Here is a 56,828-nt window from a genome sequence, read left to right as displayed (position 1 = left end):
TGCGCGAAGGCCTGACCGCCGTGCTGTCGGTCAAGGTGCCCGACCCCAAGTTCTCGTCACAGACCAAGGACAAGCTGGTTTCTTCCGAAGTGCAGCCGGTGGTGCATGCTGCTGCTGCCGACATGATTTCCCACTGGTTTGAAACCCACCCCAAGGAAGCCCGCCATATCGTGGCGAAGGTGATGGATGCCGCTGCCGCGCGTGAGGCGGCGCGGCGTGCGCGGGAACTGACGCGGCGCAAGGGTGTCCTGGACATCTCCTCCCTGCCGGGCAAGCTGGCGGACTGTCAGGAACGTGATCCGGCAAAATCCGAACTGTTCATCGTCGAGGGTGATTCGGCAGGCGGCACCGCCAAACAGGGACGTGACCGGCGGTTTCAGGCGATCCTGCCGCTGAAGGGAAAGATCCTGAATGTCGAGCGCGCGCGCTTTGACCGTATGCTGGGGTCAGCCGAAATCGGGACGCTGATTACGGCACTGGGCACCGGCATCGGGCGTGGCGATGTGGAACATGGCGGCTTTTCGATTGAAAAGCTGCGTTACCACCGCATTGTCATCATGACTGACGCTGACGTGGACGGGTCGCATATCCGTACGCTGCTGCTGACCTTCTTCTTCAGGCAGATGCCCGAACTGATTGAAAAAGGATATCTGTATATCGCCCAGCCGCCGCTGTACCGCGCCAAGCGCGGCAATGACGAACGGTACCTGAAGGATGACGCAGCGCTGGAATCCTACCTGCTGGACAAGGCGCTGGCCAATGCCTCGCTGCGTTATGCTGACGGGCGTGAGGTCGAGGGCGATGTCATGCGCGCCGATGTCATGTTCATCCGTGACGTGACCCGTGCGCTGTCGCGCCTGTCGGCGCGTGTGCCGGTGTGGGTTCTGGAGCAGGCGGCCATCGCGGGCGTGCTGCGTGCCGATCCGCAGGCCGTGCCGGAACGGGTTGTCGACCTGCAGGCGCGGCTGGATGCGGTATCGCCCCCGACCGAACGGGGGTGGAAGGTTGCCGTCAGCGACAGCGGTCTGGAAATGGCCCGTAGCGTGCGTGGTGTGGGCGAAGTCTATCGCCTGGAGGCACAGGCGCTGCGCAGTGCGGAAGTCCGCTGGCTGGCGGACCGCCACGACCGTCTGGTGGCGGATTTCGCGGGGCCGGTTCATCTGGTGATCGATGGCAATGCACACGCCTTCAACGGGCCGGCATCGCTGTATGAACGGATTCTGGCGCAGGGCCGCAAGGGCCTGTCCATCAACCGCTTCAAGGGCCTGGGGGAAATGAATGACGAACAGCTGTGGGAAACCACACTCGATCCCGCCATGCGCACCCTGCTGCAGGTCAAGGTCGGGGATGTGGAAAACGCGGCGCAGGTCTTTTCCACCCTTATGGGGGATGTGGTCGAACCCCGCCGCGACTTCATTGTTGGCAATGCGCTGAAGGTTGCCAACCTCGACGTCTGACCCGGGCTACGCTGGTACCAGTTCATTGGCCAGATGAGCGACCTCGGAAATGGAATCGGCGCCAACCGTGGCCCCGGCTTCCATTTCGGGGCGGCCATATCCCCAGCGGGCGAAAATCGCGGGCACATGTGCCCCGATGGCCGTGGCCATGTCGTTATGGTGGTCACCGGTCATGACCGCGCGGTGCGGGTTGCCCTGCGCCATTGCAATTGTGCCCAGCAGGTGGCGCGGGTCGGGTTTGCGTACGCTGAAGCTGTCGCCCCACCCACGGCCACGAACCATTTTTCCAGATCAAGGACACGCAGTATGTGGCGCGCGGCGGCAACGGGTTTGTTGGTGCAGACGGCCATGTGCCACCCTGTGGCGTGCAGATCTTCCAGCATGCCTATCGTGCCGGGAAAGGGGCGGGACAGGTCGGTGGAATGAGGGGTGTAATCGGCCATGTACCATGCCGTGGCCTGCTCGGCATCAATGCCGGTGGCGGCCGAACCGGCATGGACCAGCAAACGGCTGACAAGGGCTGCAACGCCATCGCCAACCATGGGGCGGACCTGTTCGGTGGCAATGGACGGCAGGCCGTAATGGGCCAGAAGCCGGTTGGCGCTGGCCGCCAGATCGGGGAGGCTGTCGATCAGCGTGCCGTCCATATCGAAAACGGCGAGGCGGGACGGGAGAGAGGTCATCATGAACGCCTTTGACGGTGTGAATGAAGTAGCAATCGGAAATTCTAAGTGATGGTATCGCACGCGCATAAGGGTTTGACAGGGTGCGCGGGTGCGGAGTACCCGCACACTGCCATGAATACCCAGACCGATACCGCAGTATCCGCCCCCGCACGCATCGTGTCGACCGCTGTCATCCTGGCTGCGGGGCGTGGTACCCGCATGAAATCGCAGCGGCCCAAGGTCATGCACCCGCTGGCGGGGCAGCCGATGCTGCGCTACCTGCTGGATAACGCGGCACAGGTCTTTGACCGGATTGTTGTGGTCGTGGGGCCGGACATGGATGATGTGGCAGCCCTTGCCGCCCCGCATCACGTTGTGGTGCAGATGGACCGCCTTGGCACCGGCCATGCCGCCCGGCAGGCCGAAGCCGCGTTCGGCACCGAGGATGTGGCGGTCCTGTATGGTGACAATCCGCTGATCACGCCCGGTACGATGCGGGCACTTCTGGACCAGCGCCGCAGTGGGGATACCGGTCTGGCCCTGCTGGCCATGGAACCGGCCGATCCCGCGCGGTACGGGCGCGTGGTGACGCGGGACGGGCGGGTTGAACGGATTGTTGAATGGGCGGACGCCACCGCGGATGAGCGGGCGATCCGGCTGTGCAACGCCGGTGTGCTGTGTGCCGATGCCGCTGATTTCCGTCGCTGGCTGAACGAAGTTGGCAATGACAACGCGCAGGGCGAATACTATCTGGGCGACGTGGTGGCCCGCGCCGTGGCGGATGGGCGGATCGTGCGGGCGGTCGTCGCACCGGAGGACGAACTGCGCGGCATCAATTCGCGTGCGGAACTGGCACAGGCGGAAGCATGCGTGCAGGCCCGACTGCGACAGGCGGTCATGGATGGTGGCACCACGCTTGTCGCCCCCGATACCGTGTTCCTGTGCGTCGATACCGTGCTGGAACCCGATACGGTGGTGCACCCCAATGTGGTGTTCGGCCCCGGCGTACATGTAAAAACCGGCGCGGAAATCCATGCCTTTTCACATATCGAGGGGGCGACGGTCGGCCCGGATGCACAGATCGGCCCCTATGCCCGCCTGCGCCCCGGCAGCGACGTGGGGGCAAAGGCGCGTGTAGGCAATTTCGTGGAAATCAAGGCCACGACGCTGGGGGCGGGGGCCAAGGCCAATCACCTGACCTATCTGGGGAATGCTACGGTGGGCAGCGGGGCCAATATCGGTGCGGGTACCATAACCTGCAATTATGATGGTGTGTTCAAGCACCGGACCGAAATCGGCGCGGGCAGCTTCATTGGCTCGGATTCGGTTCTGGTGGCTCCCGTTCGGGTGGGCACAGGCGTCATTACGGCGGCAGGCAGCGTGATTACCCATGACGTTCCCGATGATGCCATGGCCATTGGCCGGGCACGGCAGGCAAACAAGGCAGGACATGCCGCATCGTTTCGCGAACGGCTGAAGAACAGGAAGGAACGGGGCTGATGTGTGGCATAGTAGGGGTTGTCGGTAGCAATCAGGCCACGCCGGTCATTCTGGACGCCCTGCGCCGGCTGGAATATCGCGGCTATGATTCCGCGGGTATCGCCACGCTGGAAGAAGGCCATGTCGAACGCCGTCGCGCGGCGGGCAAGCTGGATCACCTGGCCACCCTCCTGGCGCGCATGCCGCTGCCGGGCGTGACCGGCATTGGCCATACGCGCTGGGCCACGCATGGCGCGCCCACCGAAAACAATGCCCATCCCCATGGGACGGAGCGCGTATCGGTCGTCCATAACGGCATTATCGAGAATTTCGAGGAACTGCGCCGTGAACTGGAGGCGGCAGGGCAGGTCTTCTCCACCGATACGGATAGCGAGACGATCGCCCAGCTGGTGGATTATCACCTGCAGCGCGGCCTGTCCCCGCAGGATGCGGCGCATGCCTGCCTCAGGCGGCTGGAAGGGGCCTACGCGCTCGCCATGATCTTTGCCGGGCATGACGGCATGGTCATTGGCGCGCGGCATGGCGCGCCGCTGGTGGTGGGTTTTGGCGATAACGAGATGTTCCTCGGTTCCGACAGCCTTGCGCTGGCGCCGCTGACCCGCCGGATCGCCTATCTGGATGACGGGGACTGGACCGTAATCACGCCTGCGGGTGCCGCCTTCTTTGACATGGCGGGCAACCCGGTCGAACGTCCGGTCAAGCTGACCGCGCTGATTGCAGCATCGGTCGGCAAGGATGGCTATCGCCATTACATGGAAAAGGAACTGCACGAACATCCCGTCGTGATCGGGCAGACCCTGCAGCGCCTGATCGACCCGGCGACGCGCCGCGTCATCATGCCCGACCTGCCATTTGACCTTGCCGCCATTCCCCGCGCGGTGCTGACGGCCTGCGGTTCGGCGTTCTATGCCGGCATGATCGGACGGTACTGGATCGAGCAGTATGCGCGCCTGCCGGTCGATATCGATGTGGCGAGTGAAATGCGCTATCGCAATCCGCCGCTGGCCAGGGGTGGGCTGGGGCTGCTGATTTCCCAGTCGGGGGAGACGGCGGACACGCTGGCGGCCCTGCGTGGCATGCGGGCGGCGGGGCAGCATATCGTCTCGGTCCTCAATGTGGAACAGAGTACCATGGCGCGCGAAAGCGACGCCGTGCTGGGTACCGTGGCAGGGCCGGAAATATCCGTTGCCAGCACCAAGGCCTTTACCGCGCAGCTATCCGTTCTGGCCTGCCTGACCATTGCCTTTGGCCGTGCGCGTGGTCTGATCGGCGCGCAGCAGGAGGAAAGCATGGTGACCAACCTGCTGGACCTGCCCAGCAAGGCGACCGAGGTGTTTGAACGCCATGATGAAATCCGTCGCATGGCCGCCATCGTGGCCGAAGCACGGGATGTGCTCTATCTTGGTCGTGGGTCCATGTTCCCCGTGGCGCTGGAAGGGGCGCTGAAGCTCAAGGAAATTTCCTACATTCATGCCGAGGCGTATGCGGCGGGGGAAATGAAGCATGGGCCGATTTCGCTGATCGACAGCACGGTGCCGGTGGTGGCGACCGTGCCGTCCGGCCCGCTGTTTGAAAAAACGCTGTCCAACCTGCAGGAAGCCAAGGCCCGTGGTGGTCGCCTGCTGGTGTTCACGGACATGGCGGGTGCGCCGCGCCTGCGTGAAATCGCGGAATGCGTGGTGGCAATTCCGACAGTGGATGAATTCGTGGCCCCGATCCTGCAGACGATCCCGGTGCAGATCCTGGCCTATGAGGTCGCGCTGCTGAAGGGCACGGATGTGGACCAGCCGCGTAACCTCGCCAAATCCGTGACTGTTGAATAGACACCCCGGGTATAACCGGCACACTTACCGTCAGTAGCTATAATCGGGACAGGGGCACGACGCACATGGTAGCACAAACGGCAATCCCCCACGGGACGGGACCGTCTGTTCTTGTGCGGGGCGCGGGTGTGTCGGGCCTGACGGCGGCTGTGACGCTGGCCGAACGTGGCGCGCGGGTTAGTGTGCATGAATGCGGCGGGCGCGTGGGCTGGGGCGCGTCATGGAAGGCTGGCGGCATGCTGGCCCCTTGGTGCGAGGCGGAGTCCGCCACCCCGGAGGTCACCGCCCAGTCACTTGCGTCCCTTGACTGGTGGGATGCGCACGTTCCCGGCGTGGACCGCAATGGCACCCTTGTGCTGGCGCCGCCGCGCGATGTGCGCGAAATCATGCGTTTCGCCCGCAGGACATCACATTTTTCCACGATAGGCGAGGGTGAGATCGCGCAGATGGAGCCCGATCTTGCCGACCGTTTTTCCCGTGCACTGTTTTTCGCGGGGGAGGGACATGTCAACCCGCGCGACGCCCTGAATGCCCTTGCCGCCCGGGTGGTGGAACTGGGGGGCAGCCTGCGGTTCAATGTGCCGGTTGACGCCGGTACGGCGGGGTATGACTGGGTGGTGGACTGTACCGGTATCGCGGCGCGTGACAGGATGACCGACATGCGCGGCGTGCGGGGGGAAATGCTGCTGCTGCGGTGTCCCGATGTCACGCTGCATCGCCCGGTGCGTATGCTGCATCCGCGCATTCCCATTTATGTCGTACCGAGGGCGGGGCACGTGTACATGGTGGGAGCAACCATGATCGAAAGTGAAAATGCCGGCCCCATGACCCTGCGGTCGATGGTGGAAATGCTGGGCGCGGTCTATGCCCTGCACCCGGCATTTGGGGAAGCCGAAATACTGGAGACCGGTACCGGTCTGCGTCCATCCTATCCCGACAACATGCCTGCCGTCAGGCGACAGGGGCGGCATATCCATATCAACGGCATGTATCGCCACGGCTTCCTGCTTTCCCCCGTTCGCGCGGCCGAGGCAGCCGATATCGTATTTGGTGAAAGCTGATCCGACAGAAAGGGAGGATGGACATGCAGATACTGGTGAATGACAAACACCACGACGTGACAGCCGCCAACCTTGCAGCATTGCTTGATGAACTGGGTTATGATGTCACGGCCCGCATCGCCACTGCGGTGGATGGCTGCTTTGTCGCGGCCGGCAGGCGCGCGACCCATTCCCTGCATGACGGGGCGCGGGTGGAAATTCTGGCCCCCATGCAGGGAGGATAACCGCAATGACCCTTTTCTATGGCACTGAACTGGCGTCGCGCCTGATGCTGGGCACGGCACAGTACCCTTCGCCTGAAATCCTGAGTGACGCCGTCCGGCGGGCCGGGGCCGGGGTGGTGACCGTGTCGCTGCGGCGCGAGGCGGCAGGCAGCCGCGCGGGGCAGGCGTTCTGGACGCTGATCCGTGAACTGGATGTGCCCGTCCTGCCGAATACGGCGGGCTGTCATACCGTGCGTGAAGCCGTGACCACGGCGCAGATGGCGCGGGAGGTGTTCGGCACGGACTGGATCAAGCTGGAGGTGATCGGGGAATCCGATACGCTGCAGCCCGATATGTTCGCGCTGGTCGAAGCCGCCCGTATCCTGACGGAAGATGGTTTCAGGGTCTTTCCCTACATGACCGAGGATCTTGTCGGCGCGGAACGCCTGTTGCGCGCGGGGTGCGAGGTGTTGATGCCATGGGGGGCGCCTATCGGGTCGGGCAAGGGACTGAACAATCTGTTTGGCCTGCGTGCCCTGCGTGCCCATTTTCCGGACGTGCCCATGGTGGTCGATGCGGGGATTGGCGTGCCCTCCCACGCGGCACAGGCGATGGAACTGGGTTATGACGCCGTGCTGATCAATACGGCGGTGGCCAAGGCGGGCAACCCTGCGGAAATGGCGCGTGCCTTCGCCATGGCGGTGGAAGCGGGCCGCATGGCCTATATTGCCGACCCGATGGAAGAACGTGACATGGCCGTTCCCTCCACCCCCGTGATCGGGCAGGCGGTACTATGAGTTCCGTTCTGCCGTCACGCATCTATCCCGTCGTGGACGCCGCACACTGGGTTGGAAGCCTGGGGCAGGCTGGGGCACGGCTGATCCAGTTGCGGCTCAAGGACATGGCGATGGATGCCCTGCGTCATGAAATCCGCGAAGGCATCCAACTTGCCCGTGCGCATCATGTCTGCCTTGTGCTGAATGATTACTGGCAGCTTGCGATCGAGGAAGGGGTGGACTTCATCCACCTGGGACAGGAAGACCTTGACACGGCGGACCTGACGGCCATTCGTGCGTCAGGCCTGAAGCTGGGGGTCAGCACCCATAGTGATGCTGAACTGGAGCGCGCGCTGTCCGTCGCCCCCGATTATGTGGCGCTGGGGCCGGTCTGGCCCACAAAACTGAAGAAAATGCCGTGGGAGCCGCAGGGCACGGAAAAGCTGTCGGTATGGAAACGGCGCATTGGCGATATTCCGCTTGTCGCGATCGGGGGGATTACCCTTGCGCGCGCGCCGCTGTGCATTGCGGCCGGGGCAGACTGTGTATCGGCGGTGTCCGATTTCATTCGCATGCCGGACCCGCAGGCACAGGTCCGGGCATGGCTTGCCGCCACGGCCCGTCTGGTCAGTGTGTGAAATACTGGAATATAATGTGATGCATCATGTGTTGTTGATGCAACGTTGGTGTGGCATTATTGATACGCGACATGCGGATATGCGAAGGAACGTCTTTTGCAGCCAGATGTTGGTTTTACAAGCTGGATTCTGTTGATCTGAAACGTATTGGACATAATCTGTTCATGGTCAGCCACTAGGATCGGTCTGTAAGCATGATATGGCCGGAAGTCGGGGATTTTGAATGGAGATAGCGGGTCTGGCAGCAATTCTGATGGCGATTGCCGTGCTGCTTGTCGTGGTCAGCGCGGTTCAGCCGCTTGCCCGCCGTCTGGAACTGTCCGAAACCGTTCTGCTTGCCATTGTGGGTATCGTGATCGGCGGTGCGGCCGACCTTGTACTGCGCAATTCCCATCTGGAAATCTTCAATGGCGCGGCGCAGACGCTGCTGGATTTCCCGCTTAACAGCGAAGCCTTCCTGCTGATTTTCCTGCCCATACTGGTGTTTCAGGGGGCGCTGGGCATTGACGTGCGCAGGCTGGCGCATGAAACCGCGACCGTACTTCTGCTGGCCGTGGTGGCGGTGGCGGTCTCAACTGCGGCCATCGGCTTCGCGCTGTATCCCTTTGCGGGCATGCCGCTGGCGGTGTGCCTCCTGCTTGGCTCCATTGTGGCGACGACCGATCCGTCGGCCGTGGCGGGGATATTCAAGGAAATTGGTGCTGCCAGCCGCCTGACCCGGCTGGTGGAAGGCGAGGCGTTGCTGAATGACGCTGCCGCCATTTCCATTTTCACCATCCTGCTTGGCTCCATTACGTCGCACCACAAGATCATGCTGGGCGGCGCGGTGCTGGAATTCCTTGTGTCCTTCATCGGGGCGCTGATCATCGGCATCGTCTTCGGCCGGTTGACCCTTATGGTGATTCCCGCGCTGGGGGCTGCCCCCGCGGCCGAGGTCACGCTGACGGTGGCGCTGCCGTACCTGTCCTATATCGTCTGTGATGAATTCCTGGGTTTTTCCGGCGTGGTGGCCACAGCTGCGTCCGGCCTGACGATTTCAATTTACGGGCCGTCCACTTTCCGGCCCCAGACATGGCGCTTCCTGAACGAGCTGTGGCAGCAGCTTGTGTTCTGGGCCGGGTCACTGGTGTTCGTGCTGGCTTCCATGCTGGTGCCGCGCCTGCTGGTGGGCATGACCAAATGGGACTGCGTGCTGATCCTGCTGGCAGCAGGTGCCGGGCTGCTGGCGCGCGGAGCGGTGGTGTTCGGCATGCTGCCCATCCTTGCCGCCACCAGGCTGTCCCCCCCCGTGCCGACCCCGTTCAAGGTGACGATGGTATGGGGTGGCCTGCGTGGTGCCATTACGCTGGCGCTGGCGCTGGCCGTGACGGAAAATGAACATGTTTCCAGCAGCATCGCCCATTTCATCGGGATCATCGCCACGGGGTTCGTGCTGATTACCCTGTTCGTGAACGGGATGTCGCTGCGGTACCTGGTGCTGTTTCTCAAGCTCGATCAACTGCCGCTGATCGATCAGGCGCTGCGTCATCAGATCCTTGCCATCGGGCTGGGTGAGGTCCGTGACCAGACGCGGGAGGTCGCGGGCGAACTGGGTTTTTCGAACAATGTCACCAATACGGTGGTCGAGGTCATAGACCGCCGCGTCCATTCGGAAGAACAGGCCAATACCTTCGACACGGCCCTGGGCGACCGACAGCGGGTGACGCTGGCGCTGATTGTCATTGCCAACCGTGAACGTTCCATCCTGCTTGACCTGTTCCGCATACAGGGGCTGTCGCGACGTGTGATGGAAACGCTGCTGCGGTCGGCCGAGGCCATGGTCGATGGTGCCCGACTGGAAGGGCGGTTTGGCTATGTCCGTGCCCTGCGCCGTCGCCTGCGTCCTTCGCTGCGTTTCCGTGTGGCGCAGGTGATCCATCACCGGTTCAATTTCGATACGCCCCTCATGTACTGCATGATGGAACGGTTCGAGATGCTGATGATCGGCTATTTCGTCTCCCTGTCGCTGACCCGTTTCATGCGCCAGCGCATGGAGCCGACGCTGGGAACGCGTATCAGTGAAATCGTGGGTGAAGTGCTGGGTCGGCAGTGCAAGCTGCTGGATGAGGCATTGCAGACCCTGCGGCTGCATTACCATGGTTATTCCGAAGCACTGGAAAACCGCATGCTGCGCCAGATCGCGCTGCGGCTGGAAGAAGAGAAATACGATACCCTGATGTCCGAATCGCTGCTGAGCGAGGAACTGCACCGTGAACTGCACCGCGATGTGGAACACCGGCGTGAACAGCTGGATTTCAGACTGAAATTCAATATCCGGGCAGGGATTGAAAGCCGCATCCATAACTTCCCCCTGTTTGAAGGGGTGGCCGATGGCGTGCTGCATGACATTGCGATGAAGATGTCCATCCACTTTTCCTCTCCCGGTGAGCGGCTCTACCGCAAGGGGCAGAAGGTGCGCACGGTCTATTTCATCAGCGCGGGTCTGGCTGAAACCCATTATCCCAAGCACGACGTACGCTTTGGCGCGGGTGCGGTGCTGGGTGGGGAAGAAGCACTGAAGGACGAGCGTGTCACGGCCACCAGCCGTTCCCTGCAGTTCGGGCATTTCATGACGATGAGCGCACGTAACTTCCGCAGGCTGGTGGAAGAATACCCGCGTATTGGCGATAATCTGGAATGTCTGGCACAGGCCCGCAGCAAGGGTGAACTGCCCGACGCCCAGCTTCTGCCGCAGGACGGACAGGATGCGCCGGAAAGCCCGCCATCATACGACGCCATTGACCTTGCCACCGCCCCCGTCACCCGCGCCATTCCGGTGCGTCAGGATAGTCAGGCGAGCGACGCCTGACCTGTGCGCCGGGTGCGCCTTGTGCGGGTAGTAGTCGGATCAGGGCAGTGACGCGCCTTCAGGTATGGACGGTCCTGATCCCGGGGGAGCAGAGGAACAATCGTCTTTCGTCTTTTTCAGAAAAACTGGCGTTTTGAGTGAAGCTTCCTGCAGGAGGCTTCACCAAAAAACCTTCTTTTCCAAGATATCGGAAGCTGAGGACGGCAGGCCCCATACGCCTGCTCTGACCGGTTCTGTGACAGCCATCTATGGTGGGGCGCAGCCCCCGTTGCCCCCTGTTGTCCGGAGCGGATGGACCGCCTGTGTTCCGAAGGGCCGGTCAGGCTCTCCGGACCTTGCGTAGCATGCTTTAGAAAGCGCGAAGCAGCCGGTCGAGATATTCCAGTTCCTCGGGTGGGCGGGTGCGGTCGGCATCGCGGCGGCGCAGTTCCTGCTCAATTTCACGCGCGCGTTCGCGGCTGACATTGTCAGGCACATGGGTGTCGTTATCCATGCCTGCATGGGTGCCACCGGTCTTGCGGCCCAGTGGGTCACGATCGCCCTTGCCCTCGGCCTGCTGGTCGGTGTCGTCCTCATCATCCTGGCTGCCGGGGTGGTTGCCGCCGCTGCCATGGCTGCCCTTGCCATTTTCCTGCGACATCATGGGCAGGAATACCGTCATGCCGCCATGCGTACTCTGGTTACGCATGGACTGACGCATCTGCTGGTCGCCCTGCTGCAGGTCCGCCAGAACCTTTTTCTCGGCCGCCGCCGCATCTGGATCCTTGCCCGCGCCCAGTGCTGCGCGCACGGCCTTCATGTCCGTCTGCGCCTTGTCCAGCGCGGGCATGTCCTTGCCGCTGGCCTGCCTGAATTCGCGTTGCAGTTCATGCAGCGCGCGGGACAGGGCATGCTGCATGGCCCGGTCGGCATGCTGCTGCGCCGTGTGGGCTTCCGGCGTCATGCTTTCCGGTGGCGGAGCGCTGGCCTGTGGCGGCTGGGGCGTACCGCCCGATGGCGTGATGCCAAGCTGGCGCAGCAGGTCGGCAGTGGACATGGAGGACAGATCGCCGCCTTCCTCATCCATATCGGTCTGGCGGCTGGTGGCATCACGGTCCTGCTGGCGCTGGGTCTGGTCCATGCGGGACTGGGCGTGGTCCAGCAACTGGGACTGGCGGCTGATCAGGTCACGCAGTGCGCGGCGCAGTTCCTTTGCCTGCTGGCGGGCCTGCATCTGCTGTGCCAGCTGCATCATGTCCTGTGGGGTGGCGTTGCGGATGCCGTTGGCCATGTCCTCCATCTGTTGCAGCTTCTGCATTGCATCGGCATTACGGCCATTGGCGGCGTCGTCCTGCAACTGCTGCATCATCCGGGCCATGTTCTGTTCACCGCGTGATGTCATTTCCGGCATGGCGGGAATGGCTGAATGGTCACGCATGGCCTGTTGGGCCAGCGCCTGCATCTTACGCGAAATCGCGTCCTTCAGTGCCTGCATGCGGTGCTGCAGTTCCGCCTGCTGTTCAGGTCCCTGTCCCCTGGGCCCCATGTCGCGCATGTGTTCAAGCTGTTCGCGTACGGCATCCTGCGCCGCCTGAACGCCAAAGTCAGCCTGTTCGTTATTGATGTCCCGGCGGTTGTGTTCAATGTCCAGCGCAAGGAACCACAGCCGTCCGGTGGCCTGCGTAATGGCGTAGTCATCGGTCACGTCATCCGCATCGCCCAGCACGGCGGCCACGCTGGTCAATGCCAGCAGCAGGCCGACATGGTGGGTCAGCATGGTGTCGGCCTGACCCAGCGCCAGCAGTTCACGTGCTGCCTGTGCCCGGTTTTCGCGGTGCAGGGCCACGCGTTTGCGGATATCCAGTATCGCCTTGGCCAGCGGATTGCTGAAGGGCCGTGCCCCCATGCGCAGCCGGACCGGGACAGAGGTCGCGGTCATGCCACTCGTGCTGGTGGCGACCAGACGCGCGGTCACGTCCTCGCCCGCCCACGGATTTTGCGACAGGTCGGGTGTTGCCACGTCATCCGCCACGCGTGGGTGGCCATTCAGCGGGATCGGGACCGTCAGGACATCCTGCGGGCCGTCCGGCATGACCAGTTCCGCATGCATCGCGGCAATCCCGTAAGGCTGGGCCACATGGTAGGGCAGGCGGGTGCGCCATTCACCTTCGCGGCTGCCGGGATCCTTGCCCCATGCAATCTCCGGCGCGGGATTGGGTGTTACGGTCAGGTTCCATTGCCCCAGCGTGCGTCCACGTCCGCGCAGGCGCAGCGTGCCACTGGCCAGAAGGGAGGCCTGCGCATTCCAGCTTGCATTGCCCAGGGCGTGAAAATCATGGGGACCGATTGCAGGCTGTGGTCCGCTGGCATGCATGCGCAGGGTGGGCCGGCCATTCAGCCCGTTCAGCGTGATGGTCAGTTGCGCGCCCGCGGGAACAGTGGCGCTGGTATGTGTTGCGTCCAGAAAGACCGGTGCGCCGGGTGCGTAGTCGGGCATGGTAATCCATGCATTGATCTGGGGCGCGGGGGTGTCGGCATCATCCGTGCCGGGCAGGAAGGCTGCCGTAACGCGGCTTGCGGCATGGTCGCCGCTCCATATCATGCCGCCAGCCAGCAGTATGGCAAGGACCGGGGTGGCCGCCCACCACGTGGCGCCACGCAGGTGCGGGCGCGGCCACCCACCCCGCAGGCGGCCCAGTGCCGCCGTGGTGCGGTGCAGGTGGACCTGCCACAGATAGGTGATTTCGGGCGTGATGGCGTTGGCGGGCCGGTCATGCAGCGTGCGCAGCGGCTGGCCGGTCAGGCCGGATGCCTGCTCCACCCGGCGGTCGGTCTCGGACGCGGTGGGGGGATGGATGCCACGCCACTGCCGCCACGTGGCGTAGAGCGTTCCGGCGCCTGCCCCGGTCAGGAGGGCGGCATGCAGGCTGTCGGGCATGTGCTGGGGCAGGCGCGTAAGCCCCAGCAGCGCAACCCCCATGGCGGCATCGACCGTAGGCAGCATGAGCGGCCATAGCTGTTCCACCCACAGGGCACGGCGCGCCTGCTGGCGGGCACGGGCCAGGCGTCGCGGCAGGCTGCCGCCGGGCTGGGTGCTGTCCTGCCCGGCTGTCATAGGCCTCCGCCAGCGGGGAGGAGGGTTTCCTCCACCCACTCGGGAATACGGTCGGCTGCCCACAGGTCCTCGGGCTGCTGGCGTTCGCGGATGACGGACCAGCGGTCGCCATCGACCATGACCTGTGCCGCCAGCGGACGGGCGTTGTAGGTCGAACTCATGACCATGCCATAGGCGCCGCAATCCAGCAGCGCCACGCGCGCCCCGGCATCCATGTGCGGCAGGGTGCGGTCATGGCCAAAGGTATCACCGCTTTCGCATACCGGTCCCACCACATGCACCTGTTCGGTGGGGGCCGTGGCGGTCGTGGCGGACAGGGGCACGATACCATGCCATGCATCATACAGGCTGGGACGCATGAGGTCATTCATCGCGGCATCCAGTACAAGGAATGGCGGCATGCCGTCATATCCCGTCTTGCGCAGGATCACGGTGGACAGCAGCACGCCAGCGGGACCAGCAAGCCAGCGCCCGGGTTCAATGGCAAGCCGCGTGCCCAGGTCACCCAGTTCGGCATGGATGGCAGCGGCGAGGGCTTCGGGCGCACCTTCGGTTTCATCGCGATAGGAAATGCCCAGCCCCCCGCCACAGTCCAGGGCCTCGATCGCCAGCCCCCGCGCACGGATCGCGCGGACAAGGTCAGCGAGTCTGGCATAGGCGGTGCGGTAGGGTTGCATGCGCACGATCTGGCTGCCGATATGCATTGCCAGCCCGACGGGCCGGATACCCGGTAAAGTGGCCGCGCGGGCATAAAGTTCAACCGCCCGGTCATATGGAATGCCGAATTTGTTGGTGGCGAGGCCAGTCGTGATCTTGGCATGGGTGCCGGCATCGACATCGGGATTGATGCGCAGCGCCACGCGTGCCTCCAGCCCTTCGGCTTCCGCTACGGCTGAGAGAAGTTCAAGCTCCTCGGCACTTTCCACATTGATCTGCGCGATGCCCGCCTGCAGGGCAAGGCGCATTTCCTCCAGTGTTTTGCCAACGCCTGAAAACACGATTCTGGCCGCCGGGATGCCCGCCATCATGGCGCGGCGCAGTTCACCGCCGCTGACCACGTCTGCCCCGGCCCCTTCGGCGGCCAGCACGCGCAGCACCGCCAGGTGGTCGTTGGCCTTGACGGCAAAATGAATGGAAACCGGGCGGCCTGTGGCCGCAAGAGCCGCGGCAAGCCTGCGGTACCGTGCGCGCAGGGTTCCCGCACTCATGACCCATGTGGGCGTGCCAAGGGCATCGGCAATGGCGTTGAGGGGAACGTCTTCCAGCACAAGTCCATCCATGGCATGCATGGATAGCGCCGGACGGACGGCCAGCAGGGCGGCAACGGATGGGTCCTGTCCACGACAGGTAGGGGTAGCATCAGCCATGATGTCCGCACGATACCGTCTTGCCCCGTTGCTTCCAAGGTGCTTGACGCATGAAAGAACGAGAAGGAGAAGCCGGTTATGAACAATGATCCCCTGATACAGGCTGCCGTTGATATCCGGCTGCGTGCCTATGCGCCGTATTCACGCTTTCTGGTGGGGGCGGCAGTGGAAACCACGGACGGCCAGATATATTCAGGCTGCAATGTTGAAAATGCGGCCTACCCCGAAGCCACCTGTGCCGAAGCGGGGGCCATTGCGGCCATGGTGGCGCAGGGCGGGCGGCATATCCGCCGTGTCGCAATATCTGGCGGCGTGGATACCGCCTGCCCCCCATGCGGGGGATGCAGGCAGAAGATCAGGGAATTCGCAAGCCCCGATACGCCCGTCACCATGGCGTCACCCACAGGGGAGGTCCTGCTGGTCCGCACGCTGGCGGAACTGCTGCCGGACAGTTTCGGGCCCGATAATCTGGCCTGAATACAGGTATCAGCGCTGCGGGTTGGGGTAGGTCATGTAATAGTTCCGCGAACCCGCAGGCTGGTGCGGCGGCCCGATACGCCCGCACGCGCCAAGCGTGGAGGCGGCGACCAGCCCGAGCAGTGTCAGCAGCATGATGCTGCGCCCGCGCGTGCGAAGGTGGATGTTCATCTGTCGTTTCCTTCCGTCCCCAGGGTATCAAGCCAGCGCGTGGCCTGCGCACGCACGTTGCCTGCCGCCGTGCCGCCAAGGCTGGTGCGCGAGGCGATGGAGGAATCGACATCCAGCACGGTGAAGATGTCGGCGGTGATGCCCGGCTCTTCCGCCTGCATTTCCTCCAGCGTCAGGTCAGACAGCCCCACGCCCTTTGCTTCTGCCTTGCCAACCAGGCGGCCGGTCACATGGTGGGCCGTGCGGAAGGGCACCTTCAGCACCCGCACCAGCCAGTCGGCCAGGTCGGTTGCGGTGGAAAAGCCCGATCCGGCATAGGCGCGCATCTGATCGGCATTGACGCTGAGGTCGCGGATCATGCCATCCATTGCCGCAAGGCTGAGGGCAGCGGCATCGGTCGCGGCGAAAACAGGTTCCTTGTCTTCCTGCATGTCCTTGGCATAGGCCAGTGGCAGGCCCTTCATCACGGTCAGCAGGCCAACCAGCGCACCGGTAATGCGCCCGCCCTTGGCGCGGACCAGTTCTGCCGCATCGGGGTTGCGCTTCTGCGGCATGATGGACGACCCGGTCGTGAACGCATCGGACAGGCGGATGAAGGAGAAGGGGGCTGAACACCAGACCACGATTTCTTCCGCCAGCCGCGACAGGTGCACGGCCATGATGGATAGTGCGGACAGGTATTCCAGCGCGAAATCACGATCCGACACCGCATCGAGCGAATTGGCCGTGGGGCGGTCAAAGCCCAGCGCCCGTGCCGTCATGTCCCGGTCGATGGGGAAGGACGTGCCCGCAAGGGCCGCCGATCCCAGCGGGGATTCATTCAGCCTGCGCCGTGCATCCGCCAGCCTGCCGCGGTCACGCGCCAGCATTTCCACATAGGCCATCAGGTGGTGGCCAAAGGTCACGGGCTGCGCGGTCTGCAGGTGGGTGAAACCGGGCATGGGAGTTGCGGCATGTTCCGCCGCCCGCCGCGCCAGCGCACGCATGAGGGACGCGGCCTGCTGGTCCAGCCCGTCGATCGCGTCACGCACCCACAGGCGGAAATCGGTCGCGACCTGATCGTTGCGCGAACGCGCGGTGTGCAGGCGCTTTCCCGCCTCGCCAATCCGGTCGGACAGGCGGGCTTCGATATTCATGTGAATATCTTCCAGCGCCGTGCTGAATTCAAAGGTGCCCGCCGCGATTTCGCGCCCGATCTGGTCCAGCCCCTCGGTAATGGCGCGGGCATCCGCATCGGAAATGATGCCGGTTTTCGCCAGCATGGCGGCATGGGCCTTTGACCCGGCGATATCCTGCCGCCACAGGGCCCTGTCAAAACCGATCGAGGCATTGATGTCCTGCATGATCGCCGCCGGCCCCCCGGCAAAGCGGCCGCCCCATTGTGCGTTCGCCTTCTGCGCGTCGTGATCGGTCGGCGTTTTTGCGTTCCCCGGCATCCTGTGTTCCAGCTACCCCAAGTGTGAAAAGGATCGTGTCTCGTGCATTGTGGCATAATGCCATCACATGCGGCGCACCCTACCCATCTGGCGCGGCAGATACAATCGTTCGCGTGGCGGGCTGCCCGTCCCGTGCGGTGGATGGGCGGCAGGGGTCTTTCACTCCCGCGGCGGGACCTGTAACATCGGGACGAACCCGCCCATGGCACAGGATGTCCCGCACAATGCAGCATACAGCCCTTGCGCAGGAGCCGTTACGGTTGCTGACGCAGGATGATCCGGCTCCCGTCATCCAGTATGGCACTTCCGCGCTTGATGGCGCCATGCCGCCGCCCGGCCTGCCGTTCGTGCTGGTCAGTGATCATGCGGGGCGTGGCATTCCGTCTGCGCTGGGGGACATGGGGGTCAGCGCGGCTGATCACGCGCGCCATATCGCCTGTGACCTGGGCATGGCCGAAACCGGGCGGCTGCTGGCGCGGGAACTGGACTGCGTGCTGATCGAACAGGCCTATTCACGCCTTGTGATCGACTGCAACCGCGCCCCGGGGCACCCGACGTCCATCGTGCGCGAAAGTGACGGGACGCGGGTTCCGGCCAACATCGATATCACGGCGGCGGAAGAAGGTAGCCGGGTGGAGGAAATCTTCCTGCCATACCACGACCGGATCAGCCGCGAGATCTCGACACGGCTGGAGGCCGGGCAGCCTGTGGTGCTGGTGTCCCTGCACAGCTTTACCGACCGCATGAATGGCATGGCGCGGCCATGGCATACGGGTGTGCTGCATAATCGCAATCCGGCCTTCGGCCTGCGGGTGCGTGACCTGCTGGCGGCGGAAGAAGGGCTGGTGGTCGGCAGCAATGAACCCTATGCCCTGACGGATGTCAGTGATTATACCGTGCCGGTCCATGCCGAAGGGCGCGGGGTACCCTATCTGGAAATCGAGATACGCCAGGACCTGATCGCCACTGCACAGGGGCAGGCGGAATGGGCGCAGCGCCTGGCACGTATCCTGCCGCAGGCATGGGAAGATTTCAGGCACTAGCCACCCCTATCAACATATCCGGCATTTGATGGATTGGAAAACAATGGAACGCAGGCCACGCATTGACGGGCATACCCTGCTGGCCGGGGTGATCGGCTGGCCGGTGGCGCATTCGCGCTCGCCGCTCATGCATAATTTCTGGCTGGAACAGCGCGGGATCAACGGGGCATACGTTCCATTGCCCGTGGCGCCGGGTGCGTTCGATGTCGCGGTGCGGGGGCTGCAGGCGGCAGGCTTCCGTGGCGTGAACGTGACCATTCCGCACAAGGAATCGGCCTATCGGATCGTGGACCGTCTGGACCGTTCGGCCCAGCGTTCGGGATCGGTCAATACGCTGGTTTTCGCGCCCGATGGCAGGATTGAGGGATATTCCACCGATGGCGACGGGTTCGTGGCCAATGTGGAGGCGCATGGAATCCCGGTCAGAGGGGGACGTGCCCTGCTGCTGGGGGCTGGCGGGGCCGCGCGTGCCATCGCCGCAAGCCTGCTGGACCGGGGTGTGGACGTTGTCGTGGCCAACCGCACCCGCGCACGGGCGGACGCCCTGGCCGCGCAGCTTGCAGGCATTACCGTCATTGACTGGGCGGGGGCGGACGAGTTGCTGCCATCCTGCCGGTTTGTGGTCAACACCACGTCCATCGGCATGGAGGGAGGGGCGGACGCCACGCTTCCGCTGGACCTGTCGCGGGCGGATGCCGGGCTGGTTGTCTGTGATATCGTTTATGTGCCGCGTCAGACCGCGCTGCTCAGGCAGGCGGCAGAACGTGGGCTGCGTACTGTCGATGGCCTGGGCATGCTGATCCATCAGGCCGGACTCGGGTTTGAAAAATGGTTTGGGGCGACACCGGATATCGGGCCGGAGGTTGAAGCCCTGCTGGATGCCGACCTGCATCGCGTGCACGCGGGCTGAACGGGGCTATCATGCGCGTACTGGGGCTGACGGGCGGGATCGGTATGGGCAAGTCCACGACGGCCGCCCTGCTGAAACGGGCGGGCATGCGGGTGTTCGATGCCGATGCTGCCGTTGCCGCCCTGCAGGCCCCGCATGGGGCGGCCCTGCCTGCCATCGGGCGGCTGGTGCCCGGTTCGGTGCATGACGGCGTGCTGGACCGCGCGGTGCTGCGGCAGGCGGCGCTGTCCGACCCTGTGGTCATGCGTGGTCTGGAGGGGATTATCCACCCGCTGGTGCGTCGGGCGCGTCAGCGGTTTCTGGCGCGCGCCCGGCGCGATGGCTGCCGGTGGGTCGTGCTGGATGTCCCGCTTCTGTTTGAAACCGGAACCGACCGGATATGTGACCGCGTGGTGGTGGTCAGCGCGCCAGCGTCCATACAGCGTCAGCGCGTGCTGCGGCGGGGGCGGATGACGCCAGCGCAGATCGATGCGGTCATTGCCCGCCAGATGCCCGATGCCGAGCGCCGACGGCGGGCCGACGTGATTATTGAAACCGGCCTGTCGCGCCACGAAACGGTGCGGCAGGTCAGGCGTTTGCTGTATGCACTATGCACTGCGTGAAGGACGTCCCGCCGCATGGGCGGCGGCCGGGGGGAAACCTGCATGAAACGTACCATTCTGTTTGATACGGAAACCACAGGCCTTGATCCGCTCAAAGGGGACCGGGTGATTGAAATCGCGGCCTTGGAACTGGTGGGTGACCTGCCCACGGGGCGCAGTTTCCATGTCCTGATCGACCCGGAACGCGACGTGCCGGAAGAAGCGTCGCGCGTGCATGGCTTCACGCGGGCAGATCTGGAAGGAAAGCCGAAATTCGCGGAAATTGCCCCAGATTTTCTGGAATTTGTCGGTAATGACCCCCTGATCGCGCATAATGCCCGCTTCGATTTTGGCTTCATGAACGCGGAACTGTCGCGCGCGCGACTGCCGGAACTTGATATGGGGCGGATGGTCGATACGCTGGATATGGCGCGGGAGCGTTTCCCGGGTATGCCCAACAGCCTTGATGCCCTGTGCCGCCGTTTTTCCATCGACCTGTCGGAACGTACCACCCATAACGCGCTGCTCGACTGCAAACTGCTGGCGGCGGTCTATCTGGAACTGACCGGAGGCAGGCAGCGCGGCTTCAGCCTGGCGGTGGATGATAATGGCGGGGGGATCGCCACCTATACCTATGCCCGGCCTGCCGGCCATGTGCCGGTGCGCGTCAGGCCTGATCCGGCAGAACTTGAAGCCCATCAGGCGTTTGTCGGACACCTGTCGGACCCGCTGTGGATCGCCTGAATGGGCGGTATGTAACAAAGGGAGTGGTCCCACCGGGACGTTTGGTCTAACCTGCCACGTATTATTCGTACCTGACGTATTGAAACAGGAAGAGAGCATTGGCCACGGACGAGATTGTCGATCCCACGATTGCCCCTTCCGACCAGTTCAGACGCTTCCTGTTTCATATCGGCATTCCGGTGGCCGGTGTGGTTTCGGTCATTGCCGTCATTGCTGGTGTGGGGTGGCATTCCTACCGGACTGTTCGCACTGGCGCATTGACCCTGACGCATGACCTGCTGGTCAGCCAGCAGGATTACGTCGCAAAGGAAGTCAGTTCCTTTCTTATGCCTGCCTCTGCCGGGGCGATCGTGGCGCGCGACATGCTTGAACATGGCGCGCCGGAGGTGGAGCAGAAGATCTTCACCGGCTACAGCAGCACCATGATGCGGAATGTTCTGCAGATCCAGTCCTTCTACATTGCCGACAGCGACGGCAATTTCAGCACGCTGGAACATGGGGAAAAGCAGGGCGAGACCGCGCTGACCACCCTGCATGGCGTCGGCACGCCCCAGGCCATTTTCACCCATGAACTGCGTGATGACAACGGCAAGCTGCTGAAACAGTGGCAGACGCCTGCAGGGACGTACGATCCCCGCGGGCATGGCTGGTTTGCCGATACGGTCAAGGCAGGGCAGGAATTCTGGACCCGTCCCTATATGGTGGAGGTGACCAAGCAGGTCACCATCACGGCTGCGGTTCCGTACAAGGGCAGTAATGACAAGACGTATGTCTATGCCATCAACATGTCCCTTAATCATCTCAACAGTTTTCTCAATTCACTGAAAATTGGTGAAAGCGGTACCGCGATCCTGCTTGATCAGGACGGGCATGTCGTCGCTGGCCACGGCATGCAGGAAACGCAGACCAAGGCGCATGGCGATCCGTCCAAGATGACGCTGGATCCGGAAAAATTTCCGGTCATGACCAAGGCGTTCGATGAATATCGCGTCCATGGATATGGGGCCCGCACGGTCAGGGTAAAGGGTCGGCAGTATGTCACCATTACCGCCAACCTGCCGGTTGGCAAGGATAGCTGGGTTCTGCTGCTGGTAGCACCCGAGGACGATTTTTCGCGCTTCGCCATGGCGGACGGGCGGCAAAACCTGCTGTTCTTTGTCCTGGTGGTGATCATGGCGCTGGGTTTCGGGCTGCTTCTGTTCCTGCAGGCGCGGCGCAGTGACCGTCTGCGCAACAGGATCCGCCAGAGCGAGGCCGTCGCCAACTACGAAAGCCACGCCCTGCAGTCGGTCGCGGCCTATCCCGACCTGTTCAATCCGGAGGACAACGCCCTTGTCCTGACCGAGACGCTGGCCGATCAGTCCCATGCACGCCGCGCCGCCATATGGCGTATCCTGCACGATGGGCATACGCTCATGTGCATCGATTCCTATGACAGGCAGCAGGACGTGCATTCCGGTGGCTTCGAAATGGCGACCACGGATCTGAAAAAGTTCTTTGATGCCGTTTCCCATGGTGATGCGCTGGTCGCGACCAATGCATCGACCGATGACCGAACGACAGCCTTCTACCGCGTTTACATGCGGGCCTTTGGCAGCAGTTCGCTGTTCTGCAGCCCGATCCAGGGCAGTAGCGGTCCCGTAGGTGTCATTACGCTGGAAGATGCCCCCCGTGCGGAAATGGTCTCCCACTTCGTGGACATGATCGCAGGTGTCGCGGCGGCCCGTTTCTCCGCACAGCATTATACGGCGGTCGCCGCCGCGCGTGAGGAACTGGAATCGGAACCCGCCGCAGGCGAGGAAGAGCCCCAGGACCCCAGTCAGGGCTTCCTGCTGTCGCCCGGTGCGCTGTCCATTAACGGGCAGGCCGGCAGTGTGGACCTGACCAAGCTGGACGGGTTCTATCCTGCCGTCACCATCATGGTCATCAGCCTGTCCGACATGATCATGACGGCCCAGAATGATCCGGCTGCCAATATCAAGCTGATCGATACGATGGCCGGCACGCTGCAGGATATCGCCCACCAGTGCGGGCTGTATTCCATCCGCATGCTGGGGCACCGGGTTGTCTGTGTCGCGGGCTGTTCGCGCACGCCGGACAAGGGGGCGGTGTTCCGTATGGCGAATGCCGCGCTCATGATGCGTGAAAACGTGCTGGCCATGCTGTCGCAGGCCGACCTTGACCCGGTCTTCCGCATCGGCATCGACGTGGGACCGGTATTCGGCGGCATGCTGGGCAAGAACCCGCAGGCGTTCAACCTGTGGGGCGATGCGATGGGCATGGCCGAGATGATGGCGCAGGGCGCGCCGGATGTCGGCACGATCCAGGTGTCTGAAAATGTCTATCAGCGCCTGCGTCAGTATTTCCTGTTCCGTGAACGCGGCCGGTTCTTCATTCCCGGCATGGGGCTGACACGGACCTATGTGCTGGCCGGACGGCGATGACCGATACGTCACCCCCAGCCCCTGACCGCACGGCACCGCAGACGAACCCGTTTTCCGGTCCGCAGCCGGACGATGCCGGTCGCTTTGTCCATCTGTTGCGCCGTTTCGCGCCTTGGCTTGCCGCCATCGGGCGCCTGACGCGCCACCAGATCCGGTTCACCCTGCTGGTGATCGGGGCGGGATGGGGCACGATCCGCGAAAGCCTGCGGCCCAATTCATGGCGCAGGCCGGTTATCTATGAATTCCGCGCATCACTGAGGCAGGTTGTCAGTGGTGGGTTCCTGAGCATCGTGGTCACCGCGACGCTGACGGGCCTCATGGTGGTGTCACAGGCCGCGTACTGGCTGGGGTTCGCGGGCATGGCGCAGATGACGGGGTCCATCCTCGTATCTGTGCTGGTGCGTGAAATCTCGCCCATCCTTGTCGGTATCATCCTGATGGGGCGCAGCGGCATGCTGTCCCTGACGGAAATCGGCATGATGGTGCTGGGCGGGGAGGTGCGTGCCCTGCAGGCGCGTGGTATCGACCCGTTCCTGGCGCTGGTCATGCCGCGTACGTTCGCCTTCACGCTTGGTGGCTTCACGCTGGGCATGATCTTTGCGGTCGTGTCGCTGTTGATGGGGTTTGTCATCGCGCATTCCACGGGGGCGATTACGACATCGGTCTGGACGTTCTTTTTCAATGTCCTTGCGGCGATGACCACGTGGGATTACCTGATCATTCCGCTTAAATTCGTGCTGGTCGGCTTCTTCGTCGGGCTGGGGGCCTGCATTTCGGGGCTGACCGTCAGCAGTAATGATACGATGGCCACCATCATGCCACGCGGGTTCGCGCGCGGGATCATGCTGGTGCTGGTGGTCAACGTCCTCTTCATGCTGGATTTCTGACCATGACAGCCAACGCTCCCCTGCTGGAACTGCGTGATGCCGTCCCGTCATTCGAGGAAAGCGGGCTGATGCCCGCGCCCTATAACCTGCGTATCATGCCCGGTGAGTGCGCGGTGATCGACTGCCGTGATTTCGAACGCGCCGCCATGTTCGCGGACCTGTGTTCGGGTATGATTTCGCTGACGCAGGGCAGCATCAAGTTCATGGGACTGGACTGGAGCACACTGCGCGACCGGCAGCTGAACGCGCTGCGTGGGCGTATCGGCCGTATTTCGCGCAGCAGCAGCTGGCTCAACCTGTTTGGCACGCATCTCAATATCATGCTGCCGCATCTGTACCATACAACGGACCCGTTTGATCATGTGGTCCTGTCCGCCACGGAACTGGGGCACCGGTTTGGTTTTCCCGGTCTGCCCACATCGACGCCCGACCGGCTGTCGGGGGCTGACCTGGCACGGGCGGCATGTGTGCGGGCCTTTGTGGGGCGGCCGGACCTGCTGGTGCTGGAGGATATTTCCGACACGCTGCCAGAGGAGAACATCCTGCCGTTTCTTGAAATGATGACCGCGGCGCGGGATCGCGGCTGTGGCGTGTTATGGTTCGTGCGGTCAGCAGCAGCGTGGCATGAATATCGCAAGGCGGTGAATATCCACATGCGCCTTCTTGATGAAGGTCTTTTTCCCATGCGGGTGGTGTAATGGTCCAGAAACAACAGTCAGACGGAATCCGGCAGCTTGTGCGTGTCCGTTACGCCGATGAATGGGTGGGGATACTTGTCCTTGTGTCCCTTGTCATCCTGCTTGGGGCAGTGATCGAAGCTGGCGTGCTGCGTGACTGGCTGACCCCTGCGGGCAAGCTGCGGATTGTCCTGCCTGAAAACGGGGTCAGTGGCCTGTCGGTCGGTGATGATCTTCAGGTGATGGGCATTCATGCCGGCACGGTGCGGCGCGTGCGGATCAACCCGGCGGGCGGCATGTACGCCATTGCCGAAATCGATCCCGATATCGAACCCTATATTCGCCGTGACAGCACGGCCATCATCCGCAAGCAGTTCGTCGTGGCCGGGGCCAGCTACATCGATATTTCACGCGGGACAGGGGACAAGCTGGACTGGAGCTATGCGGTGCTGAGCGCCACCAACGCCCCGAACCCGGCTGATACCATTACCCAGACCTTCAGTGACATCCGCGATCGTGTCATCCCGGTTCTGGATAACGCGCAGCACATGATGGCAACGCTGGACGCAACCATTACGGACATGCATGCGGGCAAGGGATCCATCGGGCGGCTCATGACCAATGATGACCTGATCCGCCAGGCGGAACAGATGATCACCAGCCTGAACGCCACGGTCAGCCAGTTGACACCAATTGAAAAACAGCTTGCCGGCGTGATGGACAAGGCCAGCGCCAGCATGACCAACGTGCAGAAGGCGACAGGTGATCTGAGCAACGCCTCCCCGGCCATTACCCAGAACCTGAAGGATGCCAGCCAGCAGCTGCCAGTGCTGCTGGTGCAGGCACAGACGACTGCCAGCAGCCTGCAGAAGCTGGTCGATCAGATGCGTGGCCTGTGGATACTGGGCGGCAACGGCAACAAGACGGCGAAGCATGCCCATGCCCGTCTTCCGGCGCAGAAGGTGCAGCCATGAAAATGAAGAAGGAATACGCGACCCTCGGCCTTGCCCTGGTGCTGGCAGGATGCGGCGGGGGGCAGGCTGTCACCCAGCCGGGCGATACCACCCTGTCGCAGGACATGGATACTGCGAAGGATGCCGTGGGACTTGAGCGCCTTGCCGTGGCGGAACAGCAGTACCGCGCAGCTGGCCAACGCGCCGTTGCACGCGATGATGTCACGGCCATAGGCGATGCTGGCTACAACCTTGCGACGGTGCAACTGGATGAAGGCAAGCCACAGGATGCGCTGTCCACGGTAACCGCGACACGTTCGGCCCTGGCGATGCGAGGCCAGACGGGCGATGATTCCGGTCTGGATCTGGTGCAGGCAGGCGCGCTGCACCGGCTGGGGCGGGAGACCGAAGCTGCTGCAGCGGCATCACGCGCCGCAGGTGCGCAGGACACCGATATCGTCGAGAAAGCCCAGCTGATCCGGGGGCTGATTGCCGATGACAGCGGGGATCAGGCCACGCTGGCTTCTGTTGATGCCTATTTCGCCAACCTCACCGGAAAGCTCCCGGATAGCTGGACGGCGGATGCGAAGGAAATCGCTGCCCGTAACCTGCTGGTCACCGGTGGCAGCACGCAGACCGCAATGCAGGATGCAATGCAGGCGGCGACCATTCGCCAGACACAGGTGGATTACCGTGATATGGCCCGCGCCCTTGGCGTTGCCGGTCGTGCCGCGGCCAAGGCAGGAAATGCACAGGCCGCCGCCCAGCTTTATGCCCGCGCCAGCCAGAGCGCGCTGCAGGCGGGTGACAAGACGACAGCCGCCCAATGGGCAAAACTGGCGGGTACCACCTCTGCTGTTGATCCCTTTGCGCTACCCGCGACAGCAACGACGAAGAAAAAATAAGGGTCAGGCCACAGCCGTGGGCTGATCCGTTCAGGGGCGGGCGTCAGGGCTGGGAAACAGCGGGCTGTTGGACCGCGCATCTGCCTGAAACATTTTTCCGTATGAGTCCGCACGCAGGTTTCAGGGCTGCGTCTTGACCCGTTCCGTATCCCGATCAATGTTGGGATATGGAACAGGAGCAGATGATGGGCGTGCGGTTGCCGGTACTGGAAACACCACGTCTGTATTTACGGCCGCTGGGAATGGAAGATGTCCCTGCGCTGCAGCAGACCTTTCCCCGGTGGGAAATTGTAAAGTATCTGTCCCGTCGCGTTCCCTGGTCTTATGGGCCGGATGCAGCGTTAACTTATATACGGGATATTTCGCTGCCCGCCATGGCGTGTGGCGAACTGTGGGAATGGTCAATCCGTCCGCGCGTGGCTCCTGAAACGCTGATTGGCGTGATTACCCTGATGAAAAGTGAAAAAAACCCGCAGGGGGATAACCGGGGGTTCTGGCTTGCACCGGAATGGCAGGGACAGGGCCTGATGACCGAAGCAGTCGAGGCCGTGACCGATTACTGGTTCACCGTGCTGGCGCAGCCAGTCCTGCGTACTGCCAAGGCTGGGGAAAACCGGGCCTCGAGCGCAATCTCACGCAAGACGGGCATGCGGCTGGTCGAGCGGTTTCACCGTGATTTCCTGTGTGGCGACCAACTGCCAGCCGAACGATGGGAAATAACCCGTGAGGAGTGGCTGACCCGAAAAAAACGCCTGAAGACAGTCTGACTATGGATCTAATGAACGTTTCTGGTGAAGCTTTTTTCAAAAAGATTCGGGAAATGGCGCCTTTTTGAAAAAGCGCTCCAAACTTTTATTATTTTTTATCAATTCCTTATTCGGAACAGTCACTTGGGTTCCCTCCGCATGGGGACCTGCCTTTGCGGGAACCATACACTGAACGCCTGATCGGTGGTCGCCAGATACGACCACCATCGCGTTTTCATTCCGCTGGCTGCAGGCGGGTATGGCGTGCCAGCAGTTTTGTGCTGGCACCGTTCAGGCCGATCAGCTGCACGTCCTTGCCCTGTGCCTCCATCTTGCCGATCAGTTCCTCCAGCATGCCGGCAGCCGTCATGTCCCATATATGGGCATGCGTCAGGTCGATCGTGATGTGACGGGCCGTATCATGCAGGTCGAACGCATCGGCAAACCCGTCGGATGATGCAAAGAAGACCTGTCCGTTCACGATATAGGTGCGTCGCGTGCCGTCATCGGACAGCGTGCTGGTGACCGACAGCATGCTGGATACCTGAAAGGCAAAGAACAGCCCGTTCAGCAGCACACCCACGGCCACCCCGGCGGCAAGGTCATGCGTACCAACGACGACAGCCACCGTTGCCAGCATGATGACGCTGGTGGTGCGTGGATGATGGACAAGGTCGCGCAGGGAGGACCAGGAAAACGTACTGGCCGAAACCATGATCATGATGGCCACAAGGGCAGCCACCGGCACCTGCGCAACCCACGGACGCAGCGCCACCATAAGCAGCAGCAGGAAAGCGCCCGCGACAAAGGTGGACAGCCGCCCCCGTCCGCCATAACGCAGGTTGCCCACTGTCTGTCCGATCATGCCACAACCCGCAATCCCGCCAAACAGGCCGACCGCGATATTGGCAATCCCCAGCCCCATGCATTCCTGCCGCTTGCTGCTGTGGGTTTCCGTCAGGTCATCCACCACGCGCGCCGTCATCATGGATTCCAGCATGCCCACGCTGGCCATGGCCAGTGCATAGGGGGCGATGATGTTCAGGGTATCCAGTGAGAACGGTACATCAGGCCAGACCAGATGCGGCAGACTGTCAGGCAGGCGGCCAAGATCCGCCACCGTGTGCAGCGGCATGGGGCACAGCACGGATATGACCGTCAGGATCACGATGCAGATCAGTGGCGACGGGATGGCCGAAAAAAGACGGGGCAGGGTATAGATGATCGCCAGCCCCAGCGCGATCATGGCGTAGGTATGCCATGTCACATGCAGCATGTGCGGAACCTGTGCTGAAAAGATCAGGATCGCCAGCGCATTGACAAACCCGGTCCGGACCGGACGGGAAACATAGCGCATCAGCACATGCAGGCGGAGGAGGCCGAAGATGACCTGCAGCAGTCCACACAGAAGGGTTGCCGCCAGCAGGTACTGAACACCGTGGCCACGCACCAGAGCTGCCGCCACCAGCGCCACGGACCCGGCCGCGCCCGAAATCATGCCCGGCCTGCCGCCGGTAAAGGCAATGACCACGCTTATGACAAAGGATGCATAAAGCCCGACCGCGGGATCGACCCCGGCGACAAAGGAAAATGCAATGACTTCGGGGATCAGCGCAAACGTGCCGACCATGCCGGCCAGGGTATCACGCGTGATGTTGCCGAACCATTCCTGACGGTAGCGGGCGAGTGCAGACATGAAGGAAACCGGGCCTTTCAGGGCGAGGGGGTCATCAGGTATCGGACAGGGTCATGTCCGGCCGCCGCCACCAGCATTGCGGGGCGGGACGGGGGCAGGGCAGGACCGCCAGCGGGTCGCCGCTGTAACGGACCGTGTTGGTGGGTGTTTCCTCGATTTCGATGCTGGCGCAGGTCAGCGCCCCGCCATCGGCTGCAAGGAAGGCATTGAGCTTGGCCATGAGCAGACAGGCCAGAAGCTCCGTCGTGGGGTCGCCCGGCGTGACCAGTATCCGCTGCGCGCGCTGGGGCTCGTTATGGGTAAACCACGCAAGCAGGGGATCATCTTCGGCCAGTTGCAGGGCATGATCGACATGATCGTCGATAAAACCGTGCCAGACACCCTTCGCGCGCTGGAAGGGCATGACCATGTTGGCGTAGCCATCCAGCGCCGTGGGGGCCGTGGCGCGCAGGTACGCGCGAATATATTCATTATGGCCGTGGGGCAGGGCGCAGCGTTCGCTTTCACCGGCCAGCAGCCGGTGCGCCATGGAAAAGCGCCGGGTAAAAACCAGTTCAAACATGCTGGCGCGCCGCCATGAACTGCTCCCACCCTGCCTTGCGCAGCTGGCAGGCGGGGCAGGTGCCGCAGCCGTGTCCCCATGCATGCAGCGTGCCGCGCGAGCCAAGGTAGCAGCTGTGGCTTTCACGGTTGATCAGGCGGACAAGCGCGTTACCGCCCAGCTGGCGGGCCAGTTCCCATGTCTGCGCCTTGTCGATCCACATAAGCGGTGTGTGCAGCACGTAATGACTGTCCATGCCCAGGTTGAGCGTGACCTGCAGGGATTTGATCGTATCGTCGCGGCAGTCCGGATAGCCGGAATAATCCGTTTCGCACACGCCGGTCACGATATGGCGGATATGGCGGCGCGCGGCCAGGGCTGCCGCAAATGTCAGGAAAATCAGGTTCCGACCGGGCACGAATGTATTGGGCAGGCCGTTTTCATTCATCGTGATTTCGGCTTCGCGCGTCAGCGCCGTGTCCGAGACGGTGCCAAGGGCGGCAAGGTCGAGCGTATGGTCCGCGCCCAGGCGCTGCGCCCACTGGGGATTTTCCGTAGCCATTCCGTCACGCAGCGCATCACGGCATTCCAGTTCGACCGCGTGGCGTTGCCCGTAATCGAACCCCAGCGTTTCCACCCGGCCAAAACGCGACAGCGCCCATGCCAGACAGGTGGCTGAATCCTGTCCACCGGAAAACAGCACCAGCGCCGCTTCGTTTTCAGGATGGGATGGGGGAGGGGGAACGCTCATGTCAGGGGATCCCGATCAGCTTGTGGGTCTGCAATGACAGTCGCCATTGCGGGTGGTGCATGCAGTATGTGACCGCATCAACGGTGTTCTGGGTGCTGCGGGCGTTGTCCATGGGTTGAAGCCAGAACTGCCGGAAATCAAGCCCGGCCACCAGGTCGGGCATCAGGTCGGGCTGGGGAAAGACCAGCTTCAGTTCATGCCCGCGTGTCTGGACCAGTGGCGCACCGGATTTCGGACTGACGCATATCCAGTCGATACCATCGGGCGCGGGCAGGGTGCCATTGGTTTCCACCGCAATTTCAAAGCCACGCGCATGAACAGCCGCGACCAGCGCATCATCCAGCTGCAACAGGGGCTCGCCGCCGGTAAAGACGACAAAGGCGGCATCCCTGTCCGGTGCCGGCCACTGCTGCGCAATGGCGTCGGCCAGATCGTCCGGGGTGGCGAAACGGCCCCCACCGGCACCATCCGTGCCAATGAAATCCGTATCACAGAAGCGGCAGGTCGCCCGCTCCCGGTCGCGTTCCAGGCCGGACCACAGGTTGCAGCCTGTAAACCGGCAGAATACCGCCGTACGGCCTGCCTGTGCGCCCTCACCCTGCAGGGTGGGGAATATTTCCTTTACGGTATAGGACATGTTCCAGATTTCATACTGCACGCGGCCGGCAGCGGACCCCGCGTGGGAACTGTCCCAGCCGGTCCCGCGCCCGGCTGCGTCGGGTTCAGCCCTGCCTGTGTGATGTATGCATGCCCAGCCGGTCAAGCAACTGCCGGTCACGCAGGGCGGCGGGATTGGGTGTCGTCAGCAGGCGTTCGCCATAGAAAATGGAGTTGGCGCCAGCAAGGAAGCACAGTGTCTGGGCCTCATCGGTCATGTCCTCGCGGCCTGCGGCAAGACGCACGCGGCTGGCGGGCATGGTGATGCGGGCGGCGGCAATGGTGCGGACGAATTCGATCGGGTCGACCGTTTCGTCAGACCTGTCCGCCAGCGGCGTCCCCTCCACCCGGACCAGCATGTTGATCGGCACGCTTTCGGGGTGGCGGGGCAGGCTGGCCAGCGCCGCGATCATGCCAGCGCGGTCCGTGCTGTCTTCCCCCATGCCGACAATGCCGCCACAGCAGACATTGATCCCGGCATCGCGCACGTTTTCCAGCGTATCCAGCCGGTCCTGAAAGGTACGGGTGGAAATGATGTCGCCATAATATTCGGGCGAGGTGTCGATGTTATGGTTGTAGTAATCCAGCCCGGCGGACTTCAGTTTGTGTGCCTGCGTGTTGTCGAGCATGCCCAGCGTCACGCAGCTTTCCAATCCCAGCGCCTTGACGCCTTCGACCATGGCGCACACGGTATCCAGGTCATGGTCCTTGGGGCTGCGCCATGCGGCCCCCATGCAGAAGCGCGCGGCCCCGGCAGCCTTTGCCGCACGGGCTTCCTTCAGCACCTCTTCCACCGCCATCAGGCGGCTGGCCTTGACGCCGCCATCTTCATGCATGGCGCTTTGCGGGCAGTAGGCACAGTCTTCGGGGCATCCGCCGGTCTTGATCGACAGCAGGGTGGAAATCTGCATTTCCGTGGGATCGAAGCGGGCGCGATGTACCGTCTGCGCCCGATAGATCAGGTCCGGGAACGGCAGGGCCATAAGGGCCGCGACTTCATCACGCGTCCAGTCTGTCCTTATGGGGGGCAGGCTGGTGGCCCCGGCGTGCATGGACAGGGTGTCCGGGCTGCTCCCATCGGGCATCGGTCTGGATCCTCTGGTGGTCAGGTGGAAAACGCTTCCGACTGTGCCATACAAAACCGGCGATGACCATACTTTTATTATTATGGGGCCATCGCCGGAACGGGGGATCAGCCCAGCACGCGCGCCAGTGTCGTGCCCAGTTCGGCGGGGCTGGGGGCGACATGGATGCCCGCTTCACGCAGGGCCTCGATCTTGGCGCTGGCGGTTTCGTGTCCGCCGGTAATGACGGCGCCCGCATGGCCCATGCGGCGGCCCGGGGGGGCGGTGGCGCCTGCAATGAAGCCCACCACCGGCTTGCGTGTGCCGCTGGCGCGGATCAGTTCGGCACCCTCGATTTCGGACGTGCCGCCGATTTCGCCGATCATGACGATGGAATGCGTATCCGGGTCCGCGATCATGCGTTCCAGCACATCGGTAAAGTCCATGCCCTTGACCGGGTCACCACCAATGCCGACGCAGGTGCTCTGTCCCTGCCCGATGGCGGAGGTCTGGGCCACGGCCTCATAGGTCAGGGTGCCCGAGCGCGAGACGATGCCAACATGGCCCCGGCGGTGGATCGGACCGGGCATGATGCCGATCTTGCATTCATCGGGGGTGATGATGCCGGGACAGTTCGGACCGACCAGCAGGCTGTCGGAACGTTCAAGGGCGGCACGCACGCGCACCATGTCCTGCACCGGAATGCCTTCGGTAATGCACACGATCAGCGGGATACCGGCGGCGATTGCCTCAAGGATCGCATCCGCCGCACCGGCGGGCGGCACGTAGATGACGGAGGCGTCGGCCCCCGTGGCCTCACGCGCCTGCGCCACGGTGTCGAATACCGGCAGGCCAAGATGCAGGCTGCCGCCCTTGCCCGGCGTGACGCCGCCGACCATGCGGGTGCCATAGGCAATGGCCTGTTCGGTATGGAAGGTGCCCTGCGCGCCGGTAAAGCCCTGCGTGATCACCTTGGTGGACTGGTTGACGAGAATGGACATTCACTCAGGCTCCCGCATTACGGACGGCGGATACGATCTTGCGGGCGGCATCGCCCAGATCATCGGCGGGGATGATGGTCAGGCCGGATTCAGCCAGCAGCGCCTTGCCGCGTTCGACATTCGTGCCGGCCAGGCGCACGACCAGCGGCACGTTCAGCCTGGTTTCGTGCGATGCGGCGATAATGGCCTCCGCAATCACGTCGCAGCGCATGATGCCGCCGAAGATGTTGACCAGGATGCCGCGCACCTTGGGGTCACCGATCAGGATACGGAAGGCTGCCGCCACCCGTTCCTTGGACGCGCCGCCACCGACATCAAGGAAGTTGGCGGGTTCCTCGCCTTCCATCTTGATGATGTCCATCGTTGCCATGGCCAGGCCCGCGCCGTTGACCATGCAGCCGATATTGCCATCCAGCCCGACGTAGGCCAGCCCGTATTCGGCGGCTTCACGCTCACGCGGGTCTTCTTCATGCACGTCGCGCAGTCTGGCAAGGTCAGGGTGGCGGAACAGTGCGTTCTCATCGAACGACATCTTGGCGTCCAGCGCCAGCAGGTCGCCCGCCCCGGTCACGACCAGCGGGTTGATTTCCACGATCGCGGCATCAAGGCCGGTAAAGGCGTTGTAGGCGGAACGCACGACGTTCTGGAACGCTCTGATCTCGCGCCCCTTCAGGCCAAGGCGCACGGCCACGTCGCGTGACTGGTAATCACACAGGCCCTTGGCCGGGTCGATATATTCCTTGAGGATGCGTTCAGGCGTGCGGGCCGCCACGTCCTCGATCTCCATGCCGCCATCGGGGGAGGCAACAATGACGATCTGGCCGGTGCTGCGATCAACCAGCATGGAAAAATACAGTTCGCGCGCGATGTCGCAGCCGGATTCGATATACAGCGTGCGGACAAGGCGGCCCGCGGGGCCGGTCTGCTTGGTGATCAGCACTTCGCCCAGCATGGCCTGTGCCGCGTCGGTCACGTCGTCTGCGCTGCGGGCCAGGCGCACGCCGCCCTTGCCCTCGGGCTTGCCCGCAAAATGCCCGGCGCCGCGGCCACCGGCGTGGATCTGCGCCTTGACCACGGTAACGGGCGCGTCCAGGGCGCTGGCGGCGGCGGCAGCTTCCGCAACGGTGGTGGCGGCACGTCCTTCAGGCACGGGCATGCCGTAGGAGCGCAGAAGCGCCTTTGCCTGATATTCGTGAATATTCATTTTGGCGACCCAATCTGTCGTTCTTATTGGCGGTGTCGGGCTACGCCCCTAGCACGATATGGCCCCGGAATGACAGGGGTGGGATGGATGCGGGATTGGCGTAATCATGAAACATGTGTCATGTCCTCTCCAACAGTGGCACGCGCGGCGCGCCGTCATGGAGAAAATGCAGAAGACAGGTAGCGATGAAACACTGGCGCATTGAACAGATGAACTGGGACCGTTTCGATCCGCGACGTGTGGACCCTGACATTGTCCCCTTGGTCAAGGCCGCATCGGTCGTGGAACGGAATGGCCTGGATTATGCCTGTTATCTGAAGAACGTGTTCGCCGATGACCCCGATTTCAGCAGGGCGGCGGATAACTGGGCGCAGGAAGAGGTCCAGCATGGCGACGCGCTGGGCCGGTGGGCCATGCTGGCGGACCCGTCATGGGACTACATGGCGGCGTTTGACCGGTACCGGCAGTCCTACAGGCTGGATCTGGATGTCGATGCCTCCATCCGCGGGTCGCGCACGGGGGAACTGATTGCGCGCTGCATGGTGGAAACAGGAACATCGTCATTCTATACCGCACTGGCCGATGCGACGGACGAACCGGTGCTCAAGGCGATATGCCGCCAGATTGCGGCGGATGAATACCGCCATTTCAAGCTGTTCTATGATCATATGCACCGCTACCTGCGGCGCGAGCACCTTGGGGTATGGCAGCGCACGCGCATTGCGCTGGGACGGGTGACGGAAAGCGAGGATGACGAACTGGCCTCTGCCTTCCATACCACCAATGAACCCAGCACCGTGCCCTATGACCACAAGCGCTGCATTGCCGCCTACATGTCGCGCGCGCTGCGGTTTTACCAGCCGCGCCATGCCGTGCGGGTGACGGGCATGATCCTCAAGACCATCGGCTGGACGCCGCACGGGCGGCTGCATGCGCTGATCGCGCGGGCGGTGTATCGCCTGCTCATGATGCGCCAGCGCAAATTTGCGCGGGTCATGGCCTTGGCCTGAGCGCATCCACACGACAGACAGGAATGAAGACAGACATAATGAAGTTTCGGGACATGAAGACGGGGTATCTTGCCCTTCTGGCGGCAGGCTGTCTGCTTGTGGCGGGTACGGCGCGGGCGGATGCACCCGCCGCCCCCGATACGGCGGGGACGGATACACCGCCCGAAGCCCAGATCAGCGACGCCGCCCATGCCGAGAGGCTGATCGCATCCCAGGTCGGACTGCTGCACTTCACGGCACCCACGTTCCATCAGGGCACGGTGCGGCATATCGTCATGTTCCGGTTCCTGCCCACCATTACCGATGCCCAGCGCGCAGAGGTCGTACGCCGCTTCATGGCGCTGCGCCAGATTTCCCGGCGCAGCGATGGCAGCCCCGTCGTCACCTCCATCGAGACGGGGGCGCAGATGAGTGGTGAAGGTCTGGATGAAGGGCTGCAGCAGGCCTTCGTGGTCACATTCCGTTCGGAAGGCGACCGCAATTATTATGTCGGCCGTCCCGTCGTGACCGATCCGGCCTATTTCGATCCTGCGCACGAAGCCTTCAAGAAATTCGCGGCCCCCTTCATCGTCAGCACCCTCGTGTTCGATTATGCCCTTCCTTCCGCGCATCCCCAGCCCAAGGCCCCGGTCCGGACCGGTCGCCTGCGCGTGCCCCTGCAGCAGGGCTGACACGCCGGGCACATTCCCATCAATGGAGTAAGATTACATGACAACCGTGACCCTGGGTCATCTGGACAACACCCTGCAGCAGGCATCGGCGGCGGCCGTGGCGCGCGTGCTGGAAGCCTATGAACTTGAAATCGAATATGTCGTGGCTGCCCGTGACGAAATGGTGGAACACATGCGCCGTGGCGATGTGGACCTGTTCGTGTCCGCATGGCTGCCGGATGTCGATGCGGCCTTCCTTGCCCCCGATCTGGGCATGGAGGCGTTTGGCCAGCTCTACCGTCCCGCCTTTGGCTGGTGCGTGCCCGAAGCGGCGGCAACCGGCATCACGTCGGTGGCCCAGCTGGCGGGCGAGGGCTGCCCCATCGGCCGTGAGATCGTGACCCCGGAATCCATCCTTGACCGCGTGCGTCAGGTTGTCGCCGCCTACAACCTGACGGAAGCGGGATACACCATCGCCAGCCGTCCCGACGCGGAAGCCTGTGACCACGCGGCCCATATCCTTGCCGGTGGCCTGCCTGAAATCATCCCGACCTGGCAGCCGTCCTTCCTGCATTACGGGCAGCGCCTTGTGCAGCTGGATGACCCGAAGGGGACGTTCGGGGCTGAACAGGACGCCCGCATCCTGCTGCGTTCCGCCATCAGGGGGGACATGGATCAGGACCTGCTGGACGAACTGGATGAACTGACGCTGGGCAACAAGGTGGTCAGTGCGCTGGATCATGCCATGCGCTTTGACGGCATGAGTGCCGATGAGGCGGCCGAGGCATGGCAGCGCGGCAAGCTGCTGCCGCGCTGAGGCCCCGTCATGAGCCAGCATGAAACCGATGTCCTGCCCGCCCATGATGCACGTGATGCAGGCCTTCAGGCCCAGTACGAGCAGTATCCCTATCCCGCCCGCGACCCGCGTGAGGAAAAGAGCCGTCTGCTGATCGGCAGTCCCAGCCACCTGCGCGAAATCGATTACTGGGTGTTCGGGGCCACCCGGCCGCAGTCAGTACCCCTGCGGGTTCTGGTGGCGGGGTGTGGCACGGGGGACGGGGCCATCATGCTGGCCACCCACATGGCGCGCGCGGGACGGGCGGGGGAGGTGCTGTGCCTGGACCGTTCCACCGTGGCGCTGGAAACGGCGCGGGCGCGGGCGCAGGTGCGTGGTCTGGAAAACATGCGCTTCGTGCGTGGCGACCTGACCAGCCTTGCTTCGGTTGCGCCCGGACCGTTCGACTATATCGACTGCTGTGGCGTACTGCATCACCTGCCTGACCCGGATGCCGGGCTTGCGGCGCTGGAGGGCGTGCTGGCCCCCGGTGGGGGGATGGGCCTCATGGTCTATGCCCCGTACGGGCGCACGGGCGTGTACATGCTGCAGGACGCGCTGGAGCGGCTGGCCCCGGTGGCGGATGCGCCGGGGCAGCGGCTGGACGTGGCGCGCCGCGTCATGCGGCACCTGCCCGCCACGGCATGGCTGCGGCAGAATGGTAATTTTGGTGATCATCTGACCGGGGGGGATGCGGGGCTGTATGACCTGCTGCTCAACCCGCGTGACCGTGCCTATGACATCACGGCCTTCCATGGCCTGCTGGACCGCGCGGGGCTGGCTGCCACGTGCCTGATGGAACCGGCCCGTTACGATCCCGCCCTGCTGCTGCCTGACCCGCGCCTGCGCGACCGGATTGCGGCACTGCCCGAACGCGCACGTCAGGCCGTGGCGGAGGACGTGGCGGGTAACATGGCCACCCATGTCGCCTATGTCCGCCGTGCGGGCGAGCCCGTGACCCGCGCCGACGCCATGGCGGCGGATGCGGTGCCCGTCATGCGTGAAATCCCGGGCATCGAACTTGCCCGTATGATCGGCGGCAACGACCGGCTGCCGTTTGCTTTTGGCACGTTGCAGGTTGCAATCGCCGTGCCGCCGCAGACGCGCGGTATCCTGCCCCTGATCGATGGGGAGCGCACGGTGGGCGAGATCGGAGCGATCATGGAAACGCGCGGCCTGTCCGCCAGCCGCTTTGCAAAGGTCTGGGAACAGGTCTTCACCACGCTGGAATCGCTGAACCGGGTGCTGCTGCGCGCACCGCGCTGACCATGGTGGACCATGCGCTGCCGGTCGTCATATTCGGCGCGAAGCTGAAACCTGACGGCACGCCCACGCGCACGTTGCGGCTGCGGGTGGCGGCGGCGCATGCCTTTGGCACGCGGCAGGGCAGGGTGATGTACGTGCCCACAGGAGGCCCCTCACCACCCTCGGGGCGGAGGGAGGCGGCCGTCATGGCCGATATGCTGCATGCCGCTGGTGTCCCGCCTGACGGCGTGGTGGTGGAGGATACGGCACCGGATACGCTGGCCTCGGTCATCCGGTGTTCGGCGCTGTTGCGGCGGCGGGGACATGCAGGGCCGGTGGCCGTGGCCAGCAGTGCCTACCACCTGCCGCGCTGCCTGCTGCTCATGCGTATGATGGGATGGCGTGTGGTGCGTGTGCCCCCGCCCCCCGTGCCTGCGGCCCGTGGTGTGGGCAGGCGGTGGTTCTGGCGGCTACGTGAAGGGGCGGCGCTGCCTTGGGATGCGCTGCTGCTGGCCGGTTACCGGCTACGCGGATGGCGGGATGGTGATTGACACTGCCTGCCGCAACCCGCATCACGCGGATGAACCGAAAAACAATATGAGTGTGGATGGAAGTCATGCCTGTGCAAGCCTTTGTTTTCCCCGGTCAGGGAAGTCAGTCTGTTGGAATGGGACGCGATCTGGCCGAGGCATTCGCCCCTGCGCGGGAAGTGTTCCAGGAAGTGGATGACGCGCTGGGACAGCATCTCTCGAAACTCATGTTCGATGGCCCGATGGAGGACCTGACCCGCACTGACAATGCCCAGCCCGCGCTCATGGCGGTCTCGCTTGCCGTCCTGCGGGTGCTGGAGCGCGAGGGGGGCGTGGACCTTAAACGGGACGTAGCGCTGGTAGCCGGGCATTCGCTGGGCGAATATTCGGCCCTTGCGGCGGCAGGTGCGCTGGGTGTGGCCCAGACGGCCCGCCTGCTGCGCCTGCGCGGCAATGCCATGCAGAAGGCCGTGCCGCCGGGCATGGGGGGCATGGCGGCCCTGATCGGTGTGGGCATGGATATGGAACGCGCCACCAGCCTGTGCGCGGAAGCCGCGACCTTTACCGATGACGCGGGGAAGGTCCATACGCAGGTACTCGAGGTCGCGAACGACAATGGCGGCGGCCAGGTGGTCGTGGCGGGGGAAATGGCGGCAATTGACCGCGTGATCGCGCTGGCCAGGGCGCAGGGTGTCAAGCGCGCGCTCAAGCTGCCGGTGTCCGCCCCGTTCCACTGTTCGATGATGGCCCCTGCGGCGGAGGAAATGCGCGCGGCGCTGGCCGATACCGACATCAAGGTGCCGGTCGTGCCCGTGGTGGCGAACGTGACGGCGGCCAAGGTTACGGATCCGGCCACGATCCGCGACCTGCTGGTGCGTCAGGTGACCGGCACCGTGCGCTGGCGTGAAAGCGTGGATGCGATGGTGGCCATGGGTGTCGACAGCTTTGTCGAAATCGGTTCGGGCAAGGTGCTGTCGGGTCTGGTGAAGCGGATCAATGGCGATGTGGCCACCCGTCCGGTCGGGACCCCGGCCGATATCGAAGCCTATCTGGCCGCGCGCTGAGAGAGGCGTCTGTCCTGCGGCCCCGGCCGTGGGATCGTGTTTTGTTGATGGATACCGAAGGGAACGGACAGGTCATGTTCAGGCTGGACGGAAAGGTTGCTCTGGTTACCGGGGCATCGGGTGGAATCGGGCGCGAGATCGCGCGCGCACTGCATGCACAGGGTGCGGTCGTGGTGCTGTCGGGCACCCGGCAGGCGGTGCTGGAAGACGTGGCGGCATCCATCGGCGCGGAAGGTGGCGCGGACCGGCTGCATGTCTGCCCCGCTGACCTGTCGGATGCGGCGGCGGCTGACGCGCTGGTCGCCTGCGCCGAGGAAAAGGCCGGTGCGCCACTGGCCATTCTGGTCAACAATGCCGGGCTGACGCGTGATACGCTTGCGATTCGGATGAAGGACGAGGACTGGAACCGTGTGCTGGACGTTGATCTGGCCGCTCCCTTCCGGCTGTGCCGCGCGGCCCTGAAGGGCATGCTGCGCCGCAGGGCGGGGCGGATTGTCAACATCGCTTCCGTCGTGGGGGTGACGGGCAATGCGGGGCAGGCCAATTATGCCGCCGCCAAGGCCGGGATGATCGGCATGGGCAAGTCGCTGGCGCAGGAAGCGGGCAGCCGTGGCGTGACCGTCAATACCGTGGCGCCGGGCTTCGTGCAGACCGCCATGACCGATGTCCTGCCGGATGCGCAGAAGGAAAAGCTGGTCGGATCCATTCCCCTTGGCCGCATGGGCCAGGCGACGGACATCGCCCCGGCCGTGGTTTACCTTGCCTCGGACGAGGCCGGGTGGGTCACCGGGGCCACGATCCACGTCAACGGCGGCATGGCGATGGTCTGACAGATGTGATATTTTGCTGGACAGCAGGCCGGAAGTGACAAAAAAGATAGTCCTGACAGCCGCGCTGTCCCCTTAATTGCGGGGCAAGCAGACAGGAAATGCATTCGCCGCCTTGGCGATCGCATCAAAACCGTGCTAATCGCCCGCAGCTTCGTCCGAAGCGGGCTGGTGTGCAACACTGGTTTGCAGGGACGTTACACGACGAACACGTTTCGAACCGCCCGTTTCTTTCAGGGGCAGACAGGAAGCAGAGACAGATGAGCGAAATCGCCGATAAGGTTAAGAAGATCGTAGTCGAGCACCTTGGTGTGGACGAAAGCAAGGTTACCCCCGACGCCTCTTTCATCGATGATCTGGGCGCGGACAGCCTGGACACGGTTGAACTGGTCATGGCGTTTGAGGAAGCGTTCAGCGTCGAGATCCCCGAAGACGCAGCCGAAAAGATCACGACCGTGAAGGACGCGATCGACTACATCGAGAAGCAGAAAGCTGCCTGATCGGTCTGTTTCCGATCATAATTACACGAATTCAGTCAGGTATCGTTACTTTCAGGAGCAGGACGGGTTGATGCAGTCTACCGGATTAACGTCTGGACAGCGGCGCGTTGTCGTAACCGGTATGGGCATTGTCAGCCCTCTCGGACTGGGTGTGGAGCGGAACTGGTCACGCCTTGTGGCCGGGGAAAACGGCTTTGGCCGCATTTCTTCGTTCGACGCGTCCGACCTGCCGGCACAGGTTGCGGGTGAAGTGCCCGCGGGGCCAACGGAAAGTGGCGGCCTGACCCTTTCGGACTGGGTACCGGTCAAGGACCAGAAAAAGATGGATCGTTTCATCCATCTTGGTCTTGTCGCCGCGACCGAGGCGGTCGAGGATTCGGGCTGGAAGCCGGAATCGGAAGAAGACCGCTGCCGCACCGGCGTCATGATTGGCGCGGGTATCGGTGGTCTACAGACCATTTACGAGGCATCCGTGACGGTGAAGGAAGGGCGGGCGCGTCGCCTGTCGCCTTTCTTCATTCCGTCCGCCCTGATCAATCTGGTCTCGGGGCATGTCTCCATCAAATACGGATTCAAGGGACCGAACCATTCGGTTGTTACGGCCTGCGCCACGGGTGTGCATGCCATTGGCGACGCGGCCCGCATGATCATGCTGGGGGATGCGGACGTCATGGTTGCCGGTGGCGCCGAAGCCGCCGTGTGCCCTCTGGGCATTGCGGGTTTCTGCTCCGCCAAGGCGCTGTCCACCCATTTTAACGATACCCCGGAAAAGGCATCCCGTCCGTGGGACCGTGACCGCGACGGTTTCGTGATGGGTGAAGGTGCCGGTATCGTGGTGCTGGAAGAATACGAACACGCCAAGGCTCGTGGCGCCAAGATCTATGCCGAGGTCATCGGCTACGGTATGTCTGGTGACGCGCACCATATCACGGCCCCGGCAGCAGGGCATGAAGGTGCCTTCCGCGCCATGCAGAACGCCATGCGCAGCGCGGGCCTGACGCCTGCTGATATCCAGTATGTCAACGCCCATGGCACATCAACCATGGCCGATGACCTGGAACTTGACGCGGTTGAACGCCTGTTTGGTGATGACGCGCGCAATCTGGCCATGTCGTCCACCAAATCTGCCACGGGGCACCTTCTGGGAGCGGCTGGTGCTGTGGAAGCGATCTATTCCATCCTGGCCATTCGCGACAATGTCGCGCCGCCAACGCTCAATCTGGATAATCCGTCGCGTGAAAGCGTGATCGACCGGATTGCGCACACGGCACAGGAACGCAGGATCGATACGATCCTGTCCAACAGTTTCGGGTTTGGCGGAACCAATGCCAGCGTGATCCTGCGCGGCGTGTGAAACCGGGGCGCCTGCAGGCGCCCTTTTCATTTCAGGAACATCTCAGGAGTAAGGAGAGGGCGTGCGCAGGGTTCTGGCTGCACTTGGACTGGTATTTCTGGTGCTGGTCGTGTCTGCTCTGGGTATCGTCTTTGTCGGGGTGCGACAGTATGAAGCCCCCGGTCCCCTGATTGAAGAGCGTACGGTCGTCATTCCGCACGGTGGCACGGAACAGGTCCTGCTGACATTGCAGCAGGCGGGCGTTCTGGATACCGGGGTGCTGACCCGGAACGTGTTTGAAGCCGCAACGGCCCTGACCCGCGTGGATGGGGCATTTCATGCTGCCGAACTGGTTTTCCCCGCTCATGCGTCCATACAGCAGACGTTGTTCGTGCTGCGTCATGGCAGGCCGGTGGTGCACAGGCTGACGGTGCCCGAAGGCCTGTCCGCGATCCAGATTGCAAACCTGCTGGAACATGCACCGTATATGGATGGCAGCTTTCCGTTTCCTGCTGAAGGGTCGGTCATGCCGCTGACCTATGATTATGAATGGGGCATGCCGCGGGCGCAGATGCTGTCCCGCATGCAGCATGCCATGGATCGTGCGCTGGATCAGGCATGGGAGGGGCGGGACGTGGACCCCACCATCATGAACCGCCAGGACCTGCTGGTTCTGGCATCCATGATCGAACGGGAGACAGGAAACCCGGCGGAACGACCAATGGTGGCGCGCGTATTCCTGAACCGCCTGCATCAGGGCATGAAACTGCAATCCGACCCGACCGTGGTGTATGGGCTGAATCAGGGGGCCGGACCATTGGGCCATGCCCTGTCACATGCCGACCTTATGCAGCCTACGGCTTATAATACGTATGTGATTGCGGGGTTGCCGCCGGGGCCCATCTGTTCACCGGGGCAGGCTGCGCTACAGGCGGCAGCCCACCCGGCGCCTGGTGATCAGTTGTATTTTGTGGCGAACGGCCAAGGTGGCCACGATTTTGCGGCGACGCTGGGGGATCATAACCGCAATGTATCCGCATATCGGGCCGGCAGGCGTGTGCAGGCAGTTGCCCCCCGGTAAGGGGGGCTGTCTGGCTATTGCGATGGCTGTTACTGGGGCGGCAGGCTCTGGCTGCTGACCGATCCGGACGGGGCCGTGGCGACAGGCTGTGTCTGGGTGGTGGTATTCGTGGTGGTGGTCTGGCCGCTGGTCTTGTCCGGGCGGCTCTGGGCCGTGGTCAGGACTTCACTCAGGGCAGAGCGCAGCGGGTCCGCGCCGGAGTTGTTGACGCGCATGGAGACCACGATATCTTCCGGCCCGACAATCTGGTTGTAATAGGCCCGGTTGGCGGCACTGTTGACCCGCATCTTGGACCCGCCAAGGGCCGCACCGGCAAACAGCCCCTTGGATTTCTGTACGCCCTTGATGCTGGTATTGTGCTCGCCCGCCGTGCCGCTTTCCAGTCCGGACCCGGAGGACGCGAATGACGTGCCGACATCCGCGCTCAGCTTCATCTGGCTGTCCAGCAGGGACTGCACGCCATCGTCAGTCATGACGAACAGCATGACCTCGACATCCTGCATGCCCAGCTGGAGGCCGAAATTGGCCGACGACATACGGTAGAACGCCGGGTCGGACCATGATCCATGCGCATCACGCGTCAGGAAAACACAGCCCCCCCCGCCGCCGCCAAAGGCGATCGACATACGGAAGACGGACGGGCAGACAATGACCCCGCGCGCTTCGGCAAGGTAACGGGTCACCTTGCTGCCTGCAGTTGCGGTGGAAAACATGTCACGAACGGTCAAGGTGGCGCGGTCCACCAGGCTCTGTTCTTCTTCCATGCTGGCGGCCATGGCCGTGTGCAGCGGTATCATCAGGGCCAGGGTGGCGAGTGATGTCCTGATGAGATGAAACTTGTGCAAACCCATGCTCCCTTTCCGATTCGTAACGGCAGATCCACCAAAACGGCCCGTGCCTTGGAGTGGTCCGTTTTCATGGCTGAATCATGGTCCATAAGGCAAGCCCATGTGGCACGATACAGCCATATATTGCGGTTATTTAAGGGAGACCCCGACTGCGTTCGACAGTGCATCGGCAATGCCCGGTGCGGCTGCCAGAATACAGACGCCTCCCGTCAGTCCGCCGTCGCGCAGGAAGGGCGATACACGCGCCCCGGCTTCATCCAGCAGCACGAGGGCCGCGGCCACATCCCACAGGTTGATGCAGATTTCCAGATACCCGTCCTGACGCCCGCACGCGACTTCTGCCAGGGCGATGGCACCGGACCCGCCCGACCGCGGCATGGCGCCAAGGTTCAGGATCGCGTCGATCTTCTGCTGGAATACGCCGGGGGGCACGCGGTTGCTCCATCCCATCTCGATCAGGGAGGATGCGGTGTCGGTAACCGGGGATGCATGGATGCGCTGACCGTTGAGGAACGCGCCATGCCCACGCACCGCCGTATAGGTTTCGCCCAGCATGGGGGCTTCGATAATGCCGGCAACAGGCATGTCGCCATCCATCAGGCCGAGCGAGATGCACCATCGGTTGCGACCGCGCGCGTAATTGGATGTGCCATCAATCGGGTCCACCACCCAGCGCAGGGTGCCGGTGCGGGTGCGACCTTCCTCCTCGCCCTGGAAGCCGTCTTCGGGGAACAGCATGCCGATTCGTTCGGATATGAAGGCCTCCACCGCGCCGTCGGTTTCCGTCAGCCAGTCCTGCGCGCTTTTCTGCGTGCCCTTGGGGCCGCCGGGCGCCGGGCGCATTTTCATGGCGAGGTCCGCGGCATCACGTACCACCGAGCGGGCGGCTTCAAAACGGGTCAGAATGGCCTGTGTCATGGGGTAGCTTTCTTTTGGGGTATGAAAATCCTAGTCCACGCGTAACGCCGTTTTCACCGCGCGGTCCACTTGGGGCGTTTCCATCCTGCCTAACCGTTCAGCGGCCTGCATGGCAAACTGTAACGTAAGTTGCTTTCGTCGCGCAGGGGCCAGCGTGGCCAGCGGGGAGGGACGGAGGATGGCACAGTCAACACAGGCAGCCATCCCGTCCACGCCGTGATCCGTCGCGGCCATGATCAGGCCGGTGTCCTGTGGCAGAACGGCCTGGGGAAAGTCCTGATTGACGGCAAAATACATCTGGTCGCACCACTGCACGTAATCCTGCCATTTCTGGTCGGCACGGAAATCGGGCAGTCCGGATTTGATCTCGATACAGATGAAATGGCCTTTGGGCGTCAGGGCCATGATATCGGCGCGCCTGCGGTCCGGCAGGCTGAATTCATGCAGCACCGCCCAGCCATGCAGCCTGCACATCCGGTTTGCGCCGGTGCGGATGGCGGACTGGACCTGTGGCGCGGGCGGGCGGGGCATGGGCCGTCCGGACCGGTCAGGCGGCCGGGGGGGCGGAGAGCAGCCGGGTCACCAGTTCCAGGTCGGCGGGTTTATCCACATCGACCGCGGCACGCCCGTCCGGCAGTGGAACCATGACGACCCGCGCATGTGACAGTTGCCCGATGCGTCGGCAGACATCTGCCCGCGTCAGGCGACGAAGGACGAACCGCAGCAGGATTCCCGCCCCCAGGGTGCGCGCCATCCTGAACGGGTGCTTGCGGTCGGCTTCCAGTTTCTGCCACAGCCGGATTACGCCACCGGCGGCCGGCGTACGGAACAGGAACATGTTGCAGCCCGAAAACGCGCCATCCGCCAGCCGGATCATGGTGCGTCTGGTGCCTGGCACATCGCGCAGGATATCCGGCTCCATCGCGATTCCGGCGGCGACGTCACAGCCACTGTCCTGCGCCCCCTGCACGAAGGCGTGGACCCAGCCTGGTTGCAGCAGGGCATGGTCGGCAGTGGTGACCAGCAGGGGCGTGCCCAGCGTGTCCAGCGCCCGCATGACACTGGCGCTGGGGCCTGCTGCGGGGGGAATGAAGGTCACATTGTCCGGGACGGCACCGGAGAGCACCTCAGGCCGTTCGATACAGACGGCAATCCTGCCGATGCCTTCGACCGCCTGCAGGGCCCTAATGACCCGATTGATCATGGGAATGCCGCATACCGGCAGCATGGCCTTGTGGGAAATCCCTGCCGCCTGCGCCATGGGGTCGGGACGACCCGGCCGACTGCCCGCCAGTATGAGAACATTCAGTCCCATCTGCGCGTTCACGCCGCGTTACGGATGGTGTTTGCGCCATCAGGCCGGTCACGCGGGGGGGAACCGGTTTCCTCCATTACCCATGGATACTGCTTGGCCTCTTTCACGTCATAACCAAGGTTGAACACCGTCGGGCTGCGGGGGCACCCACGGGCATCGGTGTAATAGCTACGGAACAGGCGGTCCGCCACAAAGCTGGTAATGCCGTAATTGCCGTTTTCGTTATGGAAGTGATGCAGTACGTGGCGCTGCTTCATCCGCTGGATCCAGCCCATACGCGGCTTGTAGTTCAGGTGCTGGATGCAGTGGAAGAATTCATAGATGCACGTAATGGTCAGCCCCGCGCCAAAGGCCGCCGCCGCCCCTGCCGTGCCGCCAATGGCATAACCGATGGGAATGGTGACGATGGCGATCGTGGGAATGGTGTTCAGCGGGGAACCGAACAGCACATCAAGCAGGTGGGGATCCTGGTGGTGATCGAAGTGGATGCGCTTCCACAGCGTGGCGCTCCATTTCATGCGATAGAGAAACCGTCCATGCAGGATGAAGCGATGAATGGCGTACCACACCAGCGGGTAGACCAGTATGACGGACACTATGCTGATCGCAACCGGTGCCAGCGACGTGAAATTATAGACCATCAACGCATAACTGGCGATTGCCAGCGCAAAATACAGCAGGATGGTGGGGTAGGTCAGGTAGGCAATCCAGAGCTGACGCAGGTTCATCTTGCCCAGGTCGAAACTGCGTCCTGTTCGGATGGAACTGTTTTTGAGGGTATTCGTAATCATCGCTCTTCGATCCTCAGTAGCACGGTGATGACGCCAAGGATGAAAATCAGGATCCCGACGAATATCGCCATAAGCGAGGGCAATGTTCCCGCATTTCCCAGTGCGCGCAATAGCCCCTGAAATACGATAAATAGCAGGCCCGCGCCCAGACACCAGATTGGCAGCCAACTGCGCGTTCCGGCCCGCGGTGGGATATAGACCACCGGCACGGCCAGTAACAGCATTACCGTGAACGTCACGGGTAACATGATGCGTCCCAGTATTTCCGTCAGGAAAAAGGACGGGGACTGGCTGGAAGGCAGCGCGCCGCGCTGTTCCTCCAGCATTGTGTTGATGGACTGTGTATAGCTGACCGTCAACTGGATGAGGTATCCCGGCGTCAGGGACGCAGGCCAGTCCAGACGTATGCTCTGCCCGGGCGGGGTATCCAGCAGGTCCACGCGCGTGGGGCTGACCACGCTGAGGATGCGGGTCGGCGTACCATACCAGCGACCGTGAATATAGTGCACATCAGCCAGCGTCGTGACTTTCTGCAGCAGGTTGCGGTGATCGCGGTGATAGACGGTCACCTGCTTCATCATCGCGCCGCCAGCACTGAGAAAGTTTACGTTTATCAGGTCATTGTTCGCCCTGATCCAGTAGTTGTGCCAGTCGTTCGGCGCATTGGGGGACGTGGCGTTCCACCATTGCGCCAGGGCCTGTTCCGTTCTGGGGGTGACCTGGTCATCGACAATGCCGCACAGAACGCCCAGGGCGATGACAGTGGGCAGCAGCAGCTTGATCAGTCCCGGCGTGGACAGGCCGGCTGCGCGCATGATCGAAATCTCGTTCGACGTAGTCAGTTGCAGCAGCGTCAGCAGCGTGCCGATCAGCACGGCAATGGGCATGGCGTTGCCAAACAGCAGCGGCATATGCATCACCGCGTAGTACAGCACCCCCGTCAGGCCAAGGTGGCGGTGCATGATTTCCGTCACCTGCTCCAGCAGCGCCAGGATTTCCATAAGTGCCACCACGATAATGGTGGTTGTCATCACCTTGGACAGCAGTTCACGCGACAGGTAGCCCAGCAGGACCGTGCCGCTGGCCAGGCGTAGCCGGAATTTCATGCTCCGGCTTCCGTAATGCGGCGCGGGAGCCCATCGGCCGACAGTTCGCGCGGCGGCAGGGCGGGACCACGGGTCAGCAGGACACGGATGCCACCTGCCTGATGGATCAGCATGCAGACGCAGATCACGGCGAATGCCAGCGTGGGCAGCCAGATCACCAGCAGCGGGGACGTATGCATGTTGGCGACAAAACTCATTCCCATCTGCAGCGTATGGTCAAAGCCGACCAGCGTGATCGCGGCGATGGCAAGGCCGGGGTTGCCCTTCTGCCGCTTGCGCACGCCGGCCAGTGCACAGGCAAGGATGGGGATGAACGGGATCGCCGCCGTACGGGCCAGACGGAAATGCAGTTCGGCAATCATGTAGGAATGGCTGATGGACGGGTTGCCGTGCCGTATGCCGTAATACAGCTCCGGCACGGTCAGTTCACGTTCTGTTTCACCACGGCGGCGATAGGCTTCGTCATCCAGCTTGGCTTCGGGCGAGATGAGGCGGGTGGTACGCGTGAACTCCGTAATGGAGGGAGACTTGTCGGCGCTGTCCGTCACGATCGTGCCATCGACCAGGTCAAGGCGTATCTTCGAACCATCCGCGGGGATATAGATATATCCTTTCTGTGCAGAAATAAGGCGGACATGCGCCTTGTCCGTCTGGTCGCGGATAAAGACATTCCACAGGCGCGATCCGGCGTGATCGACCGTTTCCGCCGTCAGCAGGATATTGTCCGATTCCGCGAACATCTTGGACTGCAGATGCGGCGTCCAGCCCGCATGGCTGGCGAAATAGAAGGCCGAGCGGTAATCGTAACGCGCGTATGGCTGTATGAACCCATACAGCGAAAAGGCCAGCAGGCCGAATATGGCCCCCGTCAGGACAAAGGGCTGGCATATGCGGAAGATCGACACCCCGCCCGCGGTCAGCGCGTCGATTTCATGGTTGGCGCTCATGCGCCGGATCACGGAAAATACGCTGACGCACATGGCGGCAGGCAGCGCCAGGCCCAGATAATGGGGTACGAGATCGCTGAGCAGCGCGACGAAGGTTTTCATCGAACTGCCATTGGCCGCCAGCAGGTCGAACAGGACCAGCAGCCGCTCCAGCAGCAGGGCCGCCATGACCACGCCCAGCGCAATGGCAAAGGGCGGCACGACCTGACGCAGCAGGTAGCGGTCCATTGTGTTGGGACTGAGTTTCCCTACAATCCGATGTGGCAAGGACATGCGACTCATGCAGGCGTGCTTACACCGGAACCACACTGTGATGGAGAGGGCAGGTCAAAAATAGTTTCCTGCCCCGTGCCTGTCGTCGCATCAGCCATGAAGAAACGACGCACGACATGCAGGCTGTAACCCGCGTCATGCGGGGTGACCGAAATACGGTTCCATCCCGCCGCGCGCAGCGGATCACACGAACGTGCCGAAGCCGATGCGATCCCGACGACCGGCACCGGTCCCATGCGACCGGGAAGGGAGGACAGGGTCGATGTATGGGTATGGCCGTGCAGGATCATCTCCGCACCTTCGGCAGCGATGCAGGAGTCAAAATCCTGTATGTCCGTCAGGGATTTACGGCGTATGGCCAGTCCCGATACCGGCGGGTGGTGGATCATGACGATGCGGCACAGTCCCTGCCTGCCGGTGTCCCGCAGGATATCGCGCAGCCGGGCTGCCTGCCGCGTGCCAACGGTTCCGGTCGCCATGAACCATGGTGTGGGTACTGCCGAACTGACCCCGATCAGCGCCACGTTTCCCACCCGCCGGACGAAGGGAAACGGCAGGGGGCCCATCCATGGCTGCCACAATCCCAAGGTCTGGGGCCATCTGTCATACACAAGGGTGTCATGATTCCCCGGAATGACTGTACACGGTGCAGGCATCTGCTCCAGCCAGCGTCGTGCCTGCCTGCATTCCCCCGGCAGGCCCATATTGGTCAGGTCGCCCGTTACGGCGATCATGCTGACCGGACAGGTTGCGATATCCGCCATGACCTTGGCCAGGATTTCCGGGCGATGGAGATGGCGGCGGCGGCCTTTCCACGAAAAATAGCTGAACATGCGCTTGTTAAGTCGTTCCCCCACGCGCGGCGGCACCATTTCGGTGGGCAGGTGGGGGTCGGATAAATGCGCGATGGTGATGGTGTTCAAGCTGACCTCTTTCCTTGCCTCATGCCTGCCGGTACCGCTGTCGACATGTGTTATGGCTGCGTGCGCGGGAGGGCGCTCTATCTTTTCGTGCCTTGCAATAGAAGGCAGATGGTTGCTTATGGCCTGTAAGTCAAATTTCAGACAGGGATGGAATGATCAGTGACCGGACGATTTGCGCTTGTTTATAACCCGCGCAGCCGGCGGAACATGGGCGACAGGAGCTTATACGCCCAGACAGCCCGTGATCTGCTGGGAGAAAACTTCGTTGATCCGGCTGACCGTTCCCGTCTGGATGCCAATATTGCGGAATTCGCGTCGCGCGGGACCGACTGTATCGTCATAGATGGAGGGGACGGGACCGTCAGTGACGTCCTGACTGCCATCCACCGGCATTATCCAGCGGACAGGCTGCCTGCCCTGGCCATCCTGCCATCCGGCAATACCAATCTGATTGCGGGGGATGTCGGTTTCGGGCTGCGTGGCATCAAGGCGCTGGAACACCTGCAGCGCCTGGACGCATCGGGCCTGCTGCGTCGGAACGTGCGCAGGCGCTGCGGGCTGGTTGTGGAATGGCCGGAACCAGACGGTCGCGCGCCCGTCGTGGGCATGTTCCATGGGGCTGCCGCGTTTACGCGCGGCATCGAACTGGCCCACCAGCCGGCGATCCTGAACAATTATTCGCATGAAATGGCGGTTGTCGTTTCGTTCCTGTCATCGGTGGCGCATCTGCTGACACGGCGGTCCCGGCAGGAATGGATGCGCGGCAACGCGCTTGTCATGCGGGCCGGGGCGCATATCCAGCGTCAGGGCAACTGCTTTCTGTTCCTGTCAACGACGCTGCAGCATCTGCCCCACGGCATATGGCCGTTCTGGACCGCGCCTGGCACGCGTGACGATGTCATCAACTTCCTTCATGTTGCAGGCCAGCCTTCGCGACTGGCGGCGGCGGCATGGGCGCTGCTGCGTGGACGGCACCCGGCATGGCTGCGACAGGATCCGGATTATTGCAGCGGGTGTGAGGACCGCATTGAAATGCTGCTGGAATCCGATTTTGTACTGGATGGGGAGGTGTTTTCACCCGGTCCCGCTGGCCGGATCGTGCTGTCCGCGACGGCCCCGATAGATTTCATTCACGCGTAAGGAAGGGTGACCATGCCCCAGTCCAGTCCTTCAGACCGCACTGCCGCAGCCGGTCGGGTCGCCCACCTGCTGGCCCATGATCTGGTTCAGCCGGTCGCCCCCTTTGTGACCGGGTTTGTGACGCGCCTGCTGGGCGGGACGCAGCCGCTGGGTGTGATTTTTTATGGGTCTGCCCTGCGCGCGCCAGACCCGGAAGGTATCCTGGATTTCTATGTGATTGTCGAACGGCTGGAAGACTGGACTGCTGGCACGCTGTCACGTGAAGCCAACCGTATCCTGCCGCCCAATGTGGAATATCACGAAATTACGATTGAGGGACGCGTCATCCGGGCCAAGGTGGCAATCCTGTCGATTGCACAGTTCCGGCGCATGACTGGGCGCGCCACATTGGATACGACGGTCTGGGCGCGCTTCTGCCAGCCTGTGCGACTGGTATGGGTGAGGGGACCGGAGGCGGCGGATGCCATTCTGGCCTGCATCATCCGCGCGGTGGCGCAGGCCGGGCGCTGGGCTGCGGCACTGGGTCCTGCACACGGGACGGCGGATGATTACTGGCTGGCCTTGTTCGCGCACACCTATGGCGCGGAACTGCGTGTCGAGAACGGGCACAGGCCCAGGAGTCTGCTGCAGGGGCAGGAGGCGCGGTACAGGACCCTGTTACCTGATATATGGCGGGCCGATGGCCTGCCCTTTACGTGCACGGGGGACGAACTGTCGCCCCGGCTGACACCAGAACTGCGTCAGGCCATGCGTGAAGGCTGGTGGCTGCGCGGCCGGTTGGGCCGTGTGCTGAATGTCAGCCGCCTGTTCAAGGCCGCGTTTACGTTTGAAGGCGGAGCACGCTATCTTGCATGGAAGATCAGGCGCCATTCCGGCATTGAACTGCCGCTGGGGCCGTTTTCGGAACGGCATCCGCTGATCTGCCTGCCGTATCTGTTATGGAAATTACGGCAGGCAGGTTTTTTCAGGCGGCGCGATTGATACCCATCTCGCCCGCTACAACGGCGAAGATTTCGACCGCCCTGTCTATCTGCTCCGGCGTGTGCGTCGCCATGACGGACGTCCGCAGCAGCGGATGCTGGTCAGGCGTTGCGGGCGGCAGGCTGAGGTTGACGTAACCCCCCAGATCCAGCAGCCGGTTCCAGAAGGCGACCGCAACCGCCACATCATCCAGAATGACGGATACGACAGGGCTGGCCTGCGGGCCGGTGCGCAGCCCGGCAGCCTGCAGCCCGGCATGAAGCCTGCGGGCGTTATCCATAAGGCGCACACGCAGTTCCGGCCTGTTTTCCAGTTCCGTTAGCGCGGCCATGGTCGCGGCGATGACTTCAGGCGGCAGGGATGCTGTGAACATGTAGGGACGTGAACACAGCCGGATCAGGTCCAGCCCGTCGTGGTTGGACACACAGTAACCGCCGACCGTGCCAAGGCTTTTTGAGAAGGTGCCGACAACGAAATCGACATCATCCTCCACCCCGTCGGCTTCCGCCACGCCACGGCCATGTTCGCCCATTACACCAACGGAATGCGCCTCATCCGCCAGCAGCCACGCACCGGTTTCCCGCTTGACGGCCGCGAATTCGGCCATGGGCACGACATCGCCCATCATGGAATAGATGCCCTCGACCACGATCAGTTTCGATCCTGGCGTCCCTTCAAGGCGGCGCAGGCGTTTGTGCAGGTCATCGGCATCGTTATGACGGAAGCGGATGACCTGTGCATGGCCAAGGCGGCTGCCATCATAAATGCTGGCATGACTGTCCGCATCCAGCAGGAGGTAGTCGTCCTTGCCCGCAAGCGCGGAAATCGTGCCCAGATTAGCCTGATACCCGGTGGAAAACACCATGCAGTGCCTGCGGCGGAAGAAGGCGCACAGCCGTTCTTCCAACTGGCGGTGCAGCCCCTGCGTACCATTGGCGATACGCGAACCGGTCGTGCCGACGCCATATGCCTTGGCGGCTTCCACCGCAGCTTCGATCGCGGCGGGGGACTGGCTCAGCCCGAGATAGTTGTTGGTACCGAACAGAAGCGTCTCACGTCCTTCGATCAGCCCGACCGTGGAGGAAATGGGCTTTTCGATCACGACGTTGAAAGGATTGCGTCCGCCGCCAGCCGTCACGGCCGACAGGGCGGACGCGAGACCTTCATATTTCGAGAAAATTGACATGGTGTATCAGGATGCCTGCTTGAGAGAGACGATGCAGGCCGCCAGATCATCAATCGTGCGGATATCCGCCAGCCGGTCAAGCGGCACAGAAACGTCGAGGGTATCCTCGATTTCCATGACAAAATTCATGACGGCCAGTGAATCAAAGGCCAGATCCTCGACGATCTTGCTGCTGCCATTGATATCACGGGGAACCTTGGGGTTCGCCAGCAGCGTCTTCACGATCAGCGCGGAGACGCTCGCTACCGTTTCACTCATTCCTACATCCTTATGGCATGTCCTGCCTGCTTACAGGCAGGGGATCAGCATGAATGGCCTGCCCCACAGTCCATGACCGGGGGAGCGGGGACTGCAATCGGTCCCCTGATCGGAAGTCTTATGATCGAAAAACAGGTTTTTGGCCAGTCCTGCTTTACATTCTTGCCCGACCGGACGGGAGCCGTGCGGCTCCGCTCCATCAGGCCACGGAAACCGACGATGTTTCCAGCGGCTGGAACGCACCAGACAGCAGCATGGCCTTTGCACGCGCACGCGTCAGCTTGCCCGATGACGTCTGCGGCAGCGTATGGGGGGGCACCAGAATGACGGAGACATCCACCCCATGCTGCCGGCGGAACAGGTTGGCTGTTTCGGTTTTAAGTGTTTCACGCGCTTCGGGGGAAGAGGCACGGCACTGGACCAGTGCCACGATTTTCTCGCCTTCATCCTCGTCAACCGAAAAGACAGCGACATCGCGGCTGCGCAGGCTGCTGATTTCGGTCTCGGCAGACCATTCCAGATCCTGCGGCCAGATATTGCGGCCGTTGATGATGATCAGGTCCTTGGCGCGGCCGGTTATGACAACCTGTCCATCCAGCATGTATCCCAGGTCGCCGGTATTCAGCCAGCCATTGGCATCCACCACGCGGGCGGTTTCCTGCGGGCGGCGAAAATACCCCTGCATCAGGCTGGGGCCGCGTACGAATACGGCCCCGATCTGGCGGTCATGCAGCACGTTGCCCTGCGGATCGCGGACTTCCAGTTCATGGCGCGGCAGGACTTCACCGCAGATGACAAAGGTGCGCAGGGCGCGCGTAGGATCATTGGAAGGAATGGCTTCGCCCCGCGTTTCCAGTGCGCGCAGGTCGATCGTATCCGTCCTGATGCCCGAACCCAGCGGTGCGAAACTCATGGCCAGCGTGGCTTCGGCCATGCCATAGCTGGCGGTAAACGCGCCGCTGTCAAACCCGACCGAGGCAAAGCGCTGGGCAAAATCCTCAAGGATATGATAGCGGATCATGTCACCGCCAATACCCGCCACGCGCCATGACGACAGGTCAAGCTCGATGGAGGTGGCGCGACGTGCGCACAGTTCATAGCCAAAGGACGGGCTGTAGGAAATCGTGCCACGGTTGCGGCTGATCAGATCCAGCCAGACATGCGGGCGCCGCGCGAATTCGCGGGTGGGCAGCATGTCGACACTCAGTTGACATGTCATGGGGGTCAGGAAAAAGCCCACCAGACCCATGTCGTGATAAAGCGGAAGCCATGATACGCAGCGATCGCCCGTTTCCCGGACCTTCAGCCCGTTCAGGGCGATGGCATGGGCATTTGCCATGCCGGAACGCTGGGTAACCGCGATTCCCATGGGGAAACGGGTGCTGCCCGAGGAAAACTGCAGGTAGGACAGGTCATCAGGCTGGACCGAGGGCAGCGTTTCGACCGTAATGGGCGTTTCCAGCAGTTCCGCTGGCGTGCCGGAGAATTTCAGATCCAGCCCGGCGGTGATCTCATCCGTCCATGATGAAATGATGGAGGCAATGACCACGGCGGAGGCTGCGGCCCCTTCGATCATTCCACGCAGTGTGCCCACATAACCTTCACGCCCGCCAAATGCGACCGGCAGCGGCAGGGCGGCAGGAACAAGGCCTGCATACTGGCAGCCAAAGAAAATACGGGCGAAATCCCCATCGCTTTCGGCGACGATGGCGACACGGTCACCCGGTTCCAGCCCCAGCGACAGCAGGCGCCTGGCCGTCTCGATCGCCTGTTCGCGCAACGTGCTGTAAGGCAGCGTTTCGAGCAGTACGCCCTTGCCAGAGTAGATGTTGAAGCCGCTCTTGCCCTGTGCGGCATAATCCAGCGCTGCCGGGAACGTCGGAAAATCGCCGTAACGACGCGGCAAACCAGAATCGGAGGGGGTCGGGAGGCTTATCATTTCCGGTAATGTGACTTCCACAGACGTAACTTGAAACGGCGAATGGGCGGTGTTCAACCAATTAACCTCAAAAAGTCAATAATCGATTTCGCGCCTTTGGCCGCCGTATCTTCCGGAGCCGCAAACCCGAACGTATCGCGTATATACTCTTTTTGTCGATCAAGGAAATTTGCATGCGTGAGGAAGGCCCTGTCAAGGGTAAGGGCAAATTCATCCATGCTTGAAACAACGGGGCCAAGGGTCCAGTTTTCGTAATTCGGGTTGCCACGCCATTCCACCCGATGCGTATTCAGAAAAATGCAGGGGCGCGGTTTTGTCAGGAATTCACTGACCTGGCTGCTGAGAGCCCGATCCGAAAGTTTTTCAAGCTTGACAATGCCTTGCTGTCCGTCGTGTGAGCATGCGGATCGAGGCGATCAATGTCCATGCGGTTGAGGAAGCAATGGACTTTTCCCAATCTTTGGCGAGCCGCCTGCACCGTCCCAGCCAGGCGAATGTCCGTTCAACCACCCAGCGGCGCGGCAGGATCTGAAAGCCCTTCGCCGTATCGGACCGCCTGATGATTTCGATCGTCCATTTTCCCATGGAGGCGAGCGCGGATCGCAATTTGTCGCCAGCATAGCCGCCATCAGCGAAGATGTGGCGCAGCCAGGGAAAGCGCCTGCGTATTGCCGCCAGAACATCAACGGCCCCATCACGGTCCTGGATGTCGGCGGCATGAACGAGGAGAAAGATCAGGAAGCCGCAGGTATCAGTCACGATATGGCGCTTGCGGCCCTTGACCTTCTTGCCCGCGTCATAGCCCGAA

54 protein-coding genes and 2 pseudogenes (1 of these 56 running past the window's edge) are annotated in these 56,828 nt (G+C 62.7%); 31 read left to right on the top strand and 25 right to left on the bottom strand.

The features are described 5' to 3' along the window. Positions 1-1,457, top strand: partial view of a DNA topoisomerase (ATP-hydrolyzing) subunit B gene (gene gyrB, locus CFR80_RS06660; RefSeq protein WP_010514570.1) — the 3' portion only. It extends 1,012 nt beyond the left edge of the window; only the last 1,457 of its 2,469 coding nucleotides appear in the window; the start codon falls outside the window, past its left edge; its stop codon occupies positions 1,455-1,457. Positions 1,458-1,463: 6 nt separating this feature from the next. Here gyrB and CFR80_RS06655 read toward each other — a convergent pair. Next, positions 1,464-2,143: pseudogene (locus CFR80_RS06655) on the bottom strand (HAD hydrolase-like protein). 111 nt (positions 2,144-2,254) lie between these two features. Between CFR80_RS06655 and glmU the strand changes: the two are divergent. The 7 genes from glmU to CFR80_RS06620 all read left to right on the top strand — a co-directional run bounded on the left by glmU (position 2,255) and on the right by CFR80_RS06620 (position 10,971). After that, the gene (gene glmU / locus CFR80_RS06650; RefSeq protein ID WP_110507189.1) at positions 2,255-3,622 is read left to right on the top strand and encodes a bifunctional UDP-N-acetylglucosamine diphosphorylase/glucosamine-1-phosphate N-acetyltransferase GlmU; all 1,368 of its coding nucleotides are present in this window, start codon (positions 2,255-2,257) and stop codon (positions 3,620-3,622) included. Next, a complete protein-coding gene (glmS, locus tag CFR80_RS06645) occupies positions 3,622-5,445 on the top strand; it encodes a glutamine--fructose-6-phosphate transaminase (isomerizing) (RefSeq protein WP_010514567.1) in 1,824 nt (607 codons plus the stop codon). The genes glmU and glmS overlap by 1 nt, the downstream gene beginning before the upstream one ends. A 65-nt stretch (positions 5,446-5,510) precedes the next feature. After that, positions 5,511-6,506 carry an FAD-dependent oxidoreductase gene (locus tag CFR80_RS06640; RefSeq protein WP_042658862.1) on the top strand — a complete coding sequence of 332 codons (996 nt, stop codon included), beginning with the start codon at positions 5,511-5,513 and terminating at the stop codon, positions 6,504-6,506. 23 nt (positions 6,507-6,529) lie between these two features. After that, positions 6,530-6,730 carry a sulfur carrier protein ThiS gene (gene thiS / locus CFR80_RS06635; RefSeq protein ID WP_029329493.1) on the top strand — a complete coding sequence of 67 codons (201 nt, stop codon included), beginning with the start codon at positions 6,530-6,532 and terminating at the stop codon, positions 6,728-6,730. A 5-nt stretch (positions 6,731-6,735) separates the two neighbouring features. Then, positions 6,736-7,506 carry a thiazole synthase gene (locus CFR80_RS06630; RefSeq protein WP_010514564.1) on the top strand — a complete coding sequence of 257 codons (771 nt, stop codon included), beginning with the start codon at positions 6,736-6,738 and terminating at the stop codon, positions 7,504-7,506. Continuing rightward, on the top strand, positions 7,503-8,123 hold the full coding sequence (locus CFR80_RS06625; protein WP_010514563.1) for a thiamine phosphate synthase: 621 nt from the start codon (positions 7,503-7,505) through the stop codon (positions 8,121-8,123). Before CFR80_RS06630 ends, CFR80_RS06625 begins: the two co-directional genes overlap by 4 nt. Before the next feature lie 223 nt (positions 8,124-8,346). Continuing rightward, positions 8,347-10,971, top strand: a complete 2,625-nt coding sequence (locus CFR80_RS06620; protein WP_010514562.1) for a cation:proton antiporter — start codon at positions 8,347-8,349, stop codon at positions 10,969-10,971. 349 nt (positions 10,972-11,320) lie between these two features. On the opposite strand, the gene CFR80_RS06615 is transcribed toward CFR80_RS06620, so the two are convergent. After that, positions 11,321-14,065, bottom strand: a complete 2,745-nt coding sequence (locus CFR80_RS06615; protein ID WP_010514561.1) for a DUF4175 domain-containing protein — start codon at positions 14,063-14,065, stop codon at positions 11,321-11,323. Beyond that, positions 14,062-15,432, bottom strand: coding sequence for a diaminopimelate decarboxylase (gene lysA, locus CFR80_RS06610; protein WP_010514560.1), 1,371 nt, complete (start codon positions 15,430-15,432; stop codon positions 14,062-14,064). The genes CFR80_RS06615 and lysA overlap by 4 nt, the downstream gene beginning before the upstream one ends. 78 nt (positions 15,433-15,510) lie before the next feature. On the opposite strand from lysA, the gene CFR80_RS06605 reads away from it, so the two are divergent. Beyond that, on the top strand, positions 15,511-15,909 hold the full coding sequence (locus CFR80_RS06605; RefSeq protein ID WP_010514559.1) for a cytidine deaminase: 399 nt from the start codon (positions 15,511-15,513) through the stop codon (positions 15,907-15,909). A 9-nt stretch (positions 15,910-15,918) separates the two neighbouring features. On the opposite strand, the gene CFR80_RS19235 is transcribed toward CFR80_RS06605, so the two are convergent. Next, a complete protein-coding gene (locus CFR80_RS19235; RefSeq protein WP_010514558.1) occupies positions 15,919-16,080 on the bottom strand; it encodes a hypothetical protein in 162 nt (53 codons plus the stop codon). Further along, positions 16,077-17,516, bottom strand: a complete 1,440-nt coding sequence (argH, locus tag CFR80_RS06600) for an argininosuccinate lyase (RefSeq protein WP_010514557.1) — start codon at positions 17,514-17,516, stop codon at positions 16,077-16,079. Before argH ends, CFR80_RS19235 begins: the two co-directional genes overlap by 4 nt. Positions 17,517-17,740: 224 nt before the next feature. Between argH and CFR80_RS06595 the strand changes: the two genes are divergently transcribed. The 10 genes from CFR80_RS06595 (at position 17,741) to CFR80_RS06550 (ending at position 27,427) form a co-directional block, all read left to right on the top strand. Then, a complete protein-coding gene (locus CFR80_RS06595; RefSeq protein WP_029329492.1) occupies positions 17,741-18,559 on the top strand; it encodes an N-formylglutamate amidohydrolase in 819 nt (272 codons plus the stop codon). Between the two features lie 43 nt (positions 18,560-18,602). Next, positions 18,603-19,469: a shikimate dehydrogenase gene (locus CFR80_RS06590; protein ID WP_010514553.1), complete on the top strand. Its 867-nt coding sequence runs from the start codon at positions 18,603-18,605 to the stop codon at positions 19,467-19,469. Between the two features lie 11 nt (positions 19,470-19,480). Continuing rightward, complete coding sequence (coaE, locus tag CFR80_RS06585) at positions 19,481-20,071, top strand: dephospho-CoA kinase (RefSeq protein WP_010514552.1); 591 nt, start codon at positions 19,481-19,483, stop codon at positions 20,069-20,071. 42 nt (positions 20,072-20,113) lie between these two features. Beyond that, positions 20,114-20,794 (top strand): DNA polymerase III subunit epsilon, encoded by a 681-nt coding sequence (dnaQ, locus tag CFR80_RS06580; RefSeq protein ID WP_029329491.1) that lies wholly within the window; start codon positions 20,114-20,116, stop codon positions 20,792-20,794. 98 nt (positions 20,795-20,892) lie between these two features. Then, positions 20,893-23,238 carry an adenylate/guanylate cyclase domain-containing protein gene (locus CFR80_RS06575; protein WP_010514550.1) on the top strand — a complete coding sequence of 782 codons (2,346 nt, stop codon included), beginning with the start codon at positions 20,893-20,895 and terminating at the stop codon, positions 23,236-23,238. Beyond that, positions 23,235-24,125, top strand: coding sequence for an MlaE family ABC transporter permease (locus CFR80_RS06570; RefSeq protein ID WP_010514548.1), 891 nt, complete (start codon positions 23,235-23,237; stop codon positions 24,123-24,125). Before CFR80_RS06575 ends, CFR80_RS06570 begins: the two co-directional genes overlap by 4 nt. Before the next feature lie 2 nt (positions 24,126-24,127). Then, positions 24,128-24,823: a P-loop NTPase family protein gene (locus CFR80_RS06565; RefSeq protein WP_010514547.1), complete on the top strand. Its 696-nt coding sequence runs from the start codon at positions 24,128-24,130 to the stop codon at positions 24,821-24,823. Then, the gene (locus CFR80_RS06560; protein WP_010514546.1) at positions 24,823-25,776 is read left to right on the top strand and encodes an MlaD family protein; all 954 of its coding nucleotides are present in this window, start codon (positions 24,823-24,825) and stop codon (positions 25,774-25,776) included. Before CFR80_RS06565 ends, CFR80_RS06560 begins: the two co-directional genes overlap by 1 nt. Continuing rightward, positions 25,773-26,660 (top strand): hypothetical protein, encoded by an 888-nt coding sequence (locus CFR80_RS06555; RefSeq protein WP_010514545.1) that lies wholly within the window; start codon positions 25,773-25,775, stop codon positions 26,658-26,660. Before CFR80_RS06560 ends, CFR80_RS06555 begins: the two co-directional genes overlap by 4 nt. A 167-nt stretch (positions 26,661-26,827) precedes the next feature. Beyond that, positions 26,828-27,427, top strand: a complete 600-nt coding sequence (locus tag CFR80_RS06550; RefSeq protein WP_110507188.1) for a GNAT family N-acetyltransferase — start codon at positions 26,828-26,830, stop codon at positions 27,425-27,427. Between the two features lie 214 nt (positions 27,428-27,641). Here CFR80_RS06550 and CFR80_RS06545 read toward each other — a convergent pair whose 3' ends face one another. From CFR80_RS06545 to sucC, 7 genes are all read right to left on the bottom strand, one after another. Next, the gene (locus CFR80_RS06545; protein ID WP_010514543.1) at positions 27,642-29,102 is read right to left on the bottom strand and encodes a SulP family inorganic anion transporter; all 1,461 of its coding nucleotides are present in this window, start codon (positions 29,100-29,102) and stop codon (positions 27,642-27,644) included. Between the two features lie 34 nt (positions 29,103-29,136). Continuing rightward, a complete protein-coding gene (locus CFR80_RS06540) occupies positions 29,137-29,664 on the bottom strand; it encodes a 6-pyruvoyl trahydropterin synthase family protein (protein WP_010514541.1) in 528 nt (175 codons plus the stop codon). Next, on the bottom strand, positions 29,657-30,394 hold the full coding sequence (gene queC, locus CFR80_RS06535) for a 7-cyano-7-deazaguanine synthase QueC (RefSeq protein ID WP_010514540.1): 738 nt from the start codon (positions 30,392-30,394) through the stop codon (positions 29,657-29,659). Before queC ends, CFR80_RS06540 begins: the two co-directional genes overlap by 8 nt. Before the next feature lies 1 nt (position 30,395). Then, on the bottom strand, positions 30,396-31,031 hold the full coding sequence (gene queE / locus CFR80_RS06530) for a 7-carboxy-7-deazaguanine synthase (RefSeq protein ID WP_010514539.1): 636 nt from the start codon (positions 31,029-31,031) through the stop codon (positions 30,396-30,398). Between the two features lie 85 nt (positions 31,032-31,116). After that, positions 31,117-32,136, bottom strand: coding sequence for a biotin synthase BioB (gene bioB / locus CFR80_RS06525; RefSeq protein ID WP_010514538.1), 1,020 nt, complete (start codon positions 32,134-32,136; stop codon positions 31,117-31,119). A 107-nt stretch (positions 32,137-32,243) separates the two neighbouring features. Continuing rightward, positions 32,244-33,116: a succinate--CoA ligase subunit alpha gene (sucD, locus tag CFR80_RS06520; protein WP_010514537.1), complete on the bottom strand. Its 873-nt coding sequence runs from the start codon at positions 33,114-33,116 to the stop codon at positions 32,244-32,246. A gap of 4 nt (positions 33,117-33,120) precedes the next feature. Next, positions 33,121-34,320 carry an ADP-forming succinate--CoA ligase subunit beta gene (sucC, locus tag CFR80_RS06515; protein ID WP_010514536.1) on the bottom strand — a complete coding sequence of 400 codons (1,200 nt, stop codon included), beginning with the start codon at positions 34,318-34,320 and terminating at the stop codon, positions 33,121-33,123. 185 nt (positions 34,321-34,505) lie between these two features. Between sucC and CFR80_RS06510 the strand changes: the two genes are divergently transcribed. The 10 genes from CFR80_RS06510 (at position 34,506) to mltG (ending at position 43,395) form a co-directional block, all read left to right on the top strand. Beyond that, the gene (locus CFR80_RS06510) at positions 34,506-35,330 is read left to right on the top strand and encodes an acyl-ACP desaturase (protein ID WP_010514535.1); all 825 of its coding nucleotides are present in this window, start codon (positions 34,506-34,508) and stop codon (positions 35,328-35,330) included. A gap of 53 nt (positions 35,331-35,383) precedes the next feature. Next, on the top strand, positions 35,384-36,001 hold the full coding sequence (locus CFR80_RS06505; RefSeq protein WP_048855311.1) for a Dabb family protein: 618 nt from the start codon (positions 35,384-35,386) through the stop codon (positions 35,999-36,001). 37 nt (positions 36,002-36,038) lie between these two features. Then, positions 36,039-36,797, top strand: a complete 759-nt coding sequence (locus CFR80_RS06500) for a glycine betaine ABC transporter substrate-binding protein (RefSeq protein ID WP_010514533.1) — start codon at positions 36,039-36,041, stop codon at positions 36,795-36,797. A 9-nt stretch (positions 36,798-36,806) separates the two neighbouring features. After that, complete coding sequence (locus tag CFR80_RS06495; RefSeq protein ID WP_110507187.1) at positions 36,807-38,081, top strand: class I SAM-dependent methyltransferase; 1,275 nt, start codon at positions 36,807-36,809, stop codon at positions 38,079-38,081. A 2-nt stretch (positions 38,082-38,083) separates the two neighbouring features. Continuing rightward, the gene (locus tag CFR80_RS06490) at positions 38,084-38,611 is read left to right on the top strand and encodes a YdcF family protein (RefSeq protein ID WP_010514527.1); all 528 of its coding nucleotides are present in this window, start codon (positions 38,084-38,086) and stop codon (positions 38,609-38,611) included. Positions 38,612-38,676: 65 nt separating this feature from the next. Next, complete coding sequence (gene fabD / locus CFR80_RS06485) at positions 38,677-39,654, top strand: ACP S-malonyltransferase (RefSeq protein ID WP_029329489.1); 978 nt, start codon at positions 38,677-38,679, stop codon at positions 39,652-39,654. Between the two features lie 74 nt (positions 39,655-39,728). After that, entirely contained in the window at positions 39,729-40,484 is a 756-nt protein-coding gene (gene fabG / locus CFR80_RS06480) for a 3-oxoacyl-[acyl-carrier-protein] reductase (protein ID WP_029329488.1), read from the top strand. A gap of 257 nt (positions 40,485-40,741) precedes the next feature. Then, positions 40,742-40,981, top strand: coding sequence for an acyl carrier protein (locus CFR80_RS06475; RefSeq protein ID WP_003618476.1), 240 nt, complete (start codon positions 40,742-40,744; stop codon positions 40,979-40,981). A 70-nt stretch (positions 40,982-41,051) separates the two neighbouring features. Beyond that, the gene (fabF, locus tag CFR80_RS06470) at positions 41,052-42,335 is read left to right on the top strand and encodes a beta-ketoacyl-ACP synthase II (protein ID WP_083819088.1); all 1,284 of its coding nucleotides are present in this window, start codon (positions 41,052-41,054) and stop codon (positions 42,333-42,335) included. A gap of 61 nt (positions 42,336-42,396) precedes the next feature. Then, positions 42,397-43,395 (top strand): endolytic transglycosylase MltG, encoded by a 999-nt coding sequence (gene mltG / locus CFR80_RS06465; RefSeq protein WP_010514523.1) that lies wholly within the window; start codon positions 42,397-42,399, stop codon positions 43,393-43,395. Positions 43,396-43,424: 29 nt separating this feature from the next. Here mltG and CFR80_RS06460 read toward each other — a convergent pair whose 3' ends face one another. From CFR80_RS06460 to CFR80_RS06425, 8 genes are all read right to left on the bottom strand, one after another. After that, a complete protein-coding gene (locus CFR80_RS06460; RefSeq protein ID WP_010514522.1) occupies positions 43,425-44,246 on the bottom strand; it encodes a lipid-binding SYLF domain-containing protein in 822 nt (273 codons plus the stop codon). 126 nt (positions 44,247-44,372) lie between these two features. Beyond that, positions 44,373-45,161 carry an inositol monophosphatase family protein gene (locus CFR80_RS06455; RefSeq protein WP_010514521.1) on the bottom strand — a complete coding sequence of 263 codons (789 nt, stop codon included), beginning with the start codon at positions 45,159-45,161 and terminating at the stop codon, positions 44,373-44,375. A 30-nt stretch (positions 45,162-45,191) separates the two neighbouring features. Further along, positions 45,192-45,692 (bottom strand): MmcB family DNA repair protein, encoded by a 501-nt coding sequence (locus CFR80_RS06450; RefSeq protein ID WP_010514520.1) that lies wholly within the window; start codon positions 45,690-45,692, stop codon positions 45,192-45,194. Positions 45,693-45,708: 16 nt separating this feature from the next. Next, positions 45,709-46,476, bottom strand: a complete 768-nt coding sequence (locus tag CFR80_RS06445) for a nucleotidyltransferase family protein (protein WP_029329487.1) — start codon at positions 46,474-46,476, stop codon at positions 45,709-45,711. Between the two features lie 8 nt (positions 46,477-46,484). Beyond that, the gene (locus tag CFR80_RS06440) at positions 46,485-47,267 is read right to left on the bottom strand and encodes a sterol desaturase family protein (protein ID WP_110507186.1); all 783 of its coding nucleotides are present in this window, start codon (positions 47,265-47,267) and stop codon (positions 46,485-46,487) included. Further along, positions 47,264-48,373: an LptF/LptG family permease gene (locus tag CFR80_RS06435; RefSeq protein ID WP_010514517.1), complete on the bottom strand. Its 1,110-nt coding sequence runs from the start codon at positions 48,371-48,373 to the stop codon at positions 47,264-47,266. The genes CFR80_RS06440 and CFR80_RS06435 overlap by 4 nt, the downstream gene beginning before the upstream one ends. After that, entirely contained in the window at positions 48,370-49,602 is a 1,233-nt protein-coding gene (locus CFR80_RS06430) for an LptF/LptG family permease (protein ID WP_029329485.1), read from the bottom strand. The genes CFR80_RS06435 and CFR80_RS06430 overlap by 4 nt, the downstream gene beginning before the upstream one ends. Then, positions 49,599-50,516: a metallophosphoesterase family protein gene (locus tag CFR80_RS06425; RefSeq protein WP_010514515.1), complete on the bottom strand. Its 918-nt coding sequence runs from the start codon at positions 50,514-50,516 to the stop codon at positions 49,599-49,601. The genes CFR80_RS06430 and CFR80_RS06425 overlap by 4 nt, the downstream gene beginning before the upstream one ends. A 159-nt stretch (positions 50,517-50,675) precedes the next feature. Here CFR80_RS06425 and CFR80_RS06420 point away from each other — a divergent pair, with 159 nt between their 5' ends. Beyond that, on the top strand, positions 50,676-51,656 hold the full coding sequence (locus CFR80_RS06420; protein WP_010514514.1) for a diacylglycerol/lipid kinase family protein: 981 nt from the start codon (positions 50,676-50,678) through the stop codon (positions 51,654-51,656). Between the two features lie 12 nt (positions 51,657-51,668). Then, positions 51,669-52,637 carry a protein-tyrosine phosphatase family protein gene (locus CFR80_RS06415; RefSeq protein ID WP_010514513.1) on the top strand — a complete coding sequence of 323 codons (969 nt, stop codon included), beginning with the start codon at positions 51,669-51,671 and terminating at the stop codon, positions 52,635-52,637. On the opposite strand, the gene spt is transcribed toward CFR80_RS06415, so the two are convergent. The 5 genes and pseudogenes from spt to CFR80_RS06390 form a co-directional block, all read right to left on the bottom strand. After that, complete coding sequence (spt, locus tag CFR80_RS06410) at positions 52,621-53,823, bottom strand: serine palmitoyltransferase (RefSeq protein WP_110507185.1); 1,203 nt, start codon at positions 53,821-53,823, stop codon at positions 52,621-52,623. The genes CFR80_RS06415 and spt overlap by 17 nt on opposite strands. Positions 53,824-53,829: 6 nt before the next feature. Next, positions 53,830-54,081, bottom strand: a complete 252-nt coding sequence (locus CFR80_RS06405; protein WP_007400085.1) for an acyl carrier protein — start codon at positions 54,079-54,081, stop codon at positions 53,830-53,832. Positions 54,082-54,280: 199 nt separating this feature from the next. Then, on the bottom strand, positions 54,281-56,020 hold the full coding sequence (locus tag CFR80_RS06400; RefSeq protein WP_181418172.1) for a fatty acyl-AMP ligase: 1,740 nt from the start codon (positions 56,018-56,020) through the stop codon (positions 54,281-54,283). A gap of 53 nt (positions 56,021-56,073) precedes the next feature. Then, positions 56,074-56,298, bottom strand: coding sequence for a hypothetical protein (locus CFR80_RS06395; RefSeq protein ID WP_258367741.1), 225 nt, complete (start codon positions 56,296-56,298; stop codon positions 56,074-56,076). 85 nt (positions 56,299-56,383) lie between these two features. After that, a pseudogene (locus tag CFR80_RS06390) lies at positions 56,384-56,828 on the bottom strand (IS5-like element ISGdi1 family transposase); the annotation flags it as partial.

Source organism: Komagataeibacter oboediens, assembly GCF_003207815.1.
Taxonomy (GTDB): domain Bacteria; phylum Pseudomonadota; class Alphaproteobacteria; order Acetobacterales; family Acetobacteraceae; genus Komagataeibacter; species Komagataeibacter oboediens.
Note: the sequence above shows the minus strand (reverse complement) of the source record. Positions and strands in the feature narration are given on the sequence as shown.

Excerpts from the sequence above, each read along its gene's own strand:
- CFR80_RS06450 (WP_010514520.1), bottom strand. The coding sequence starts at position 45,692 with ATGCCCCGCCCGCCCGCGCCACAGGTCCAGTCCGCCATCCGCACCGGC.
- CFR80_RS06620 (WP_010514562.1), top strand. The coding sequence starts at position 8,347 with ATGGAGATAGCGGGTCTGGCAGCAATTCTGATGGCGATTGCCGTGCTG.
- queC (WP_010514540.1), bottom strand. The coding sequence starts at position 30,394 with ATGAGCGTTCCCCCTCCCCCATCCCATCCTGAAAACGAAGCGGCGCTG.
- spt (WP_110507185.1), bottom strand. The coding sequence starts at position 53,823 with ATGTCAATTTTCTCGAAATATGAAGGTCTCGCGTCCGCCCTGTCGGCC.
- CFR80_RS06510 (WP_010514535.1), top strand. The coding sequence starts at position 34,506 with ATGAAACACTGGCGCATTGAACAGATGAACTGGGACCGTTTCGATCCG.
- CFR80_RS06500 (WP_010514533.1), top strand. The coding sequence starts at position 36,039 with ATGACAACCGTGACCCTGGGTCATCTGGACAACACCCTGCAGCAGGCA.
- sucC (WP_010514536.1), bottom strand. The coding sequence starts at position 34,320 with ATGAATATTCACGAATATCAGGCAAAGGCGCTTCTGCGCTCCTACGGC.
- CFR80_RS06560 (WP_010514546.1), top strand. The coding sequence starts at position 24,823 with ATGGTCCAGAAACAACAGTCAGACGGAATCCGGCAGCTTGTGCGTGTC.
- CFR80_RS06625 (WP_010514563.1), top strand. The coding sequence starts at position 7,503 with ATGAGTTCCGTTCTGCCGTCACGCATCTATCCCGTCGTGGACGCCGCA.
- CFR80_RS06565 (WP_010514547.1), top strand. The coding sequence starts at position 24,128 with ATGACAGCCAACGCTCCCCTGCTGGAACTGCGTGATGCCGTCCCGTCA.
- fabD (WP_029329489.1), top strand. The coding sequence starts at position 38,677 with ATGCCTGTGCAAGCCTTTGTTTTCCCCGGTCAGGGAAGTCAGTCTGTT.
- argH (WP_010514557.1), bottom strand. The coding sequence starts at position 17,516 with ATGCCGGGGAACGCAAAAACGCCGACCGATCACGACGCGCAGAAGGCG.
- CFR80_RS06495 (WP_110507187.1), top strand. The coding sequence starts at position 36,807 with ATGAGCCAGCATGAAACCGATGTCCTGCCCGCCCATGATGCACGTGAT.
- CFR80_RS06595 (WP_029329492.1), top strand. The coding sequence starts at position 17,741 with ATGCAGCATACAGCCCTTGCGCAGGAGCCGTTACGGTTGCTGACGCAG.
- sucD (WP_010514537.1), bottom strand. The coding sequence starts at position 33,116 with ATGTCCATTCTCGTCAACCAGTCCACCAAGGTGATCACGCAGGGCTTT.
- CFR80_RS06445 (WP_029329487.1), bottom strand. The coding sequence starts at position 46,476 with ATGGGACTGAATGTTCTCATACTGGCGGGCAGTCGGCCGGGTCGTCCC.
- queE (WP_010514539.1), bottom strand. The coding sequence starts at position 31,031 with ATGTCCTATACCGTAAAGGAAATATTCCCCACCCTGCAGGGTGAGGGC.
- coaE (WP_010514552.1), top strand. The coding sequence starts at position 19,481 with ATGCGCGTACTGGGGCTGACGGGCGGGATCGGTATGGGCAAGTCCACG.
- CFR80_RS06460 (WP_010514522.1), bottom strand. The coding sequence starts at position 44,246 with ATGGGTTTGCACAAGTTTCATCTCATCAGGACATCACTCGCCACCCTG.
- CFR80_RS06405 (WP_007400085.1), bottom strand. The coding sequence starts at position 54,081 with ATGAGTGAAACGGTAGCGAGCGTCTCCGCGCTGATCGTGAAGACGCTG.
- glmS (WP_010514567.1), top strand. The coding sequence starts at position 3,622 with ATGTGTGGCATAGTAGGGGTTGTCGGTAGCAATCAGGCCACGCCGGTC.
- thiS (WP_029329493.1), top strand. The coding sequence starts at position 6,530 with ATGCAGATACTGGTGAATGACAAACACCACGACGTGACAGCCGCCAAC.
- CFR80_RS19235 (WP_010514558.1), bottom strand. The coding sequence starts at position 16,080 with ATGAACATCCACCTTCGCACGCGCGGGCGCAGCATCATGCTGCTGACA.
- CFR80_RS06540 (WP_010514541.1), bottom strand. The coding sequence starts at position 29,664 with ATGTTTGAACTGGTTTTTACCCGGCGCTTTTCCATGGCGCACCGGCTG.
- CFR80_RS06555 (WP_010514545.1), top strand. The coding sequence starts at position 25,773 with ATGAAAATGAAGAAGGAATACGCGACCCTCGGCCTTGCCCTGGTGCTG.
- fabF (WP_083819088.1), top strand. The coding sequence starts at position 41,052 with ATGCAGTCTACCGGATTAACGTCTGGACAGCGGCGCGTTGTCGTAACC.
- bioB (WP_010514538.1), bottom strand. The coding sequence starts at position 32,136 with ATGCCCGATGGGAGCAGCCCGGACACCCTGTCCATGCACGCCGGGGCC.
- dnaQ (WP_029329491.1), top strand. The coding sequence starts at position 20,114 with ATGAAACGTACCATTCTGTTTGATACGGAAACCACAGGCCTTGATCCG.
- CFR80_RS06430 (WP_029329485.1), bottom strand. The coding sequence starts at position 49,602 with ATGAGTCGCATGTCCTTGCCACATCGGATTGTAGGGAAACTCAGTCCC.
- CFR80_RS06475 (WP_003618476.1), top strand. The coding sequence starts at position 40,742 with ATGAGCGAAATCGCCGATAAGGTTAAGAAGATCGTAGTCGAGCACCTT.
- CFR80_RS06455 (WP_010514521.1), bottom strand. The coding sequence starts at position 45,161 with ATGACACAGGCCATTCTGACCCGTTTTGAAGCCGCCCGCTCGGTGGTA.
- CFR80_RS06435 (WP_010514517.1), bottom strand. The coding sequence starts at position 48,373 with ATGAAATTCCGGCTACGCCTGGCCAGCGGCACGGTCCTGCTGGGCTAC.
- CFR80_RS06615 (WP_010514561.1), bottom strand. The coding sequence starts at position 14,065 with ATGACAGCCGGGCAGGACAGCACCCAGCCCGGCGGCAGCCTGCCGCGA.
- lysA (WP_010514560.1), bottom strand. The coding sequence starts at position 15,432 with ATGGCTGATGCTACCCCTACCTGTCGTGGACAGGACCCATCCGTTGCC.
- CFR80_RS06550 (WP_110507188.1), top strand. The coding sequence starts at position 26,828 with ATGGAACAGGAGCAGATGATGGGCGTGCGGTTGCCGGTACTGGAAACA.
- glmU (WP_110507189.1), top strand. The coding sequence starts at position 2,255 with ATGAATACCCAGACCGATACCGCAGTATCCGCCCCCGCACGCATCGTG.
- CFR80_RS06590 (WP_010514553.1), top strand. The coding sequence starts at position 18,603 with ATGGAACGCAGGCCACGCATTGACGGGCATACCCTGCTGGCCGGGGTG.
- CFR80_RS06630 (WP_010514564.1), top strand. The coding sequence starts at position 6,736 with ATGACCCTTTTCTATGGCACTGAACTGGCGTCGCGCCTGATGCTGGGC.
- CFR80_RS06400 (WP_181418172.1), bottom strand. The coding sequence starts at position 56,020 with ATGATAAGCCTCCCGACCCCCTCCGATTCTGGTTTGCCGCGTCGTTAC.
- CFR80_RS06415 (WP_010514513.1), top strand. The coding sequence starts at position 51,669 with ATGCCCCAGTCCAGTCCTTCAGACCGCACTGCCGCAGCCGGTCGGGTC.
- CFR80_RS06440 (WP_110507186.1), bottom strand. The coding sequence starts at position 47,267 with ATGATTACGAATACCCTCAAAAACAGTTCCATCCGAACAGGACGCAGT.
- CFR80_RS06505 (WP_048855311.1), top strand. The coding sequence starts at position 35,384 with ATGAAGACGGGGTATCTTGCCCTTCTGGCGGCAGGCTGTCTGCTTGTG.
- CFR80_RS06490 (WP_010514527.1), top strand. The coding sequence starts at position 38,084 with ATGGTGGACCATGCGCTGCCGGTCGTCATATTCGGCGCGAAGCTGAAA.
- CFR80_RS06545 (WP_010514543.1), bottom strand. The coding sequence starts at position 29,102 with ATGTCTGCACTCGCCCGCTACCGTCAGGAATGGTTCGGCAACATCACG.
- CFR80_RS06605 (WP_010514559.1), top strand. The coding sequence starts at position 15,511 with ATGAACAATGATCCCCTGATACAGGCTGCCGTTGATATCCGGCTGCGT.
- fabG (WP_029329488.1), top strand. The coding sequence starts at position 39,729 with ATGTTCAGGCTGGACGGAAAGGTTGCTCTGGTTACCGGGGCATCGGGT.
- CFR80_RS06570 (WP_010514548.1), top strand. The coding sequence starts at position 23,235 with ATGACCGATACGTCACCCCCAGCCCCTGACCGCACGGCACCGCAGACG.
- CFR80_RS06640 (WP_042658862.1), top strand. The coding sequence starts at position 5,511 with ATGGTAGCACAAACGGCAATCCCCCACGGGACGGGACCGTCTGTTCTT.